General features: G+C 66.3%; 38 protein-coding genes and 2 pseudogenes. 19 read left to right on the top strand and 21 right to left on the bottom strand.

The annotated features are described in order from the left end of the window. The first annotated feature begins 93 nt into the window (after positions 1–93). Both ACGLHR_RS31750 and ACGLHR_RS31745 read left to right on the top strand, forming a co-directional pair. Positions 94–966, top strand: a complete 873-nt coding sequence (locus ACGLHR_RS31750) for a fumarylacetoacetate hydrolase family protein (RefSeq protein ID WP_400098683.1) — start codon at positions 94–96, stop codon at positions 964–966. A 21-nt stretch (positions 967–987) separates the two neighbouring features. Further along, a complete protein-coding gene (locus ACGLHR_RS31745) occupies positions 988–1926 on the top strand; it encodes a VOC family protein (protein ID WP_400098681.1) in 939 nt (312 codons plus the stop codon). 99 nt (positions 1927–2025) lie between these two features. On the opposite strand, the gene ACGLHR_RS31740 is transcribed toward ACGLHR_RS31745, so the two are convergent. The 4 genes from ACGLHR_RS31740 to ACGLHR_RS31725 form a co-directional block, all read right to left on the bottom strand. Next, on the bottom strand, positions 2026–2808 hold the full coding sequence (locus ACGLHR_RS31740) for a GntR family transcriptional regulator (protein ID WP_400098679.1): 783 nt from the start codon (positions 2806–2808) through the stop codon (positions 2026–2028). A gap of 96 nt (positions 2809–2904) precedes the next feature. Beyond that, the gene (locus tag ACGLHR_RS31735) at positions 2905–3996 is read right to left on the bottom strand and encodes a porin (protein WP_400098677.1); all 1092 of its coding nucleotides are present in this window, start codon (positions 3994–3996) and stop codon (positions 2905–2907) included. A 637-nt stretch (positions 3997–4633) separates the two neighbouring features. After that, the gene (locus ACGLHR_RS31730) at positions 4634–6325 is read right to left on the bottom strand and encodes an FAD-dependent monooxygenase (RefSeq protein ID WP_400098675.1); all 1692 of its coding nucleotides are present in this window, start codon (positions 6323–6325) and stop codon (positions 4634–4636) included. Positions 6326–6339: 14 nt separating this feature from the next. Further along, positions 6340–7314 carry a Bug family tripartite tricarboxylate transporter substrate binding protein gene (locus tag ACGLHR_RS31725; protein WP_400098673.1) on the bottom strand — a complete coding sequence of 325 codons (975 nt, stop codon included), beginning with the start codon at positions 7312–7314 and terminating at the stop codon, positions 6340–6342. 116 nt (positions 7315–7430) lie between these two features. Here ACGLHR_RS31725 and ACGLHR_RS31720 point away from each other — a divergent pair, with 116 nt between their 5' ends. Then, a complete protein-coding gene (locus tag ACGLHR_RS31720) occupies positions 7431–8339 on the top strand; it encodes a LysR substrate-binding domain-containing protein (protein ID WP_318234412.1) in 909 nt (302 codons plus the stop codon). 22 nt (positions 8340–8361) lie between these two features. On the opposite strand, the gene ACGLHR_RS31715 is transcribed toward ACGLHR_RS31720, so the two are convergent. Then, a complete protein-coding gene (locus ACGLHR_RS31715) occupies positions 8362–9408 on the bottom strand; it encodes a type II asparaginase (protein WP_318234459.1) in 1047 nt (348 codons plus the stop codon). A gap of 399 nt (positions 9409–9807) precedes the next feature. Between ACGLHR_RS31715 and ACGLHR_RS31710 the strand changes: the two genes are divergently transcribed. From ACGLHR_RS31710 to ACGLHR_RS31695, 4 genes and pseudogenes are all read left to right on the top strand, one after another. After that, positions 9808–10707: a LysR substrate-binding domain-containing protein gene (locus ACGLHR_RS31710; protein WP_400098671.1), complete on the top strand. Its 900-nt coding sequence runs from the start codon at positions 9808–9810 to the stop codon at positions 10705–10707. A 230-nt stretch (positions 10708–10937) separates the two neighbouring features. Next, entirely contained in the window at positions 10938–12215 is a 1278-nt protein-coding gene (locus ACGLHR_RS31705; protein ID WP_400098670.1) for a dicarboxylate/amino acid:cation symporter, read from the top strand. Further along, entirely contained in the window at positions 12212–13681 is a 1470-nt protein-coding gene (locus ACGLHR_RS31700; protein ID WP_400098668.1) for an aspartate/glutamate racemase family protein, read from the top strand. Before ACGLHR_RS31705 ends, ACGLHR_RS31700 begins: the two co-directional genes overlap by 4 nt. A gap of 600 nt (positions 13682–14281) precedes the next feature. Then, positions 14282–14398: pseudogene (locus ACGLHR_RS31695) on the top strand (FAD-dependent oxidoreductase); the annotation flags it as partial. A 9-nt stretch (positions 14399–14407) separates the two neighbouring features. On the opposite strand, the gene ACGLHR_RS31690 reads toward ACGLHR_RS31695, so the two are convergent. After that, positions 14408–15487 (bottom strand): maleylacetate reductase, encoded by a 1080-nt coding sequence (locus ACGLHR_RS31690; RefSeq protein ID WP_400098666.1) that lies wholly within the window; start codon positions 15485–15487, stop codon positions 14408–14410. Between the two features lie 11 nt (positions 15488–15498). Beyond that, positions 15499–16518 carry a tripartite tricarboxylate transporter substrate binding protein gene (locus ACGLHR_RS31685; RefSeq protein ID WP_400098664.1) on the bottom strand — a complete coding sequence of 340 codons (1020 nt, stop codon included), beginning with the start codon at positions 16516–16518 and terminating at the stop codon, positions 15499–15501. Between the two features lie 182 nt (positions 16519–16700). Between ACGLHR_RS31685 and ACGLHR_RS31680 the strand changes: the two genes are divergently transcribed. Then, a complete protein-coding gene (locus ACGLHR_RS31680; protein ID WP_400098662.1) occupies positions 16701–17633 on the top strand; it encodes a LysR family transcriptional regulator in 933 nt (310 codons plus the stop codon). A gap of 69 nt (positions 17634–17702) precedes the next feature. Here ACGLHR_RS31680 and ACGLHR_RS31675 read toward each other — a convergent pair whose 3' ends face one another. From ACGLHR_RS31675 to ACGLHR_RS31625, 11 genes are all read right to left on the bottom strand, one after another. Further along, on the bottom strand, positions 17703–18485 hold the full coding sequence (locus tag ACGLHR_RS31675; protein ID WP_400098660.1) for a LuxR C-terminal-related transcriptional regulator: 783 nt from the start codon (positions 18483–18485) through the stop codon (positions 17703–17705). A gap of 49 nt (positions 18486–18534) precedes the next feature. Then, positions 18535–19746, bottom strand: a complete 1212-nt coding sequence (locus ACGLHR_RS31670; protein ID WP_400098658.1) for a sensor histidine kinase — start codon at positions 19744–19746, stop codon at positions 18535–18537. Positions 19747–19780: 34 nt separating this feature from the next. After that, positions 19781–20452, bottom strand: coding sequence for a response regulator transcription factor (locus ACGLHR_RS31665; protein ID WP_400098686.1), 672 nt, complete (start codon positions 20450–20452; stop codon positions 19781–19783). Between the two features lie 489 nt (positions 20453–20941). Then, on the bottom strand, positions 20942–21973 hold the full coding sequence (locus ACGLHR_RS31660; RefSeq protein ID WP_400098656.1) for a LacI family DNA-binding transcriptional regulator: 1032 nt from the start codon (positions 21971–21973) through the stop codon (positions 20942–20944). Between the two features lie 88 nt (positions 21974–22061). Beyond that, a complete protein-coding gene (locus ACGLHR_RS31655; protein WP_400098684.1) occupies positions 22062–22982 on the bottom strand; it encodes a tripartite tricarboxylate transporter substrate binding protein in 921 nt (306 codons plus the stop codon). A gap of 122 nt (positions 22983–23104) precedes the next feature. Further along, the gene (locus tag ACGLHR_RS31650) at positions 23105–23230 is read right to left on the bottom strand and encodes a hypothetical protein (protein WP_400098688.1); all 126 of its coding nucleotides are present in this window, start codon (positions 23228–23230) and stop codon (positions 23105–23107) included. A gap of 29 nt (positions 23231–23259) precedes the next feature. Further along, a complete protein-coding gene (locus ACGLHR_RS31645) occupies positions 23260–23598 on the bottom strand; it encodes a cupin domain-containing protein (RefSeq protein ID WP_318236449.1) in 339 nt (112 codons plus the stop codon). After that, positions 23595–24572 (bottom strand): zinc-binding alcohol dehydrogenase family protein, encoded by a 978-nt coding sequence (locus ACGLHR_RS31640; RefSeq protein ID WP_400098654.1) that lies wholly within the window; start codon positions 24570–24572, stop codon positions 23595–23597. The genes ACGLHR_RS31645 and ACGLHR_RS31640 overlap by 4 nt, the downstream gene beginning before the upstream one ends. Before the next feature lie 61 nt (positions 24573–24633). Then, positions 24634–25518, bottom strand: coding sequence for a 3-keto-5-aminohexanoate cleavage protein (locus ACGLHR_RS31635; RefSeq protein ID WP_318236451.1), 885 nt, complete (start codon positions 25516–25518; stop codon positions 24634–24636). Positions 25519–25566: 48 nt separating this feature from the next. After that, a complete protein-coding gene (locus tag ACGLHR_RS31630; protein ID WP_400098653.1) occupies positions 25567–26334 on the bottom strand; it encodes an SDR family NAD(P)-dependent oxidoreductase in 768 nt (255 codons plus the stop codon). 24 nt (positions 26335–26358) lie between these two features. Continuing rightward, positions 26359–27288, bottom strand: coding sequence for a dioxygenase (locus ACGLHR_RS31625; protein ID WP_318236453.1), 930 nt, complete (start codon positions 27286–27288; stop codon positions 26359–26361). Positions 27289–27435: 147 nt separating this feature from the next. On the opposite strand from ACGLHR_RS31625, the gene ACGLHR_RS31620 reads away from it, so the two are divergent. From ACGLHR_RS31620 to ACGLHR_RS31605, 4 genes are all read left to right on the top strand, one after another. Continuing rightward, entirely contained in the window at positions 27436–28179 is a 744-nt protein-coding gene (locus ACGLHR_RS31620) for a YoaK family protein (RefSeq protein WP_400098650.1), read from the top strand. 111 nt (positions 28180–28290) lie between these two features. Then, the gene (locus ACGLHR_RS31615) at positions 28291–29685 is read left to right on the top strand and encodes a selenium-binding protein SBP56-related protein (RefSeq protein ID WP_400098649.1); all 1395 of its coding nucleotides are present in this window, start codon (positions 28291–28293) and stop codon (positions 29683–29685) included. 59 nt (positions 29686–29744) lie between these two features. After that, complete coding sequence (locus ACGLHR_RS31610) at positions 29745–30428, top strand: hypothetical protein (RefSeq protein ID WP_400098647.1); 684 nt, start codon at positions 29745–29747, stop codon at positions 30426–30428. A gap of 63 nt (positions 30429–30491) precedes the next feature. Continuing rightward, entirely contained in the window at positions 30492–31295 is an 804-nt protein-coding gene (locus tag ACGLHR_RS31605; RefSeq protein ID WP_400098645.1) for an N-acetylmuramoyl-L-alanine amidase, read from the top strand. A 162-nt stretch (positions 31296–31457) separates the two neighbouring features. Here the strand turns inward: ACGLHR_RS31605 and ACGLHR_RS31600 are convergent, their stop codons facing one another. After that, positions 31458–32624, bottom strand: a complete 1167-nt coding sequence (locus ACGLHR_RS31600) for a mandelate racemase/muconate lactonizing enzyme family protein (RefSeq protein WP_400098643.1) — start codon at positions 32622–32624, stop codon at positions 31458–31460. 192 nt (positions 32625–32816) lie between these two features. On the opposite strand from ACGLHR_RS31600, the gene ACGLHR_RS31595 reads away from it, so the two are divergent. Further along, complete coding sequence (locus ACGLHR_RS31595) at positions 32817–33743, top strand: LysR family transcriptional regulator (protein WP_400098640.1); 927 nt, start codon at positions 32817–32819, stop codon at positions 33741–33743. Positions 33744–33752: 9 nt separating this feature from the next. Here the strand turns inward: ACGLHR_RS31595 and ACGLHR_RS31590 are convergent, their stop codons facing one another. After that, positions 33753–34643 (bottom strand): LysR family transcriptional regulator, encoded by an 891-nt coding sequence (locus ACGLHR_RS31590; protein ID WP_400098638.1) that lies wholly within the window; start codon positions 34641–34643, stop codon positions 33753–33755. A gap of 99 nt (positions 34644–34742) precedes the next feature. On the opposite strand from ACGLHR_RS31590, the gene ACGLHR_RS31585 reads away from it, so the two are divergent. The 5 genes from ACGLHR_RS31585 to ACGLHR_RS31565 all read left to right on the top strand — a co-directional run bounded on the left by ACGLHR_RS31585 (position 34743) and on the right by ACGLHR_RS31565 (position 41044). Further along, complete coding sequence (locus tag ACGLHR_RS31585; RefSeq protein WP_400098637.1) at positions 34743–36296, top strand: AMP-binding protein; 1554 nt, start codon at positions 34743–34745, stop codon at positions 36294–36296. Positions 36297–36317: 21 nt separating this feature from the next. Next, complete coding sequence (locus ACGLHR_RS31580) at positions 36318–37499, top strand: acyl-CoA dehydrogenase family protein (protein ID WP_400098635.1); 1182 nt, start codon at positions 36318–36320, stop codon at positions 37497–37499. A 63-nt stretch (positions 37500–37562) separates the two neighbouring features. Next, positions 37563–38546 carry a Bug family tripartite tricarboxylate transporter substrate binding protein gene (locus tag ACGLHR_RS31575; RefSeq protein ID WP_400098633.1) on the top strand — a complete coding sequence of 328 codons (984 nt, stop codon included), beginning with the start codon at positions 37563–37565 and terminating at the stop codon, positions 38544–38546. Positions 38547–38563: 17 nt separating this feature from the next. Next, positions 38564–39661 (top strand): CaiB/BaiF CoA transferase family protein, encoded by a 1098-nt coding sequence (locus tag ACGLHR_RS31570; protein WP_400098631.1) that lies wholly within the window; start codon positions 38564–38566, stop codon positions 39659–39661. Positions 39662–39682: 21 nt separating this feature from the next. Beyond that, complete coding sequence (locus ACGLHR_RS31565; protein WP_400098629.1) at positions 39683–41044, top strand: serine hydrolase domain-containing protein; 1362 nt, start codon at positions 39683–39685, stop codon at positions 41042–41044. Positions 41045–41083: 39 nt separating this feature from the next. On the opposite strand, the pseudogene ACGLHR_RS31560 reads toward ACGLHR_RS31565, so the two are convergent. After that, positions 41084–41218 (bottom strand): annotated as a pseudogene (locus ACGLHR_RS31560) (AraC family transcriptional regulator); the annotation flags it as partial. Positions 41219–41371: 153 nt separating this feature from the next. Between ACGLHR_RS31560 and ACGLHR_RS31555 the strand changes: the two are divergent. Next, a complete protein-coding gene (locus ACGLHR_RS31555) occupies positions 41372–41509 on the top strand; it encodes a DUF1272 domain-containing protein (protein ID WP_400098627.1) in 138 nt (45 codons plus the stop codon). Positions 41510–41584: the final 75 nt, after the last annotated feature.

The following is a 41584-nucleotide window of genomic DNA, read 5'->3' as shown; positions in this document are numbered from 1 at the left end:
GCGAACTTGTTAATTTATTAACGCCTAACCCGTCCCGCCGGACGACCGGAGATCCCGAAAATCCGACAGTCTCCTAGAGAGACAGGAAATCCGATGCGCTACGTCCGCTTTACCCTTGATGGCAAGAAACACCTGGGCGCCCGCGAAGGCGACAAGATCCGCATCCTGGGCGAGGCATCGCTCGAGTCGCTGCTGGCCGCCGGTGTGGACCTTGAGACCTACGCGTCGCAGCAGACCGGCGGCCGGCTGGTGTCGGAAGCCGACATCACGTTCCTGCCCGTGGTCGAGCATCCCGCCAAGATCTTCTGCATTGGCCTGAACTACGCCGACCACACCAAGGAAAGCAAGTACGAGCAGCCGAGCTATCCGACCATCTTCCCGCGCTACGACACCAGCCTGGTCGGGCACGACCAGCCCATCATCCGCCCGCGCGTGTCGGACTCGCTGGACTATGAAGGCGAACTGGCCGTGGTGCTGAAAAAAGGCGGCCGCCACATCGCCAAGGAAGACGCGCTCGACTGCATCGCCGGCTATGCGCTGTTCAACGACGGCTCGGTCCGCGAATACCAGTTCCTGTCGCCGCAATGGACAGTGGGCAAGAACTTCGATGCCACCGGCGCGTTCGGCCCGGAACTGGTGACCACCAGCGAAGTCCCGGCCGGCGCCAAGGGCCTGCTGCTGGAAACACGCCTGAACGGCAAGGTGGTGCAGTCCGCCAGCACCGATACGATGGTCTTCGACATCGCCACGCTGATTTCCGTGATCAGCGAAGCCATCACGCTGGAGCCGAGCGACGTGATCGTGACCGGCACCCCCAGCGGCATCGGCTGGGCGCGCGAGCCCAAGCTGCTGATGCGCCCGGGCGACGTGTGCGAAGTGTCGGTGACCGGATTCGCGCCGCTGCGCAATACGATTGCCGACGAAGCCGAGGCAACCGGGAACGTCAAGGCAGCCCTCGCCGCCTGACGCGACCAGCGGAGGAGACAAATGGAACAAGACAATGAGGCCGCCCGGCGCGACCCCGCCGTGCATTCGCTCGACCACTACGCCCTGACGGTGCCGGACCTAGGCGTCGCGGAACATTTCCTCGGCGCGTTCGGGCTGACAGTCGTCAGGCAAGACGGCGAGCTGGAAGTGCTGGCACAGGACGAACGGGTCTGGGCCCGGATCTTCCCGGGCGAGCGCAAGGCCCTCGCCTACCTGAGCTTCAATTGCTTCGAGGGGGATCTCGAAGGCATCCGCGCGAAACTGCTCGCCGCCAACGTGACGTTTGCCAGCGACGCGGCTCACGCCACCGCGCAAGGGCTGTGGTTCTACGACGCCGATGGCAATCTGATCCAGGTCAAGGTCGGGCCCAAGACCTCGCCCAGCTCGAAAAGCCCGCTCAAGAACATCCACGGCCCCGCGGACGTGCGGGGCGCGACCTTCCGCAACCGGGTCGGCAAGGTCCGCCCGCGGCGCCTGTCGCACGTGCTGCTGTTCACGCCGGACGTCTCCCGCGCGCTGGCGTTCTACAACGATGCGCTAGGCCTGCGCCTGTCCGACCGCTCCGGCGACGGCATCGCCTTCACCCACGCGCCGCACGGCTGCGACCATCACCTGCTGGCCTTCGCCAAAAGCTCGGCGCGCGGCTGGCACCATGCCGCATGGGATGTCGCCAGCGTCGATGAAGTCGGCCAGGGCGCGGGGCAGATGGCGGTCGCAGGTTATAAGGAGGGCTGGGGCACCGGGCGCCATGTGCTGGGCTCGAACTTCTTCCACTACGTGCGCGATCCCTGGGGCTCGTTCTGCGAGTACTCGGCGGACATCGACTACATCTCCGCCGGCCAGCAGTGGCCGGCCGGCGATTACCCGCCGGAAGACGCGCTGTACCAGTGGGGGCCGGACGTGCCGCCGTACTTTATTCATAACACCGAGGCCGAGTAGCAGCGCCAGTCGTGCCGCGAACACCATGACGGGCGGATCAGTCCGCCCGTCATGGTATTCCTCCTCTTGTCAGCCACCGTCCCCGCTATACCGCCCCCGCTATACCGCAGCCGCCTTCCTGGCACCCGCCTTCCCAGCCCCCGCCGCCTTCTGCGCTGCCAAATACGCCATGACGAGATCCGTCGTCACCTGGAAATGCGCATGAAGCAAGCGGCACGCCGTGTCGGCATCGCCCTTCACCGCAGCCTCGACGATGGCCTCGTGCTCCGCCATGACATCGCGCTTGCGGCCTGACTTCGGGATGTTCATCGACAGCAGCCGGTACCTGGCGGTCTGGTCGCGGAGCAAGGCGGAGAAGCGGCGCAGCCATGGCGACTCGCATCCCGCCACCAAGGCCGCGTGGAAATCCGAATGGGCATCTTCCCAGTCCGGGTTCATCTGGCGCCCTTCGCCGGGCAGGTAAAGCGGAATCCGCTTGAGGCGGTGGTGGGCGGCAATGAGCTGCCCCTCCCACTCCACGTTGGCGCAGGCGATGGCGTCGCGCAGCGCTTGCGTCTCGATCTGCTGGCGCACGCGGGTGATGTCGAGCAGTTCGCTCTCGGAGAGCTCGGCAACGCGAAAGCCCTTCTGGTCGATGGCGACGACGAAGCCCGTGGCGCACAGGCGCGACAACGCCTCGCGCAGGGGGATCACGCCCGCCTGGTAGCGCTCGGAGAGTTCCTTGAGCCGCAGCTTGCTGCCGGCGGGCAGCTTGCCCTGGATGATCTCTTCCCGGACCGTGAGTTCGAGAATGGACGCCCACGTGCGCCCGCCCGTGTCCGTGGCGCCGGGTTCGGCGACGTCTGGCATTGCGGTGGTGTGCCCGTTGGTTGAGGTAGCCAAGTCAGCCCCGTTTCATAGATATTCTGCATTTTATCTATTTTTCAGGGCCGCCCGTGCGTGGGCGGCCCTGATGATGCACGGGAATAGCGGCTTCGGTCAGAAGATGTGCTTTATCCCAAGCATGGCGCCGAGCTGGTTGCCGCCCGGTGCGGCATTGCTGCCCGGCGAGCCGGAGCTGACGGACAAGCCGAGGTTGCCGCGGTTGTCGATAAAGCCGGCGGTGCCGTAGACGGAGGTGCGCTTGGAGAAGGCGTAGGTGGCGCGCGCGGCGTACAGCCAGGCCTTGTTGGCGCTGTTGTGATAGCGCAGGTAGAAGGCTTCGCCGTCCACGCTGAACGCAGGCGTGATCGCGTATGACGCACCGGCGTACCACAGGTCGCTGCGTGGCGTCGGGCTGCCGTCGTTGTCGCGCCGGATCAGGCCGCCGCCGATCTTGGCCTTGCCCACGTTGGCGTAGCCGTTGACGGACAAGCGGTCGTCCTTCAGGCTGCTGCTGGTCAGGCCGCCGAACGCACCCGGGCCGCCCCGGATAGAATCGTAGGCCGCGCCCACGCCCCAGGCGCCGGTGTCGTACTTCAGCAGCGCGGACCATTCGCGGCAGGCGCGCTTGTCAGCGGGATTCTCGCCGCCGCAGTTGGTGCCGGACGGGCTGGGGCCGGCATTGACTGCATCGCGCCCAAAGCTGTAGGTGCCGCCGATGGTCACGCCGCCGAACGTGCCCTTGTACGACACGGCATTGTCCGCCCGCGCATTCGGCAGGTAGCTGTCGAGCGACGACGTGCCGAAGGTGTTCGGGCCGAGCATGTCCGCTTCCAGCGTCGACCAGAACAGCATCGTGTACTGCCGCCCGAACGCGACCTGGCCCCAGGCGCCCGACAGGCCGACCCATGCCTGCCGGCCAAACAGCCGGTTGCCCTGGTTCGACGTACCCGAGTCCGAGGCAAAGCCGGACTCCAGCGCGAACAGCGCCTTGAGCCCGTTGCCGAGATCCTCGGTGCCGCGCAAGCCCCAGCGCGACGGCACGGTGCCGGCCAGGCTGTTCATTCGCGTCACGCTGTCCTTGTTGGCGCCGATGTGGTTGACGTACTCGACGCCGGTATCGATGACGCCGTAGAGCGTCACGGATTGCGCCTGCGCGAGCGCGGGAATCGCGGCAGCGCAAGCGGCCGCTAGCCATCCGGTTTTCATTGGTCTCCTCCTGTGGTTGATTTTCTTATTTGGTGCATCGGGCTTCGACGTGGCCTGATCCGCCAGCGGTTTGCTCCCCCTGAAATGGAAGAGCAACCAGGGGAGAGGGCGGGCGCTGGCTCGAAGTGCAGTGCCTCGCTCTTGCGAATGCCCGCCCTCTCCCCCACCCCTCTCCCGCGAGCGGGAGAGGGGAGCTACGCCTGTGGCAGGTTTCGATCGATCGTCGTTGCCAGGCTGCTGCCGTCTTCATCGGTCTTCTCCTGTGGCTGATTTTTATTGATGCATCGGGCTTCCACGTGCTTTGATCCGCCAGCGGTTTGCTCCCCTCTCCCGCGAGCGGGAGTGGGCATACGCCTGTGGCAGGTTTCGATCGATCGTCGTTGCCAGGCTGCTGCCGTCCTCATCGGTCTCCTCCTGTGGCTGACTTCTTATTGATGCATCGGGCTTCCACGTGCTTTGATCCGCCAGCGGTTTGCTCCCCTCTCCCATGAAATGGGAGAGGGGCCGGGGGAGAGGGCGGGCGCTGGCTCGAAGTGCAGTGCCTCGCTCTTGCGAATGCCCGCCCTCTCCCCCACCCCTCTCCCGCGAGCGGGAGAGGGGAGTTACGCCTGTGGCAGGTTTTGATCGAGCGTCGTTGCTAGGCTGCTGGTGAGGCCTGCGCGCTATGCGCTGCTGCTGCCGCCTCGCTGCGGCCGGTGGCCAGCGCCAGCACCGGCCCGGCGCCCGCCGAGGCGTCGCCGCGCCATGCCACGTGATGATCCGGACGAATCAGCACGAGCTCCGCGCCATAGAGCGAGCGGGCCGCGTCGTCATCCACGCGAACCACGTCGAGTTGCATGCCGCTGCGCTGCGCGGCTTGCGTCCATGCGCCGGTATCGGACTGCGTGAATGCCAGCAGCGTGAAATCCCGGCCGAACAGGTCGAACAGCACCTTGCCGCCGACCACGGCGTGCGGCGCGCGGGCGCCCGGGTAGGCGCTGGGCACATAGCGATTGGGATCGTCAGGCGGCGGGGTGGCGGCATCGCTCGCCACGATCGGGCTGCCGGCGTAGCGCACGCCCAGTTGCAAACCCGGGATGTTGAACTCCTTGCTCACATGGCTGGCCAGCGCCTGGCCCAGCGCGGCGCGTGCGCTCTCGCCTGCAGGGCCTGCCGCGCTGACTTCCGCGCCGACCCGGATATTGCCGATGCTGTCTGCCATCCGCCGCGCAAAGGCTGTGTTGCGCAGTGCGATGGGCCGGCGCTCGGCGTCGTACGTGTCGAGCAACGCGGCCGGCGCGGCACCCTGTGTCACCGCGGCGAGCTTCCAGCCGAGGTTGACGGCGTCATCGATGGAGGTGTTGTAGCCCATGCCGCCGGTCGGCGTGAACAGGTGCGCGGCGTCGCCGGCCAGGAACATCCGGCCCGACGACATGCGGTCCGCCACCAGCGTGTAGCCGGCCACCCAGGGCATCATCGCGATCAGGTTGAAATCAAAGCTGGCGCCGACCACCGCGCGCGATACCGCAGCCGGGTCGATGTCCTGCGTATCGCGGCCGGCTTCGAGCTGGATGGCCAGCAGGAACGTCTCGACGCCATCGATCGCGATCAACAGGCCGCGCTGCTGCGCGTTCACGGCCCAGTACTGCCATGCGCGGTCCTTGCCCAGCGCCGCATAGAGATCCCTGGAGCGGAAGTAGATCGACAGCATCTGCCCGCCAAAGAAGTCACGCTGCTCGCCGCCCTGCCCGGAGTACGCAATGCCCAGCGACTTGCGCACCAGGCTGCGTGGGCCATCGCAGCCCACCAGGAAGCCTGCCTTGACCTGCCAGCGCGCGCCGCCGTCGGCCGGCATCACGTCGACAGTGACACCGTCATCCGTTTGCGCGACCGCCATGGCCTGCTGGCCGAGATGCAGCTGCACGCTCCCATAGCTAGCCGCCTGCTGGCGCAGCACCGGCTCTATATACATCTGCTGCGCGCGGTGCGGCAGCTCAGGCGTGGGCCAGGCAGCGTCGCCATAGTCGCCAACCGAGGCGCGGGACCGGGCCTGCTCGCGGGACGGGATCTTGAACCGGGCCAGCTCAACGCCGCAGAGCTGCGTGCGATAGACCACGTCCTGTGGATGCGCCGGGGGCAGGCCTAGCGCGCGGATGGCTTGGGCAAAGCCACGGCGGCGGTAATGCTCCATCGTGCGCGAAGACGTCGCGTTGGCCTTGGGAAAGGCAGGTGGATCCAGGTCATCTTCCAGCAGCACGCAACGCACGTTGCGGCATCCCAGTTCGATGGCCAGCATGAGCCCGGCCGGCCCGCCGCCGATGATGGCGACGTCGGTTTGCACTGTCTTCACGATGGGTCTTCCAATCAGTTGATGGTGGCGCCGGTGCGCTTGACCATGTCCGCGTAGCGCGGCGTGTCCTTGCGCATCCATTCGGAAACCTGTTCGCCGGTGCTGCCTGCCGGCACAAAACCGAAGGTGGCCATCTTGGCCTTGACCTCGGGCGTATCCAGCGCTTCGCGCACCGCCCTGCCGATGGCGGATACGCGCTCCGGCGGCGTACCGGCAGGCGCCAGCAGCGCAACCCAGGTCGAGGCCTCGATGCCGCGCGGGCCACCGGCCTCCTCGATCGTCGGCACCTCGGGCAAGGCGATGGAGCGCTTGTGGTCCGCCACCGCCAGCACGCGCAGCTTGCCCGCCAGGATCAGCGGGCCGGCCGTGGCGTACGAGCCCAGCGCCCAGGTCACCTCGCCATTGGCCACGGCGGTATAGAGCTGCGCGGTGTCCTTGAACGGCGCGTGCAGCATCTGCGTGCCAGTGGCGGCCTCAAGCTGGGCGGCGCCCAGGTGGCCGGGGCTGCCAACCGCCCATGAGCCATACGACACCACATTCGGGCCGGCCTTGGCGGCACTCAGGAGCGCGGGGATGGACTTGATGGGGCTGTGCGATGAGACCACAACGAAAAAGGCGGTCCGGTACAGCCCGGTGACGGGCACGTAGTCCTTCACCGGGTCGTAAGGCAGTTTCTTGAACAGGCTGGGATTGATGGCCAGGTGGCCTACGTCCGCGATGCCCAGCTCGTACCCGGTGGCGGGCGAGCGGCGGGTGGCCTCCATGGCGATGAAGCCGTTGCCGCCCGGGCGGGCGTCGACGATCACCGGCTGGTTCCAGTCCCGGCCGAGCCGGTCACCAATCATGCGGGAGACCGCATCCGGGCCGCTGCCTGCCGGGAACGGGCTGAGCAGGTGGACTGGCCTGGCAGGGAATGTCTCGGCGTGTGCCGGCAGCGCGCTGAGTATGCATGCAGCCGCGACAGCCGCCGCGAGGGGGCCTCGAATCATCTGTGTCTCCGTTTGGTTTTATCTGGTTTTGATGTTTGTTTGACTGGATACTAGACGCGCCATGCGGATGCTGAAAGATGGCAAAATCACTCCGTCGATGCCTACTGGTTATCAGCATGAAACTGCATCACCTGCGCGATTTCATCGCCATCGCAGAAACGCGAAGCGTCAGAGGCGCCGCCCGCAAGCTCGGCCTGTCCCAGCCCGCGCTGACTCGCAGCCTGCAAGAACTGGAAGGCGAACTCGGCACGCCCCTGCTGGAGCGGCACGCCAGGGGCGTCAGCCTTACCGCCATCGGGCAGGCGTTTTTCAGTCGCATGCACTCGGCGATGGAGGACATCAGGCGGGCGCAGGATGAGGTGGCGCAGCTGCTCGGGACGCAAACGGGCGCGGTCTGCGTTGGCCTGTCGAGCGCGGTGTGGCTGGGCATGGCGGCCGAAGTCCATACGGCCTTCCGCAAGCAATACCCTGGCATTCGCTTGCGCATGGTCGAAGGCTTCTTCTCCACGCTGGAAGCAAGGCTGCAGGATGGCACGCTGGATTTCTGCATCTGTCCGCGGCCGGTACGTGCCATCGGCGATGCGTACCAGATCCAGTTGCTCTTCCAGAACGAGCGCCTCGTGGTTTGCCGCAAAGGCCACCCCATGCGCGCAGCGAAGCGGCTCAAGGAACTGGTGGACGAAGAGTGGATCCTGACCGGCGTGCGCGAACGCGTCGAAGCCGAGTTCGAGGAACTGTTCAGCAGCCATGGCCTGAGGACACCCGTGGCCATGACGCAGGCGGAATCCATGGTCGGCGTGGCAGTGCTGCTCGGCTCGACCGACGCGCTGGCGGTGCTGCCCAGGCAATGGGTCAACTCGCCGTTGCTATCCCACGTGATCGAGGCGATCCCCATCAAGGAACGCATCGACGGCCCCGATATCGTCCAGATTTCGCGGGCCGGGGTCCCGCTCACGCCGGCCGCGCAGCACTTTGCCACGCTGTTCGAGCGGGCAGCGGGACATTACGCTGCCCGCTCGAAGTAGCGGGTCTGCTGTCCTCTCCTGATCAATAAGTATTGAACATGCGCTGGAGCTCGCGCGGTTCGGAGGTCTTCGTCAAGCCCAGCATCAAGAGGATGCGCGCCTTCTGCGGATTGAGCGTGTCCGAGACGACGAAGCCCTGCTTGTCGTCATCCACCTCGCCGTTGCGGGCCACAATGCCCTGGCCCACGCGGGACGAGCGCACGATGGTGACGCCCTTGCCGTGCGCGGCAACGAGCGCCGGCAACATCTTGGTCGACACGCTGCCATCGCCGACGCCGGCATAGACCACGCCCTTGCTGCCTGCCCCGACGAATGCGTTGAGCGCCGAAGGCGTGACCTCCGCGTAGCTGTAGGCGATATCGACCCGCGGCAAAGCGGTGAGGTTCGTCACATCGAACTCCGAGTCAGCCGTGTTCTTGCGGGTGGACACATGATAGAACTCCGTCCTGCCCCCCTGAATATAGCCAAGCGAACCCAGTTCCGGCGCCTTGAAGGTGTCCACCGTAAAGGTATTCGTCTTGGTGACGTCCCTCGCCCCGAGGATGTGATCGTTCATCACGACCAGCACGCCCTTTCCGACGGCGTTCGGACTCGCCGCCACGGAGACGGCGTTGTAGAGGTTCAGGGGACCGTCCGCGCTATGGGCGGTGGAAGGCCGCATCGAGCCAGTCAGCACGACCGGCTTGCGGCTCTTCACCGTGAGGTTGAGAAAGTACGCCGTCTCCTCCATCGTGTCGGTGCCGTGCGTGACCACCACACCCGCCACGTCGGGCTGCGCCAGTGCCGCATTCACTTTCTTGGCCAGGTTGAGCCAGTGATCGACATCCATGTCCGAGCTATCGATCTGGTAGACCTGCTCGCCGCTGATATTGGCCACCTTGCGCATTTCCGGCACCGCATCGACCAGCCGCTCGATTGCCACCTTGTTGGTCGAATAGCCAACGACCGTGGTCTTTTCCGCCCCTGTTTCCGCGATGGTGCCTCCCGTTGCGAGGATCACGACGTGCGGCAGCGACTTCGTCGCCGCGGGCATGGGTTGGGCCTGGGCTTGCGCCTGAGCACAGTGCATTGTCGAAAACGCGGCAATGACGACAAGCGACCGAATATGGAAAGCGGCTTTCATTTCTGTTCCCTGAATACGTGAATGTCTGAGCGGCTGGCCGGCCTCGCATTGAGTCGGGTCGAGTCGGGTCGAGTCGGCCATGGTGTTCTCCGCCACCATGCCTTGCGGCACCCGGAGAACACCGGTGAGGATCGACTGACAGCAGCCACGCTGATCCTGGCTCGGGGAATGCACCAAGCGGATGCCAGCAGTCTTGAGCGGATAGTAGGAGGCGCAAAAAAGGACGTGATGCTGGTACCGCATGCCGTCATGCGGATAAGGCATAGATAGGGTAAACGCTAGCCACTGCGCAGGATCGGAGCGGATAGCCTTCCGTGCAGTCGCATCACCGCCGGAGGCATGGACATGGAAGTCAAATGGATCGAGGACTTCATTGCCCTCACGCAGTACCAGAGCTTTTCACGCGCGGCGGAGATCCGCAACGTCACCCAGTCGGGCTTCAGCAGACGCATCCAGGCGCTCGAGCAATGGGTGGGCGCCGACCTTGTCGACCGGAGCACTTACCCCCCCACCCTCACGCCCGCCGGGCGCCTGTTCGAGGAAGCGGCGGACGACGTCCTGAGCAAACTGGTCGATACGCGCGCCATTATCCGGTCCGAACATCGCATGCCAGGACCCGGCCTTCAGATCGCGGCCGGACACACGATATCCCTGAACTTCCTGCCGGGCTGGTTCAACGCCGTGCGCAGGCATGTCGGCGACCTGCGCGCGCGCGTGATTCCCACCAATGTGCATGATTCCGTGCTCACCCTGGTCAATGGCAATTGCGACCTGATGTTTGCTTACGACCACCCGGGCCTGCCCTTGCACCTGGACCCGGTCAGGTACCCGTATCTGACCGTGGGACAGGATACGTTCATGCCCGTCAGCAAGCCCAACCAGCGGCTGGGGCCCTTGCATCGGCTGCCGGGCACGCCCGGCCATCCCTTGCCATTGATCTCCTATACCAGCACGAGCTATTTCGGCCGTTGCCTCGCCCTGTTGTTGAGCCGTGCCGACACGCAGCCCGTGCTCCGCCTCGACTATGAGTCGGATATGGCGGAGGTGCTCAAAAAGATGCTGGTGGCGGGAGAAGGCATTGCCTGGCTACCGAAAAGCTCGATCGAGGCAGAGCTGGCCTCCGGGGCCCTGGTCCCCGCCGGCGGCCCGTCCTGGTCCATCGACCTGGATCTTCGCGTGTACCGGAACCAATACAACCGCAACGAACTCCTCGATACGCTCTGGCGCTATCTCAGCACGCTCTGAGCGCGCAGGAGCGGGGCGCACGCTCGTTTACCCGAACTATGCGCCGCAGGCATGAGGGCTTGCGGGACTCGCATCACGGGGCCCGCTCCCTTTCGTAGTATCCGTCCATGCACTGACCGCACCGGCCTCCCAAGCCAGGCCCCGGTTTCACCGGCGGGCCGGCGCCGTGCAACAGGCCACGGATTCAGCCCCGGTTGATTCCGGCATGAGACCTCACTGGACGGAGCAAGATGAAAAACCGCCTCACCGCTTATATTCTCGCCGGCATGGTGCTCGGCATCGCCGTCGGCTACGCCTGCCACAAAATGGCGCCGGACGCCGACTCAGCCAAAGCCATTGCCGGCTATTTCTCGATCATCACCGACATTTTTCTCCGCCTGATCAAGATGATCATCGCGCCGCTCGTGTTCGCGACGCTGGTCTCGGGGCTGTCCGGCATGGAAGGGACCAGCGATGTGCGCCGCATCGGCATGCGCTCGGTGGGCTGGTTTGTCTGCGCATCCCTGATGTCGCTCACCCTCGGGCTGATGCTCGCCAACCTGCTGCAACCCGGCGCGGGCCTGAACCTGACGCCGAGCAGTGCCGATGTCGCGACGGGCCTGAATACGGCTGGCCTCAACTTCAGGGACTTTATAACCCACGCCTTCCCGACCAGCCTTCTCGACGCGATGGCGCGCAACGACATCCTGCAGATCCTGGTCTTCTCGGTGCTCTTCGGTGTCGTGCTCGGCGTGCTCAGGAACGACCCGCGGGTGACGCCGCTTGTGCGCACCGTCGATGCGCTGGTGCCCGCGATGCTCAAGCTCACCGACTATGTCATGGCGCTCGCGCCGATCGGCGTATTCGGCGCCATCGCATCGGCCATCACGCTGCACGGGCTCGATGTGCTGACGACCTACGGCAAGCTCATCGGCAGCTTCTATATTGGACTCGCCGTGCTCTGGGCCCTGCTGATCGGCGTCGGCCATGCCTTCCTGGGCCGCCCGATCTGGGCGCTCCTGAAGGCCGTGCGCGAACCGGCCATGCTCGCGTTCTCCACCGCCAGCAGCGAGGCAGCGTATCCGCGTCTGACCGAGAAGCTCGAGGCGTTCGGCGTCGACAAGAAGGTGGTTGGTTTCACCCTGCCCCTGGGCTATGCATTCAATCTCGACGGCTCGATGATGTACCAGGCGTTTGCGGCGATCTTTATCGCGCAGGCGTTCGGCATCGACATGCCGGTGTCGCAACAGATCCTGATGCTGCTGGTGCTGATGGTGAGCAGCAAGGGCATGGCGGGCGTTGCACGGGGCTCGGTGGTGGTGGTTGCCGCCGTCGCGCCGATGTTCCACTTGCCGCCGTCCGGCGTCGTGCTCATCCTTGCGATCGACCAGGTACTGGATATGGGGCGTACCGCAACCAACGTCATCGGCAACAGCATCGCCACCGCGGCCATTGCGAAATGGGAGACGCGCCGGGCCACGCGCAGCGAGGAACAAAGCTTCGACAGCTTGCAGGGTGAAGTGAAATGACTACGATACCCGCGGCGCAAGGCCGCCGCTCCTTTGGCGTGATCGGTGGTCTTGGTGCACTGGCTAGCGCCGACGTGTTCTTCAAGCTGATCAAGTCGACGCCTGCACGCAACGATTCGGAACACTTCGACATCGTCCTGGAGCAGCATCCGTTTCGAAACGCGAGCCTCACCACGGCCGCGACCACGGAGCGCAAACTGTACATCTTCGACATGATTCGCGCCTTCGAGCGGCGCGGCATCGATGCAGTGGTGCTGCCCTGCTTTCTCAGCCACACCTTCATCGACGAACTGGCGGCGAACTCTCCGCTCCCCATCATCGACATGATGGAGGCGCTGCACAACCATGTGCGGCGCAAGTTCCCGACGCTGCGGCGCGTAGGCGTGCTCGGGTCGGACTACACGCGCGGCAAGCATCTGTTCGAGCGCTACTTCGCCAGCCCGGAGTTCGAGGTATTGCACCCACGGATCGAAGGCGGCGTGGATCGCGTGACGCGCGCGGTGTATGACGCCGACGGCATCAAGAGCGGAAACTTGCGTGGCCGCCCTATCGAACTGTTGCGCGATGCCTGTCGCGACCTGATCGGCCAGGGCGCGCAACTGATCCTGCCCGGCATGACCGAGATCTCCCTTGTGCTCGACGAAATCGGGCCCCTGCCGGTGCCGGTTGTCGACTCGAATCTCGCCTATGCGCAGTACGTGGTTTCAGGTCAGTATGCGGCGCCCGGGAAACAGTTCAAGGTCGGCGTGGTGGGCGGCGTCGGTCCCGCTGCTACCGTCGACTTCATCCAGAAGATCGTTCGCCATACGCCCGCGGCGCGCGACCAGGACCATATCAAGCTGCTGGTCGAGCAGAATCCGCAAATTCCGGATCGCACCGAGAACCTCGTTGGCGAGGGACCCGACCCGACGATTTCCTTGTATGCCACTTGCAAGAAGCTGGAGGCGGGAGATGCCGACATCATTGCCATTCCGTGCAACACGGCGCATGCCTTTGTCGAGCGCGTGCAGCCCTATCTCAATATCCCGATCGTCAATATGCTGACGGTCACGGCGGAGTTCTTGCGCAAGACGTTTCCAGGCCTGCACAAGGTCGGCGTACTGGCCACTTCCGGCACGGTGGCCAGCGGCGTGTACCAGAAAGCCCTTGAAGCCCATGGTTTCGAGCAGGTCGTGCCAGGCCCCGGTCTCCAGGCTCGCGTGATGCGTGCCATCTACGGTCCTCATGGTGTCAAGGCCGGCTTTACGACTGGTGAATGCGTCGACGACCTTGTCGCGGCGGTCGAGGAAATGGCGGCCCGCGATGTCGGAATCGTCATCCTGGCCTGCACCGAATTGCCCTTGCTCCTCCCACAGGCGGAAATACGCTGTGCCAACGGCCGCGTCATCACGCTGATCGACCCGACGGATGTGCTGGCAAGGCACTGCGTCGCCTGCGCGATGGGTGACGCCAAGCCCAATCCGTGAGCATCAAGCTGAGCTGACAGGTGAAGTCGGGCAAGCCGTGTGACCCGCCCCCAGGCGGGTCACACCCAAACCTGCTGGTAGGTGAGTTGCCTCGTTCCTGCAAGCGCCCGCCCTCTCCCCCGGCCCCTCTCCCACAAGTGGGAGAGGGGAGAAAACCGGCAGGAGAGTTGGGACATCGATTCGGTTCGGCCGTGATTCCCGCCAGTCAGGCGGGAATCACCCCAGCGCGATGCGAAGCGAGCCGTCAAGGTGTGCAGAGGCCGTATGGGGCGCCTCGGGATTCGGCGAAAAGAGCGGAAAAGAGGGACCCATGTCTGAGTATCGCCTTAAGGCGATGCGAGTTTGGGTCCCGGCCGCTCTTTTCGTCGAATCCCGAGGGGGTGTCGCCCCATCCGGCGCGCCTTTTTTGCCTACTTTTTTGGCAAGACAAAAAAGTAGGTCGCCGCCCCGCAGGGGTGGTGAAACTGCAGTTGATTTTGACGTTAAGCAGTTGCAGTTGCAGTTGCAACCAACAACCCCAATCGCCCCCCAATCGCCCCCCAATCACCTGGAGCCATCCCAAATGGAACGCATTGACTGCGCCGTAATCGGCGCCGGCGTAGCGAGCACGGGATTCCCGGCCTGCTCAACCTGTTTGGCATCGAGTCGCCCGGGCTGACAGCATCGCTGGCTATCGGCGAATACGTGGGTAAGCGGGTGGCGGCGTCAGCGCACTGATTGCGGCCCTCATGCCGCAGGCCGCGCCCCCTCGAACGCATCCTGCAGCAGTTGCCGGATCGCCGCCCTCTCCAGCGCTCGCGGATTCGGGTACTGGTCCAGCAAGGCGAGCTCGCAAGCGCGATCCAGATCGGCGAGCTGCATGCCGATATCGCGCAGCGCAACCGGTGCGCCATTGTCGCGGGCCAGATCGAACAGCGCTTGTGGAGCGCTCGCCGCGCCAAGCGCCGATGCCACCGTGGCGATCGCCTGCGGCGCGGCGCTCGCGTTATAGGCCAGCGCGTGCGGCAGCACGATGGTGTGCACCTCGGCGTGCGGCAGGTTGAAGCTGCCGCCCAGCGTATGGCACAGCTTGTGGTGCAGCGACATGCCAACGTTGGCCAGCACGCTGCCGCACAACCACGCGCCATACAGCGCATCGCTGCGGGCGGCCAGCATGTCCGGCGCGCTGCCGCTGGCGTGCGCCTGGCGGATCGCGGGAAGCGCGCGGCCCAGCGCGGCGATGCCTTCGCGGGCCATCAGGCTGGTGACGGGATTGGCGTCGCTGGCGTAGAGCCCTTCGGCGGCGTGCGCGATGGCGTTGATGCCGCTGGTCACGCTCAGCATCAGCGGCAGGCCGAGCGTGAGCTCGGGGTCGTACACCACGGTGCGCGGCAGCACGCGCGCGTCGCGGCCGGTGCGCTTGATGCCGCCTTCGGTCAGGCCGAAGATCAGTGTCATCTCGGAGCCCGAGTACGTGGTGGGCACCGCCACGATCGGCAGGCCCGACTCCAGCGCGATGGCTTTGCCCAGCCCGATGGTGGAGCCGCCGCCGATCGCCACCGCGCAATCCGCGCCCAGGCGCGCGGCCTGCTCGCGGGCGGCGCGCGCGGATTCGATCGGCACGTGCATCACGGCACCGTCGAAGACGCCCGCGGCACGCGCGCCCAGCATGTCCGCCACGTGCTCGGCCTGGCCGCGCTGGCCTGGCGTGGACAGCACCAGGACGCGGTGCGCGCCCAGCGCGTCGATCTCGGCACCGAGCTGGCCCAGCGCGCCGGCGCCAAACACCACGCGCTGCGGATGGCTTTGGTAGACGAAGGATTTCATGATGCGCTTGCTCAGTCGGCCACGATATTGCGGCTCTTGATCACGCGGGCCCAGCGCTGGGATTCGCTCTTGACCAGCGCATTCATCTCCTGCCGGCCGCCCGCCACCACCTCGAAGCCACCGTCGGCCAGGCGCTGCGCCACCTTGGGGTCGCGCAGGGTGGCGCTCATGTCCGCCGCGAGCCGGTTCAGGATGGCTTCGGGCGCCTTGGCCGGCGCGATCATGCCCACCCACGAATAGACTTCGAAGCCCTTGTAGGTCTCGGCAATCGCCGGCACCGCGGGCAGGTGCGCATCGCGCTTGGGCGAGGTCACCGCCAGCGCGCGCAGCTTGCCGCCCTGGATATGCGGCAGCACCAGCGGCAAGCTGGCAATCATCGAATCGACGTGGCCGCCAAGCAGATCCGAGATGGCCGGGCCGCCGCCCTTGTAAGGCGTGTGGATGCCGCTGGTGCCCGCGGTCTCGTGGAACAGCTCGGCCGCCAGCTGGTTGGAGCTGCCGGCGCCCACCGAGGCATAGGAAACGGTGGCCGGCTTCCTGGCGGCGGCCACGTAATCCTGCAGCGTCTGGAACCGCGAGCTGGCCGGCACCACCAGCACCATGGGCGAGCGCACCATGTACGACACGCCGGTCAGGTCCCGCTCGGGCGCGTAGGGCAGCTTCGGATACATCGAGGATTCGGTGGCGAAGGAGTCGAAGATCATCCCCACCGTGTAGCCGTCCGGCGCGCTGCGGGCGATGGCGCCGGTGCCGATGGTGCCGCCCGCGCCGGCGCGATTCTCGATGACCACCGTCTGGCCAAGGCGGCTGCGGAAGTCCTCCTGGATCTGGCGGCCCACCTTGTCGACCGTGCCGCCGGCCGCGAACGGGATGATCAGCGTGACCGGCTTGGCCGGGTAGGCCTGCGCGTGCGCGCCCCCGGCAAAGCCCAGCGCCAGCGCGGCCGTGGCGGCCATGCGCCGCAGCACCGCCTTGCCGCGCGCGGCGACGACGGGTTGATCGGGCCTGCTAGTCTCCAGTCTTATCGTCATTATGTTTTCCTGTTGTGATCGTGCCTCGCCGCACCGTGCCCGCCGAGGCGGGTGCTCGATGCTCTGCTTTTGCCAAATTCGCCAAGATGGCCCGAGCAGGAGGCCTGCGATCGATGCTAACCTGTAGCATCGGCCGGGGCAATCGGGTCTGGCCGCGAAATGCCTTTGCACAGGACGCACAAATGGAATCGGCGAAATTTGCTGAGAATCTTTCGATCTTTGTCGAGGTGGCACAGGCGCGGAGCTTCTCCGCCGTGGCCCGCCGCAAGGGCATGGTGGCCTCATCGGTGGCCCGCCAGATCGATTCGCTGGAGAACGAGCTGCAGGTGGCGCTGTTTACCCGCTCCACCCGCGCACTGGTCCGCACCGACGCCGGCAACCTGCTGTTCGAGCGCGCGGTCAAGATCCTGCACGACATGACCGACGCGCGCAGCGAGGTCACCTCGCTGGAGCAAGGCGTGAGCGGCCTGCTGCGCGTAAGCTGCCTGCCCGCCTTTGGCCGGCGCCACGTGGTGCCGCACCTGGCCGCCATCTATGACAAGTACCCGCGCCTGGCCATCGAGCTGGACCTGACCGAGCGCATCGTCGACCCCGTGGTGGAACGCATCGACCTGGTGATCCGTGTGGGCCAGCAGGCGGACAGCAGCCTGATCGCCCAGCGCGTGGCCAGCCAGCGTTACGTGATCTGCGCTGCGCCGGCCTACCTGGCGCGCCACGGCAAGCCGCGGCACGCCAGCGAGCTGGGCAGCCACCGGCTGATCGACCGCCGCCACAGCACCAGCATGCGCGGCTGGCGGGAGCTGCTGGATGGCGACGTCGCGCAACAGGCCATGTTCGCCTTCGAGTGCGACGATTGCGATGCGCGGCGGCTATCGGTGCTGCAGGGGCTGGGCATTGCCCTGATGCCGGACTGGTCGATCGGCGGCGATATCGGCGATGGCCGTCTGATCGAGCTGGAAATGGATGGGCTGGCCCCGCAACCGGATACCGGCATCTACCTGCTGCGCGCGCTGCCGCGTGCCAGCGCCAAGGTGCGGGCATTCTGCGAGCACCTGAGCGCCAGCATCGGCAGCCCGCCGCGCTGGCAGGTGGCCATGGCGCCGGTGGGCGAGTAGCGCGGGCTTGTGCAGGCTTGTGCAGGCTTGTGAGGAATACGCAGGATTACCCACACCAGCCGGGCCGCGCTATTCGCCTGGCAGCAGCCCCAGGGCAATCGCCGTGCGCACCGCCTGCAAGCGGTTTCCCACATCGAGCTTGCGCATCACGTTGCGCATGTGGTGGGAAATGCCGTGCTCGGAGATGCCGAGGATCTGCCCGGCCTCCCAGGAAGTCTTGCCCAGCGCCACCCAACGCAGCACCTCCAGCTCCCGCGCCGTCAGCGCCACCGCCGGCCCGGCGCGCCCGCGCGCGATCACGCAGAAGCGGTCGAGCACGGCTTGCGTGATGGACGGGCCAAACAGGCGCGCGCGGCAGACGGCGGCCTCATCGTCGCCCGCGCTGCCATCGAGCGACAGCAGCGCCAGCGTGCCCATCTCGCGGCTTGGCATGCTGGCGGAAAAGGCAATGGCCGCGGTCAGCCGGCGGTCCAGTTCGGCCCGCGCCAGCGCCGCGTCGCCGGGGACCCGCACCAAGGGCTCCCCGCTGCTGCACACCACCGGCCCCAGGGAATCGCGCGCCTTGACCACCAGCGCTGCCAGGGCCTCGCCGTGGGCTTCCAGCGGCAGGCTGGCGCCGCCAGGCAGGCTGGTCAGCGAACCGGCACTAGCAGCGCCGGATGCGTCGGATCCCGGCAGCCCCCTGTAGCGCAAATAGAAATGATTGAACCCGAGCAGCCTGGCGGCGGTGCAGACGGCGCCCGCCAGCCCCTCGATATCCTGGGCACGGTCGATGTCGCCAAGCAGCATGGCCAGGGCGGAGGGTGCATCGGCGGGAATCGCGGCGCCAAGCGAAATATCGGGAGAATGCATGTGTAAAAACCGCCACACCTGCTGCGGGATGACTTGTGTCAAACGCCCATCATAAGCGCGTTTCCCGCGCGGGCAGCGTAAAGCGGAATGTGGCGCCCGTGCCCGGCTGCTCGTCGGCCCAGATGCGCCCGCCGTGCGACTCCACCACCGAGCGGCAGATCGACAAGCCCATTCCCATGCCCATGCCCAGGCCCTCGGGCCTGGTGGTAAAGAACGCGTCGAACAGGTTCGGGATATTCGCCGGCGCAATGCCCGGGCCCGTGTCCTGCACCGTGCAGAGCACCCGCGGCGGCGCGGCGCTGAGCCGTTCGCACCGCACCAGGATCGAACGCTGGCCGGCGGGCACCGCCGCGCAGGCCTGCATGGCATTGAGCAGGAGGTTGATCAGCACCTGCTGCAGCTGGATGCGATCGCCCAGCACCGCCGGCAGGCCCGGCACCACATGGGCGGACACCGCCACGCCCTGGTTGCGCATCTCCGGCATCAGCAGCGCCAGGGATTCATCCAGGGCCGCGCCCAGGTCCACGGGCGCGCGCTGCGGCGCGCTCTTGGCCGCCAGCGCGCGCGTGCGGCCAATGACGGCGCTGGCGCGCCGGCCCTCGCTGATCATGCGCTGCACCGCGCTGCGCGCTTCCTCCAGGTTGGGTTGCGGCCGGTCCAGCCAGCGCAGGCAGGCTTCCCCATACGTGATGATGCCAGCCAGTGGCTGGCTGACTTCGTGCGCGATGGATGCCGTGAGTTCGCCCAGCACGGCGATGCGCGACACGTGCGCCAGTTCCGCCTGCGCCACGCGCAGCACTTCCTCGGCGCGGCGGCGCTCCGTGATATCGGCCACGGTACCGACAAAGCCAAGGCTGTGCTCGCTGTCCCGGCGCGGCTGTCCCACGCAGATGAGGTGCTTCTCTTCGCCGTTGTGGCAGACAATGCGGAACTCCTGCTGGAACGGCACGCCCTCCTTGCACGCGCGGGCCATGCCGCCGAGCACGCGGGCACGCTCGTCGGCATGGATCATCGCCACCAGCGTGTGCATGCCCGGCGTGCCAGGGTCGGGGTCGAGCCCGAAGAGCCGGTACATCTCCGCCGACCAGCGCATCTCGCGCCGCGCCGGCCACCACTGCCAGCTGCCGGTCTTGCTGATGCGCTGGCCCTCGGCCAGAGAGGCCTCGCTCTCATGCAGGCCGCGCCGCCTCGCGCGGGCGTTGCCCAGGCTGCCCTTGCGTAGAGAGTTGCGCGGCGAATGGCGTGGGGAGCACGGTCTCATGGGCCATTCGCCTGCGGCGCGAAACGTAGCGTGATCATGCCTGGGCCGCCGCGTCGGTCAAGCCAAGCACGTGCGCCATCACCACCAGCTCGGCAAAGGTGCGCGCGCCCATCTTCTTCATGGCCTGCGCCCGGTGGATCTTGACCGTGACCGTGCTCAGGCCCACGTCGTCGGCAATCTGCTTGTTCATCAGGCCCGCCGCCGCCAGCGCCATGACTTCACGCTCGCGCGATGTCAGCGTATCGAACGCGGCCTTCAATTCGCGCCCGCGCCGCTCGCAAGCGCGCCGCTGCGCGTCCCTGCCGAGGGCTTCCGTCACCGCATCGAGCAGGTCCTGGTCGCGGAACGGCTTGGTCAGGAAATGGGTTGCGCCGGCCCGCATCGCCATGACCGACATGGCAACGTCCGCGTGGCCGGAGATAAACACCACCGGCACGGGGCAGCCCACCTCGGCCAGCATGGCCTGCAGCTCCAGCCCGCTGGCCCCCCTGAGGCGCACATCCAGCACCAGGCAGCACGGCACGTCGGGCATGGGGAAGCACAGGAACTCGGCCGCGCAGGCAAAGGTCCTGACCTGGATATCCATCGAGCGGAACAGGCTGGCAATGCCATCGCGCAGGGCCGCGTCATCGTCAACGACCAGCACCACGCCGTCGTCGACGAGCCACGCGCCGCCAGGGCTGGGATAGCTGCCGGGTGTCGCCATGCCGCGCCCTATGCCCGGCACCTGGAGACGAGGCGAGCGATGATCATTGAAGTCCTTTCTTCTCAAGTTCCGGGAAAATCCGCAGCGCGAGATGCGCCAACCCGCCGGGCGGGCTGCGCGATTCTTCCCTATCCGCATGAGGCAGGCCATTATCCAGGGGTGTGCACCGCCCATCCCTGGGTGTAACGGGGGCGTGAGCCCATGCACAGGCACCTGCCGCAATGGGCCGCCAGCCTCCCGCTTTCCGGCATTATCGCGTCGATTTTGCAAACGTTTGCATTATGAATCAAGGCGCCGGAAGATCAAGGCCCAAAACGCTGCCGCGCCGGCTCCGCACAGCTTGCAGATGGCCTGCAGCCCTTGCTGCGCCTGGCTTTGAAGCCGATGCACCGTGCCAGCTACATGAATGTGTAGTTGACCACCGGCGCGATTCCCGGAAAATGCGCTTGGTTGCCTGTAGCGCGCCTGGCCGCGGCGCAGGCGTCCTCGTCAGTCCGCCGCCGGCGGCGCGGTCGAGCCGCGTACGATCAGCTCCGGGCGCAGCACCACGCTGGCAGCTTCGGCCTTCGCATTCTCGATGCGCGCCAGCAGCAGCGTCGCCGCTTGCACGCCCATCTCGTGAACGGCAATCCGGATCGTGGTGAGCGGAGGCGTCAGCGCATCGACAAAGGGCATATCGTTGTGGCCGATCACCGAGACGCGCGCGGGACAGGCAATGCCGGCCTCGCGCAGATGGTCATAGCATCCCAGCGCCACCAGGTCGTTACCCGCGGCGATCGCGGTCAGCGCCGGAAACTGCGCCAGCAGCGCGCGGCAGGCTTCGCGCCCCGCTTCGCGGCCGTAGCTTGCCGCTTCCACGATCATCCATTCGCTTTTGCGCAGCTTGTTGCGCCGCACCGCATCGATAAAGCCCTGCTTGCGCTGGTGGCCGGTGGACAGCGAGTCCGGCCCGGCGATATGGCCAATGCGGCGATGCCCGAGCGCCACCAGGTGATCGACGGCAAGCCGCATCCCGAGCAGGTTGTCGCTGACCACGCAGGGCACCCGGCCGAGATCCTCCCCGCGGTTGACCATCACCACGGGGATGTTCTGCTTGACGCAGTAGTCCAGCACGGCATCCTCGCGCTCGACGGTCGCCAGGATCAGGCCGTCGACCTGGCGGCCCAGCATCTGGTCGATGACAAAGCGCTGGCGCGTCTTGTCGGCGCCTACGTTGACCACGATGGGCACATAGCCCTGCGAGGCCAGCACGCCCTCGAGCCCGGCCAGGATCGGCGGGAAAACGGGGTTGGAAATATCCGGCAGCACCACGCCGATCAACCCGGAGCGTTTGGTGCGCAGCCCGGCGGCGATGCGATTGGGCCGGAAGCCGAGCTCGTCCGCCATATGCAGGATGCGCTCGGCCACCTCATCGGCGACCAGGTGCCGCGTGGCGGCATTCATCACCCGGGAAACGGTCGAGTAATGGACATCCGCCTTCGCCGCCAAGTCCTTTAGGGTAATACGCTTGCGCTGGTCCATGCGGGCAGAAAGGCTGGTTTGCGGTGAGTAAGAACACGCCATTTTAAGCGAAGATGCCCGCCGCCTTGCCGGCTGCCTTGCGCGCCGCCTACTGCCCGGCCTGCACGCCCGACTGCCGGACCACCGGCGCCAGCTTGGCGATCTCCGCCTTGATGTAGCGCTCGAACTCCTGCGGCGTGGACGTGCGCGCTTCGGCGCCTTGCGCCGACAGCCGCTCGCGCACCTCCGGCGTGGCCAGCACCTTCGCGATCTCGCCATTGAGCGCGGTTACGATCTCCTTGGGCGTGCCCGCGGGCGCCAGCACGCCGAACCATGACTCGAAGGCATAGCCCGGCAAGCCCGACTCCGCCACCGTCGGGATGTCCGGCAAGGCGGTGGCCCGCTTCGGCGTGGTCACCGCCAGCGCCTTGAGCTTGCCCTGGCGCACGAACGGCATGGCGGAGACAGTGGGCGCAAACATCAGGTCGACCCGGCCCGCCATGACATCGGTCAGCGCCTCGCCCGTGCCCTTGTAGGGAATGTGCGCGATGTCCACGCCGGCTTCCATCTTGAACAACTCCCCGCTCAGGTGCGTCGAACTGCCGGACCCGGCCGAGTCGAAGTTCATCGTGCCAGGCTTCGCCTTGGCGGCTGCCACCACATCCTTGACCGAGCCAAGCTTGCTGGCGCTGTTCACCACCAGCACGTTGGGCACCGTCGCCACCAGCGTCACCGGCGCGAAGTCCTTGACCGTGTCGTACGACAGCTTGGGATAGAGCGTGGCATTGATGGCATGCCCGACCGATACCAGGATCAGCGTGTAGCCGTCCGGCGCGGCCTTGGCGACCAGCCCGGCGCCGAGCGTGCCGCCCGCGCCGGGCCGGTTCTCCACGATCATCTGATAGCGGCCGGATTCGCCCAGCCGGGTGCTGACGATCCGGGCGAGGATGTCGGTGGCGCTGCCCGACGAGAATGGCACCACCAGGCGGATCGGCTTGGCGGGATACTGGGGCTGGGCGAGCGCGCCCATGGCGCTCACCGCGAGGGTGGCGCACAGCAGGGTGTTTCGAATCACGGTTGTCTCCTCCACCGCCTCGGGGCCCGCCGGATCGCTCCGGGCGGGCTGGGCGGCTCGATGGTCAGGTTCGCGGGTTAGAAGTTGTGGCGCATGCCTAGCGCAAAGGTTTGTGGGTCGGCGCCTGCCGCGACGCCGAGGTTGTTGATGGCGAAATAGATGGCGTTCTTCTTGTTGTCGTTTGCCTGGTCAAGTTGAAGCATTTGCAAACGTTTGCAAACAAAGTAAAAATTCAAGGCGGGTACGGCATGGCCAGCAGCAGCATGGCGGGACGGTTGCCCGGATTCTCCACCTTGCGGGCTTCGCCCGGCGCCAGGCAGACCGAGTCGTACTGCGCCAGGTGCACGACCTGCGTCCCGGTGCTGATGGTGACTTCCCCCTCCAGCACCACATAGTGCTTTTCCATCGGCGAAGCATCGAGCCCGGTATGGCCGCCCGGCAGGATCACCGAGACACCGAGCCAGAGCGAGGCCGACGGCCCGGCCTCATGCCCCTGCAGGCGCAGGCAGCGCATCCCCTCGTGCCGGGGCGGGAAGTAGGCCGGCGCGGCGGCGAACCGGGTCGTGTTCATGGCATCAGCACCACGCGTTCCGGGGCGCCCTGCAGCACCGCGCGGTAAGCCGCGGCGGCGCGCGTCAGCGGGTAGGTGTAGTCCGCATGCACCGGGAAGGGCTTGAGCTGCCCCGCGGCAAACATGGCGCCGAGCTGATCGAAGACCGCCGCGCACGCGATGCTGTCCATGGCCAGCGTGTCGATGCCCACATACGTGTGCTGGCCGCGGTAGAAGGCAAAGATATCGAACGGCACCGCCCGGTCGATGGTCGAGATGAAGATCTGCGCGGCGCCGATCGCCATGGCCTTGTTGGCTTGCTCGAAGTACGGGCTGCCGACCGTGTTGTAGACGATGTCCGCGCCGTGCCCGCCGGTCTCGTTGCGCACCACTTCGGCGATGTTGTCGCGGCTGGCGTCCAGCATGCGCACCGTGCTGCTGGCGTGGCCGCGAAACGACCCGGCCTCGCGCTCCACGGCAAAGACGCGCGCGCCCAGCGCGGTGGCAATCTGGATGGTGGCCTGGCCAACCTTGCCGTTACCGCCGCATACCAGCACCACGCTGCCCGCCTTCGGCAGGCCGGCGCGGCGCAGGCCTTCGTAGGCGGTGACAAACGGCACGCCAATCGCGCCGGCTTCTTGCAACGTCACGTTGGCGGGCTTCTCACGCACCGCGGCAACGTCGAGCGTCAGGTAGCGGCTGTGCGTGCCATCGCGGCGAATGCCGAGCTCGCCGCCGCTGCCCCACACTTCCTTGCCCAGCAGGTGCGCGGGGCCGTCCACCACCACGCCGGCATAGTCGCGGCCGGGCACGCGCGGCCACACGGCGTGCGGCATCAATCCCAGCGTGGCCTTGACATCGCTCGGGTTGACGCCCGCGCTGGCGACTTCGATGACGCATTGGCCGGAGCCGGGCACTGGCTTGGGAATGCCGACGAACTCGAGTTGCAGCGCGTCGATGTTCGCGGCCTTCTGGGAGACGCGGATAGTGTTCATGGTGATGTGGCGTTCGTGTTGGTGTTGGTGTTGGTGTCGGTGTTGGTGTTTGTCACCGCGTTCATGCCGCCCGCAGGCCGAGCGTGGCCCGGGCCTCGTGCGGCGACGCCAGCTCGCCGCCCAGCGATTTGATGATGTCGCGCGCCTTGGCGACCAGCGCCGCGTTGTCCGGGGCGAGCACGCCCTTGTCCAGGTAGAGGTTGTCCTCCAGGCCAACCCGGACATGCCCGCCCGCCAGCCACGACTGCGCCACGATAGGGAACTCCGCGCGGCCAATGCCGAAGGCGGACCAGTGCGCGCCCGGCGGCAGCATATTGCGTGCGTAGAACAAGGTCTCCGGCGTGGCCGCGAAACCGTATTTCACGCCGAGCACGAAGGTCCACAGGCCGGGGCCGTCCAGCACGCCTTCCTGGATGAAGTCGCGCGCCATGTGGAGGTCGCCGGAGTCGAAGATCTCAAGCTCCGGCATCACGCCCGCCTCGCGGATGATGGCCGCCATCTTGCGCACGTTCCGGGGCGTATTGATGACCACGTCCGCGCCGGAATTCATCGTGTTGAGGTCCAGCGAACACACATCCGGGCGCAGCGCGGCGATATGCGCGACGCGCACTTCCGGACGGACCAGGGTGGTGCCCGGGGCGGCGTTGCGAGGTTCGTCCTCGCCCGGCACGAAGCGTCCGCCGGGGCCGGTGGTCAGGTTGATGATGAGCGCCTTGTTACGCTTGCGGATCAGCTCGATCACCTCGGCGTAGTACTCGAGCGCCATCGAAGGGCGCCCGGTCTCGGGATCGCGCACATGGATGTGGGCGGCGGCCGCGCCCGCCTCGGCCGCCTCCAGCGCCGCCGTGGCAATCTGCGCCGGGGTCACCGGCAGGCCGGGGTGTTGCTCGGGGGTGACGATGTTCCCGGTGACGGCGCAGGTAATGATGGTCTTTCTGCTATGCATGGTGAAGGTATTGGTATTGGTATCTTGAACAATGCGTCAGGGACGCGATCAGCCAAGCTGGCGGCCGCCGTCGACCACGATGGTGGTGCCGGTGGAAAAGCGCAGCGAGGTGGCACAGGCCACGATGGCATCGGCGACGTCGTCTGGCCTGCCGATGCGCTTGAGCGGCGTGGTCCTGGCCGCGCGCTCGTTGAAGGCGCTGTCGCGCCCGGGCACGAAATCGGTGTCGACCACGCCGGGCGACACATTGAGCACGCGGATCTCCGGCGCCAGCGCGCGGCCTAGCGATATGGCCATCATGTCCAGCCCCGCCTTTACCGCGCAGTACGCGACATTGCTGCCCATGCCGGTACGCCCCGCGATGGATCCCACGTTGACCACCAGCCCTTCGCCCGTTGCCTTCAGGTGCGGCGCCATGGCGCGGATCGCGGCGAACTGGCCGCGCCAGTTCACGGCGAACATCTCATCGATGAGGGCATCGTCCAGCGCGTCGAGGTCGGCATGCGCAATCGCCTTGGTAAAGCCCGCGCTGTTGACCAGCATGTCGATGCGGCCGTACTTGCCCTTCACTTCATCGGCCAGGCGCAGCAGCGATGCGGTATCGCTGATCTGCGCCACCGCCGCGTGGTGGTTGCCCGGCGGCAATTCGGCCACCGCACGCGCGGAAGTCTCGGCATTGCGGCTGACCAGCACCACGCTGGCGCCAAGGATGGCGAGCTTGTGCGCCGTCGCCATGCCGATGCCGCCGGTGCCGCCAAGGATCACGGCAACCTTGCCGGCAAGTTGCGTCGCCGGTGCTTGATGTTGAATGGACATTGTCGGTTCTTCTGTGGTTGGTAATCAGTCGATCGGCGGTGTCGGGAAAGTCTGCTCGCCCGGCTCCAGGACAAAGTTGAAATCCAGCGTGTAGAACGGTGCCGGGAAGTCGCCCCATGGGCTCGTGCCTTCATCCACGCGCCGGAAATGGCCAACCAGTTCGCGGTGCACGCCGAAGGTCACGTCCGACTCGAGATGCTCGGAATCGTCGGCGAACACCTGCGTGACAAGCGTGCGATAGCCCGGCGCGGCGGCGATGAAATGAATGTGCGCGGGGCGATAGGGATGCCGGTTCTGTTCGGCCAGCAACTGGCCGACGGGGCCCCCCGTCGGTACCGGATAGCCTGCCGGGCGCACCGAGCGGAAATGGAAGCGGCCGTGCGCATCGGTGCGGAAGGCGCCGCGCAGGTTCTTGTCCGGCTGCGACGGGTCCTGGTTGTCGTAGAGGCCAACCGGCGATGCCTGCCACGCTTCCACCAGCGCGCCGGCCAGCGGCTCGCCTGCCGTGCTGCGCACTTGCCCCGTCACAAAAAGTGGCAGCCCCGGCGTCTCGCCTTGCACCACGCAATCCCCGCATTCGTAAGACGGCGCCCCGCCGCGATAGAACGGGCCAAGCAAGGCGCCCGGCGTGCGGCCATCGGTGATGCCGTTGTTCATCAGCGTGACCAGCGTCGACAGCCCGAGCACATCGGCCGCCAGCACTACCTCGTTGTTGGTCGCGTTGGTCGCATGGCCTAGCGCCGCAACAAAGCGCAGCCCGAACTCGAACTCCTCGTCACTGGGCCGCACCTCCCTCAGGAACGCGTGCAGGTGATCGACCAGCGCGTCGACGACCTGCCGCAGGCGCGGGTCGGTGGTATCGCGCATGGCCTGCTTGACCAGCTGGCTGAGCGTGTGTTCGTCGTCCACCACGGCCAGGCCGCGGCCGAGCCTCGGGGCAAGTGTCGTCTCCATATTCGTCTCTGGTTCCCGTTTTTTGCAAACGTTTGCATTATGGACCGGGTTTTGAAAAAATCAAGGACATTTGCAATTGGACTGGCCCACGCGTCCTATGCTGTAGTACGGGCGAGCGCCCTCCTCTTCACAAACATGAATCCAGCCATGCAGACCACATCACAGTCCACGCCGCCCGCGCAAGCGCCGGCAATCGCCCGCGAGGTCTTCAAGGCCGCCATGCTCAGCCTTGTGGCGGGCTACGTCGATGTAGTGGGCTTTATTGCCCTGTTCGGCCTGTTCACCGCGCATGTCACCGGCAACTTCGTCATGCTCGGCGTGGGACTGGCGCACGCGACCGGCGGCGTGCTGGCCAAGCTGCTGGCGCTGCCGGTGTTCGCCCTGTCGGTGGCGGCGACCAAGATCGCCGTCGATGCCATGCAGGCGCGCGGCAAGCCGCCGCTGCCGCCGCTGCTGGTCGCGCAGGGCGTGCTGCTTGCCGGCTTCATGCTGGCGGGCTGCGTGGCCTCGCCCATGGCCTCGCCCGACATGCCATCGGCCATCGCAACCGGGATGCTGGGCGTGGCCGCCATGGCGATCCAGAACGCGCAATCCCGGATCGCGCTGACCGACCACGTGCCGACCACCATCATGACGGGCAACAGCACGCAGGTCATCATCGACCTGGTCGAGCTGCGCAGCGCCTCGGCCGACAAGGTGGCCGCGGCGAAGAACCGGTTGCGCAAGATGGTCCCCGCCATCGCCGCGTTCGCGGCCGGCGCCGTGTCCGGCGCGTATGCCTATGTGCTGGCGTCGTACTGGTGTCTCGCCGTGCCGATTTTCATCCTGCTGGCGCTGGCGTACAGCTACCGGGCCGGGCCGGCCGCGGCCCTGGCGGGGAGACAGGCGTAGTGCCGGTGCGCTGGCGTTGCGCCTGGCGCCCGACGTCCGCCGCTATGTGTCCTATAGTTCAAAGCCAGTGGCAGCCAGCAAACGCCACGGCAAGGTACGAGGAGGCGCATCATGGCAACCTGGAAGCCGGACCCGAGTTTCTACCCGTCGCCCCGCCTGGCCGCAAAGGCGCCGCCCGAAGCACTCGCCTATGTGGCGATGTTCGATCCCACGCGTACCCAGCCCGACGGCATCGCGGTAGTCGACGTCAACCCCGCCTCCAAAGCCTACGGCACCATCGTCGGCCAGGTCACGGTGCCCAACGTGGGCGACGAACTGCATCACTTCGGCTGGAACGCCTGCTCATCCTGCCTGTGCCCGAACGCCCCGCACCCGCATATGGAGCGGCGCTACCTGGTGGTGCCCGGCCTGCGCTCGTCGCGCGTCTACATCATCGACACCAAGCCCGATCCGCTGCGCCCGGCCATCGCCAGGATCATCGAGCCTGGCGAACTCGCCGAACTGACGGGTTATTCGCGACCGCATACCGTGCATTGCGGCCCCGGCGGCATCTACGTGACCGCACTGGGCAACGGCGAGGGCAAAGGCCCGGGCGGCATCATGCTGCTGGACCAGCAAAGCTTCGACCCGCTCGGGCAATGGGAGGTAGAGCGCGGCCCGCAGCATTTTGCCTATGACGGCTGGTGGCACCTTGGCTACGACACGCTGGTGACCAGCGAGTGGGGCACGCCCGACATGATCGAGGACGGCCTGGTGCCGGAGATCCTGCTCGGCTCGCGTTATGGCCGGCGGCTGCATTTCTGGGACATGACCAAACGCAAGCACCTGCAGGAGATCGACTTCGGCGAGGAATACCAGCTCGTGTTCGAGCTGCGCCCCGCGCACGACCCCACCAAGGCGTACGGCTTCGTCAATTGCGTGATCAGCCTGAAGGACCTGTCCTCATCCATCTGGGTCTGGTACCGGGACGAAGGCAAATGGGCGATCCGGAAGATCATCGATATCCCCGCGGAAAGCGCGGACCCGGACTTGCTGCCGCCCATCCTCAAGGGCTTCAAGGCGGTGCCGCCGCTGGTCAGCGATATCGACCTGTCGATGGACGACCGCTTCCTCTACGTGTCCTGCTGGGGCACCGGCGACCTGCTGCAGTACGACGTCTCCGACCCGTTCGCGCCCAAGCAGACCGGCCGCGTGCGCATCGGCGGCATCGTCTCGCGCGCCACGCATCCGGGGGCCGGCGGCGCCGCGCTCAACGGCGGCCCGCAAATGGTGGAGGTCAGCCGCGACGGGCGGCGCATCTACTTCACCAATTCGCTCTATGGCGCGGTCGATGCGCAGTTCTACCCCGAGGGCATCGACGGCTGGATGGTCAAGCTGGACGCTGCGCCCGAAGGCGGCATCAGCTTCGACCCGCGCTTCTTCCTGCGCTGGCCGGCGGGGCATCGCCCGCACCAGGTCAGGCTGGAAGGTGGTGACTGCTCGTCGGATTCGTATTGCTACCCGTAGACTCAAACGCCATAACGGCCATAACGCCATAACGGCATCACACCGATAGCGCTCCTGCCATGTTCGCCACCTCCGGCGTGCCGCTGGGCACGCAATTCGCCGCGCAGTGGTCCGCCCTGTGGCCGCTGTGGTGGCCGTGGCTGGCCATCGCCGCGCTGGGCCTGTTCCACGGCGTCAATCCCGCCATGGGCTGGCTGTTTGCCGTGGCGCTGGGGCTGCATCGCGGGCGGCGCAAGGTGGTGCTGCTGGCACTGCTGCCAATCGCGCTCGGCCATGCCATCGCGGTGGCCCTGGTGCTGGCCGCCACGCTCACGCTCGGCAGCCTGCTCGATCCCCAATGGCTGGCGCGCGCAGGCGGCGCTGTGCTGATCGGCTGGGCCGCCTGGCATGCCCTGCGGGGCCACCGCCAGCGGCTTCGCGTGGGCATGCAGGCCAGCATGGCCGGGCTCGCCCTATGGTCGTTCCTGATGGCGGGCACGCACGGCGCGGGGCTGATGCTGGTGCCGGTGCTGCTGCCGCTGTGCCGCGCCGCTGCGGGCGCACCGGCGGCGGGCGGACCGGTCATGCCGGCGCTGCTGGCGCTCGGGTTGCACACGCTGGCCATGCTGCTTGCCATCGGCACCGTGGCGCTGCTGGTGTACGACCGCATCGGCTTGGGTTTCCTGCGAACCGGCTGGATCAACCTGGACCGGGTGTGGACGATGGCGCTGACGGGTTGCGGCGCGGCATTGCTGTTGATGTAGGCGTCCAGGCCGGTGGCAACCCGATAGAATCGAGGGCCTATCGATTTGGCGCAGGTGCAAGTTATGCAGTGTCTGACTCCGGTGCGATTGGCCCGGCTGGTGCTCGCCGGCCTGGCGCTGACGCTATCGCTCCCGGCGAGCCCGGCATCGCAACAGTGCGACAGGAGCCGTTTCGCGATTGCCATTGACGCGGGACATACGGCGGCGCATCCCGGTGCCACGAGCGCACGTGGCACGCCCGAGTTCGAATTCAACACGCGCCTCGCCGCAACGCTGGTGCCCGTGCTGGAGGGCATGGGGTTCGCAAAGGTATTCCAGACCAATGAGAACGGTGCGGATATCTCGCTGACAGACCGCTCCGGACTGGCGAATCGCCGGGGGGCGGATCTGTTCCTGTCGCTCCATCACGACTCGGTCCAGCCGCGCTATCTTTCCGCATGGACCTATCAGGACAAGCCGCAGCAGTACAGCGACAGCTTCAGCGGCTACTCGATTTTTTTCTCCGGCCAGAACCGGCAGCCGGACGAAAGCCTGCGGTTCGCGCGCGTGCTGGGGTCCGAGCTGCGCAAGCAGTGCCTGCGCCCTACCCTGCACCATGCCGAGAAGATCGAAGGCGAGAGCAGGGAACTGGTCGACCCGGACCTGGGCATTTACCAGTTCGATGCACTCAAGGTCCTGGCCACCACGAAGATGCCGGCCGTGCTGTTCGAAGCCGGGGTGATCGTCAACCGTGCCGAGGAAATCCGGCTTGAAGATCCGGCATACAGGAAGAGGATTGCCGAGTCGATCGGCGCGGCCATCGCCCGGTTCTGTGCAGGCGACTTTGGCGCGACAACAGCGAGTGCTCGCTCATGCTTGCCTCCCTGATGAGCGCAGGCTGGACTCCCTGGAGCGCGAGCTTGACGCGTTGAAGACGCGCGTGGCGCAGATCGATACGTCCAGCACAACGGCGTAACACGCGCCCGCCCTCTCCCCCGGCCCCTCTCCCGCAGGCGGGAGAGGGGAGCACGACAACGCAGATCGGGCAGATCAGCCCGCCAGGGCCTGCATGGCGCGATAGAGATCGGCCTTCCCTTCGAAACCGACGCCCGGCAGGTCCGGCATGGTGATGTAGCCGTTATCGACCTTCACGCCATCGGGAAAGCCGCCGTAGGGCTGGAACAGGTCTGGATAGGACTCGTTGCCGCCAAGGCCAAGCCCGGCCGCGATATTGAGCGACATCTGGTGGCCGCCATGCGGAATGCAGCGCGTGCGCGACCAGCCGTGCTCGTGCAGCATGTCCAGCGTGCGCAGGTACTCCACCAGGCCGTAGCTCAACGCGCAGTCGAACTGCAGCCAGTCCCGGTCGGGCCGCATGCCGCCATAGCGGATCAGGTTGCGCGCGTCCTGCATGGAGAACAGGTCCTCGCCCGTTGCCATCGGCTTGTCGTAGTAGTTGCGCAGCGTGGCCTGCAGCGCGAAATCGAGCGGATCGCCCGGCTCCTCGTACCAGAACAGATCGTATTGCGAGAGGGCTTTTGCGTACCGGACCGCGGTGTCCAGGTCGAAGCGGCCGTTGGCATCCACCGCGAGCTTCTGGCCATCCTGCAGCACACTGAGAATCGAATCGATGCGGCGCAGGTCCTCGTCGAGCGAGGCGCCGCCGATCTTCTTCTTGACCACCGTATAGCCGCGATCGATATAGCTGCGCATCTCATCCTTGAGCTTGCCGTGGTCCTGGCCCGGGTAGTAGTAGCCGCCTGCCGCGTAGACGAAGATCTTGCGCTCCGGCTTGCCGTCGCCGTAGCGCTCCGCCAGCAGTTGGAACAGCGGCTTGCCCTCGATCTTTGCCACCGCATCCCACACCGCCATGTCGATGGTGCCGATCGCCACCGAGCGCTCGCCGTGGCCGCCCGGCTTCTCGTTGGCGAACATCGCCGCCCAGATCTTGTGGGGATCGAGGTTGGTGCCGTTGTCGTCGATGAAGGCCGCCGGGTCCGCCTCGAGCACGCGCGGGATGAACCGCTCACGCATCAGCAGCCCCTGCCCGTAGCGGCCATTGGAATTGAAGCCGTAGCCAATGACGGGCTTGCCATCCCGGATGACATCGGTCACCACGGCGACGACGCTCAGCGTCATCTTGCTGAAGTCGATATAGGCATTGCGGATCGGCGAACTGATGGGCACCGTCTTCTCGCGAATTTCCACGATTTTCATTGGAGCGCGTCTCCTGGAACTGGCACGCCGGGCGTGCACTGATTGGTAGAGAGGCTCCAGCCTAATGAGGCGGCGCGTGGCTGAGTTTCGCCAGAACGCATTTCACTATTCACTTTTGGTTAAAACTGTTGTCGCCTCATGGGCGACAACAGGATTAAAATCCACCGGGACGCACACGACTCTTCTCCATCAGTGAAAACCGATATCAACTCGGACCTCGAGTTCTTTGTGTTGATTGCCCGACACGGCAATCTCTCGGCCGCCGCGCGCTCGCTGAACCTGACGCCACCGGCAGCCACCAAGCGGCTCGCGCAAATGGAACAGCGGCTTGGCGCGCGGCTGGTGAACCGCACCACCCGCAGCACCAGCCTGACGCGCGAGGGCGAGATCTACCTTGGGCACGCCACGCAGATCCTTGCCCAGGTGCGCGAGATGGAGGATGCGATATCCAGCAGCCGTGCCGAGCCGCGCGGGCTGCTCCGGATCAACGCCACGCTCGGCTTCGGCCGGACGACCATCGCCCCTCTCGTCTCCGAATTCGCCAAGCGCTACCCGTTCGTGGAGGTGCAGTTCGAAGTCACCGACAAGGCAATCGATCTCGTGGAGAGCGGCTTCGACCTGGCGATCCGCTTCGGCGCCCTGCCGGACGGCCGCCTCAACGCGCGCCGCATCATGTCGAACCGGCGCTTCCTGTGCGCGTCCCCCGCCTACCTCGACCGGCATGGCACGCCGGCGAGCCTGGCCGAACTGGCCAATCACCGCTGCATCATCCATCGCCAGAACGACGACGCGCATGGCATATGGCGCTTCATGGCAGGGACGCAGGGCGAGATGGTCAGGGTGCATGGCACGCTGTCGAGCAATGATGGCGACATCGTCCTGGGCTGGGCGCTCGACGGTCATGGGATCCTGATGCGCTCCGAGTGGGATCTGGCCAAGTACCTGGAGAGCGGGCGCTTGCGGCTGGTGCTGCCCGACGCTGTCCTGCCCCCGGCCGACCTGTTCGTCTACTATCCGGGCCAGCGCGACCAGACCACCCGGGCGCGCGCGTTCATCGATTTCCTGGTCGACCATTTCCGCGCCCCTTTCACTCCGGTGGCACCTGGCGGGGGCGCGTAACCGGTCAGGTCAGGCGCTCTGCTCCCGCACCAGCGCCGTCATGCGCTGCGCGAGCGGCGAGAGATAGGCGCCGGCCCGGGTGATCACACCCACGCGCCGGCGCAGGTCCAGTTCTTCAAGCCCCAGGTTCAGCGGGCGCAGGCCGGTCATCTCCGCATTGGAATTCGTGCCCGATATGCTCAGCATCTGCGTGCCCCGCATCAGGTGGAAGAGCGAGGAACTGCCAAAATCGGTTTCGATGCGCAGGTTCGGGGCGGCCAGCCCCTGCTTGCGAAACGCCGCATCGACCTGCTGGCGCAGGATGATATGCGGCCCGGGCAGCAACCAGTCCTGGCCCACCAGATCTGCAAGGGTCAGCTTGCGGCGGCGCTGCAACGGGTGCGCTTCGTCGGCCACCACCACCAGCCGGTCGTCGAACAATGGCTCCACCGCGAACTCGCTCGCGCGCTCACGGGGTGTTGGGGCTATCGCCAGGTCCAGCTCGCCCGCCAGCAGCAGATCCATCAGGTCACGCGCCAGCAGCCGGCGCAGCCGCAGCCTGGCAACCGGCCGCTCCCTCACCAGCTGGCGGCAGGCGTCCAGCACCAGGGCATTGGGAATCGATGGCGAATAGCCCAGGCGCAACATGCCCTGCTCGCCGGTGCGAATGCCTTGCATCTCCTTGAGCGCGTCATCAAACTCCAGCCGGATGCGGCGCGCCCGCTCCATGAATTGCCTGCCCGCCTGCGTTGGCGACATGCCATGGGCCGTGCGCTCGAACAGGGGCAGGCCGATCTGCCCTTCCACCCGCTGCACCGCCTTGGTCAGGGCCGGCTGGCTGATCCCCAGCGACTCCGCGGCGCGGCCAATGCCGCCGTGCGCATCCACGGCCAGCACGTATTCAAGATCCCTGGTCTCCATCGCGACATTCCCGTTGGTTATGCCTTTATAGCCGGCGCGGCATTGTAGTGATGCCCCGCATCTTACAGACTACGGCAAAGAACCATCAAGGAGACAACCATGGGATTCGCTTTCTTCCTGCGCCGCGCCGCCCGCTATTGGGGCGATCACGCCGCTGTGCTGTACAACGACCGCGCGCTGACCTATCGCGAACTGGACGAGCGCTCGAACCGCCTGGCCAATGCGCTGCTGGCCCTAGGCCTGGCCAAGGGCGATCGCGTGGCGATTCAATCACGCAACCGCCCCGAGCTGGTCGAGATCGAGTGCGCCCTGTACAAGGCCGGGCTCGTCAAGGCTGCGCTCAACCCGCGCTTCACGGCGGCCGAGGCATCGGATGTGGCCGAGAACTGCACGCCGCGCATCCTGTTTGCCGGGCCGGGCTATACCGGCTACTCGCCGGATACCGCGGGCTTCGGGTCGGTGGAAACATTCATCGCCATCGGTAAATCCGCGGACGGCTACGGCGACTACGAGGCCCTGCTGGCGGGCGCAAGCCCCGCGCCGCTCGACATCGCGCCGCAGCCCGACGACCTCGCCGTCCTGCATTTCTCCTCGGGCTCCACGGGCAAGATCAAGGCCGCCATGCAGAGCTATGGCAACCGCCTGGCGGCGCTACGCAAGATGCTGCTGAGCATGGACGAGCCGGCACGGCCCGGAGATCGCCTGGCACTGATCGGGCCCATCACCCACGCCTCCGGCATGCTGATGCAGCCGTACCTGTACACCGGCGCAACGCTGGTGCTGTTCGACAAGTTCGAGCCCGCGCATTTCCTGGCGGAGGTGGCCAGGCTGCGCATCACCCATGTGTTCATGGTGCCGGCCATGATCAATATGCTGCTGACGGAGCCAACCCTGGCCAGCGCGGACCTGAGCAGCCTCAAGACGCTGGCCTACGGCGCCGCGCCGATGGCGCCCGCGCGCATCCGCGAGGCATGGGAGCGCATCGGCCCCGTCCTGTCGCAAGGCTATGGCGCGAGCGAGTCCACCTCCGGCGTGACCCGCCTCTCCACGGCCGACCATGCCGACGCACTGGCGCATCGGCCCGAGCGGCTGGCGTCCTGCGGGCGGGCGCTTGGCGAAACGGAGGTGCGCGTGGTCGACGAGCAGGGGGTTGAGGTGGCCGGCGACGATATCGGCGAACTGGTGATCCGCGGCGAGGACGTCTTCCACGGTTACTGGGGCGAGCCGGAGCTGACGCGCGAAGTGCTGGCCGACGGATGGCTGCGCACCGGCGACCTGGCGCGGGTGGACGAGCAAGGCTACATCTACCTGGTCGACCGCAAGAAGGACATGATCATTTCCGGCGGCTTCAACGTGTATCCGACCGAGGTCGAGGCCACGCTCTACCAGCATCCGGACGTGATGGAAGCGTGCGTGATCAGCGTGCCCGACGACACCTGGGGCGAGAGCGTCAAGGCGGTCGTCGCCCTAAGGCCGGGCCGCCAAGGCAGCGCGGAGGACCTCATCGCGCACTGCCGCGCGCGCATTGCCGACTACAAGTCGCCGCGAACCATCGACTTCGTCACCGAGCTGCCCAAGAACGCGAGCGGCAAGCTCGCTCGCAAACTGGTGCGCGAGCCGTACTGGCAAGGCGTATCCCGTCGCGTGAATTAATGTGAATCAAGGAGAACCGCCATGTTCGACAACCTGACCAATCCCGTGCTGATCGAAACCCGCGCCAGCATCCAGCGCTACATCTTCGATGAACTGCTGCCGCTGGAGCGCGAGCTGGGCCTGGGCTCGGAGGATGCCTGGCCGAGGGACGTGCTGCGCGGCGTGTGGCGCCGCTCCAGCGAGCTGGGGCTCTATGCCGCCTGCCTGCCGGTCGAGCTCGGCGGCAAGGGCCTGAACATCGCCGAGCAATGCGCGCTGAAGGCGGACCTGGCCGCCAGCGGCGCGGTGCTGGCACCGCATGTGCTGGGCGACCTGGGCGGCCCGCCGCGCGTGGGCAATATGCTCAAGTACGCCACGCCCAACCAGCTTGCGCATTACTTCCAGCCGGTCATCCGGGGCGAGAAATCCACCTGCTTCGCCCTGACCGAGCCGCATTCCGGCTCGGATGCCCAGAGCATCTCGACCACGGCCGTGGTGGACGGCGACGATCTCGTCATCAACGGCCGCAAGCACTACATCAGCGGCGCGCCGTTTGCCGACTTTGCCATCGTCATGTGCGTCACCGACGCCACCGTGTCGCCGCCGGCCATCACGGCCGTGCTGATCGACCTGGACCTGCCGGGCGTCAAGGTCAGCACCGAGTACGTGCCGATGTCGGGCCAGCATATCGATGCGGACATCGAGTTCGTCAATGTGCGGGTGCCGCGCGCCAATATCTTCGGCGGCGAAGGCAGCGGCTTCAAGCTCGGCATGTCACGCATCAACGTCAACCGGCTGCTGCACTGCCCCACCATGCTGGGGCTGGCGACCAAGGCCTATGCATCCTCGCTGGAATATGCCGGCAAGCGGCGCCAGTTCGGCGGGCCCATTGCGCGCTTCCAGGCCATCCAGCACATGCTGGCGGACATGGCCGCGGCGCTGTGGGCTTGCGAGAGCATGATCGCGCAGACCGCCGCGCTGGCCGACAGTGGCGCGGATCTTCGCGTGAAGGCCGCGGCGTGCAAGCTGTTCATCTCCGAGCGCTGCTTCGAGGTAGCGGACAAAGCCGTGCAGATCCACGGCAATGTGGGCGTGACGCGAGGACATCCGGTGGAGCAGGCTTTCCGCAAGCTGCGCATGTTCCGGATCTTCACCGGCACGAGCGAGATCCAGCGCAACACCATCGCCCGCGCGATTCTTGAACCCATGCAGGCGAAGGCCTGAGCCGGTAGCTGTTGAACAAACCGACGCAGCCAGACTGCGCAGCCAAGAACTGGAGACACGCCTATGAAACGCCGAACCTGGCTTGCCACCGCGGGCGCCGCCGCACTTAGCAGCATGCTCGCGCCGGTGCGCGCCGCCGCGCCCTATCCCAATCGCCCCGTGCGCCTGATCGTGCCGTTCCTGGCTGGCAGCGCGCCGGACAATATCGCACGGACGCTGTCGGCGGAACTGGGCCGCACGCTCGGCCAGCCGCTGGTCGTGGAGAACATGCCCGGGGCCGGGGGCGTGATCGGCGCGAGCGCCCTGAAGCGCGCCGCGGCGGACGGCTACACGCTGGGCATCCTCGCGAACACGCATGTGATCAACGTGCATCTGTACCGGAACATGCCATACGATCCCGCGCACGATTTCACCTCCATCGCGGCGATTTCCGGCGGGCCCACGGCGCTTGTCGTGCCTGCCGATGCGCCATACAAGACCGCAGGCGACCTGATCGCCGCGCTCAAGCGCGCGCCAGGCAAACTCAACTACGGCTCGGGCGGCAAAGGCAGTATCGCGCATCTGGCGGTAGAAGCCTTGCTGCACCAGACAGGCACCGAAGCCGTGCACATCCCCTACAAGGGCGCGACGGAAATCATCACCGCCATGCTCAGCGGCCAGACCCAGTTCGGCATGCCGGTGCTGGGCAGCGCGACCCAGTACCTGCGCAACGGCCAGGTGCGGGCACTGGCCGTGTCTTCATCCGCGCGCTCCGTCTATTTCCCGGAGGTGCCGACGCTTGCCGAAGTCCTGCCTCCCGGCCTGGTGCTGGACAACTGGAGCGGCCTGTTCGCGCCCGCGCACCTGCCCGCCGAACTCACCCAGCGGCTCTTTGCCGCCATCACGGAGCTGCAGGCCAGCGGGCGCCTGGACGCGCAGTTGAAGGCCAACGCCGGGGAGTTGCGCCGCAGCACGTCCCCGACCCAGTTCAACGGCATGGTCGCCGCGGACACCGCCCGCTACGGCAAGCTGATCCATGCGATCGGCATGAGCGGCGATGTGAGCTGAATCATCGGGAACCGGCAATGAAACCAGAGTGGTCCTGCCTGAAGGACGTCAAGATCATCGACCTCAGCCAGCTGCTGCCCGGCCCGCACGCCACGACCCTGCTCATGCAACTGGGCGCGGACGTGATCAAGGTGGAGCAGCCGGGCACGGGCGACACCACCCGGCAGCTCGGGCCTGCCGTGTTCGCCCAGTTCAATCGCGGCAAGCAATCCGTCGCGCTCGACCTCAAGACCGAGGCAGGGCGCGCGGCATTCCTGAGCCTTGTGCGAGACGCGGATGCGGTTGTCGAAGGCTTCCGGCCCGGCGTGATGCAGCGCCTCGGGCTGGACTATGCAGCGCTCGCGCAAGTGAACCCGGCCATCGTGCTGTGCTCCGTGTCCGGGTTCGGCCAGACCGGCCCCTATGCCGACCATGCCGGCCACGACCTGAACTATCTCGCGCTGGCAGGCTACTGGTCCGTGCCGGTGCAGGTGGACGACAAGGTATCCCGGCCGCGTGCACGCGTGTCAGACTACGCGGCCTCGGGCTACGCGGCGCTGGCGCTGGCCGTGGCAGTCATGAGCGCGCGGCAGCATGGCCGCGGCCAACATCTGGACGTGTCCATCCACGACGCCATCCTGTCGTGGACCGCGCATGGCGCCTGGGCCGCGCGCGAGTACGAGGATCGCCCGCACGAATCGCCGACCGTGATGCCGGACAACGACATCTTCGAGACCTGCGATGGCCGCCATCTCGCCATGGGCATCCTGGAGAACAAGTTCTGGCTCAACCTGTGCGAGGCGATCGGCCCGGACTTTCCAGCGCTGCGCGATGCCCGGTTCTCCACCCGGCCCGGCCGCCAGCGGCACAAGCCGGAAGTGAATGGCCTGCTCAAGGGAATCTTCCTGTCGCGGTCCCTCGCGCAATGGGCGCAAGCCTTCGCGCCCTTCGACCTGCCGTTCTCGCCCGCGCTAAGCGCTAAGGAGCTATTCGCGGACCCGCACGTCAAGGCGCGAAACATGGTGCGTGAGATGCCCGCGGAGAACGCCATCGCGTTGCGCTTCCCGGTCAAGTTCTCCCTTGGGCTGCCCGGAAGCGGCGATCACGTTCCTGCGCTTGGCGAACACAATACTTAGCACAACATATAGGGAGACATCATGCGGTCTGGAAACAGGCACGGCGCCATCATGGCGCGTTGCGGCACGTCGATTGCTGTCCTGGCGATGCTTGCATCCGCATCCACCCTGGCGGGCGTGCAGGCTCAAGGCCAGCCCGAGACCACCGACCCGGTCAGGCTTGGCGTGATGCAGGGCTTTCCTCCCGCACCGGACAAGCGCGTGACCAAGGCGAACGCGTTCCAGCTCCCCAACCTGCGCTGGGCATTGCGCCATGCGCGGGAGACCTCGCCCACCGCCGGCATCACGCGCGCATCGTCGCCGCACGCCTTGCCGGCCCGGCCGGTTGCGCGCCTTGACGACGTGACGTTCGACCTCGACGGACAAGCAATCAAGTTGTCGAGCTACCTCCAAGAAACCTACACCGACGGTTTCATTGTCCTGCAAAAGGGACAAGTCATCTACGAACGCTACTTCGATTCCTTCGGGCCCCGGCAGTCCCATATCTGGGCCTCGATGACCAAGTCGATTACCGGCTTGCTTGCCGCCATGCTGATCGACGAAGGCAAGCTGGACCCCAACGCAAAGCTGGCCACGTATGTGCCGGAGCTGGCCGGCAACCCGTTCGGCGAAGCCACGATCCAGAAGAACCTGGACATGGAGGTGGCCGTCAGCTACCCGGCAAGCCTCCCGCCCGATCTTGGCTTGTTCGGCGCCGTCGGCATTGTTCCCCGCCGCGAGGGCGCGCCTGACAATATCTATGATTTCCTCAAAGCCGCCCACAGTCCGCAGCCAGCCCCCGGCGCCAACGTCTGGTACTACCAGAACGGCTCGCCGGAGGCGGTTGCCTGGGCGCTGCGCAGGATCACCGGCCAATCGTGGAGCCAGCTCGTTTCGGAGCGCATCTGGTCCCGGCTTGCCGAGGACGATGCCTATATCCAGGTGGACCAGCTCGGCACGGAAATGGCCAGCGGCGGCATGAACAGCACCCTGCGCGATGCCGCCCGCTTTGCCGAAGCGATTCGCCAAGCCAGCTCGGGCGAGAACCCGGGGGCGATCCCCGGCAAAGCCGTTCGCCTCGCCCTGAAGCTCAATGACAACCAGGCGCTGTTTGCCAGCGGCAACCTGGCCAACGGCAGGGCCAACTATGGCTACCGCGACTACTGGTATCAGGTCAACGATGGCGACGGATCGATCGAGGCAAGCGGGCGCTTTGGCCAGAAGATCTACGTCAACCCGAAGAAGGCGCTGACCATCGTCAAGTTCTCATCCAACCCCGACTTCGCGCCGCGGCCCACCAGCGCCAACGCCACGTCCTCCGGCTCGACCCAGCACCGACAAGTCGAATCGCCAGCGGCGTTTGCCAGCGCAGTCAAAGCCATTCTTGCGGCAATGCCGCATTAGGCGCCGCTGAAATGCCCTGAATCGAGGCCGTGCCCGCCAGAGGGAAGGCGGCACCGCCTCCTCCTGCCGCCACGCGGCGCGGAACGCCTGCGGGCTGGCAAAGCCGCAGCGCTCGGCAACCAGCTCGACCGCCCAATCGCTGTCCTTGAGCAACCGGCGCGCCAGATCCAGCATGTGCACCTGCGGCGGCAGCACGAGGAAGATGCGCTTCATCGTTGTCCCTGCTCATCCTTCTTTGATGGCATGAGTTTTACCATGCCTGTCATATTTCCGAATTGTGTTGCGATTTCTCCGTCATTAGTATGGCAGTGAATTTACTAACATGACATGCCATACTCAAGGAGAGAGAACATGCTGGATCTCAGGCCAAGCTGCGAGCACTGCAACAAGGCGCTCCCGCCAGCGTCGCTGGAAGCGCGCATCTGTAGCTGTCAACTACCCCGGCCTAAAGGCCGGAGCTTGTAAAGGCAACTGAACAAGCTCGGGTTGACCAGGCAAAGCGGTAACCAACCCGCTACGTTGCGAATAGGTGCAAGGCCA

The sequence above is a fragment of the Cupriavidus sp. CuC1 genome, assembly GCF_044627735.1.
Lineage (GTDB): Bacteria > Pseudomonadota > Gammaproteobacteria > Burkholderiales > Burkholderiaceae > Cupriavidus > Cupriavidus ulmosensis.
Note: the sequence above shows the minus strand (reverse complement) of the source record. Positions and strands in the feature narration are given on the sequence as shown.

Bases quoted from the DNA above. Each gene is read 5' to 3' on its own strand.
- ACGLHR_RS31750 (WP_400098683.1), top strand. From the start codon at position 94: ATGCGCTACGTCCGCTTTACCCTTGATGGCAAGAAACACCTGGGCGCC.
- ACGLHR_RS31745 (WP_400098681.1), top strand. From the start codon at position 988: ATGGAACAAGACAATGAGGCCGCCCGGCGCGACCCCGCCGTGCATTCG.
- ACGLHR_RS31735 (WP_400098677.1), bottom strand. From the start codon at position 3,996: ATGAAAACCGGATGGCTAGCGGCCGCTTGCGCTGCCGCGATTCCCGCG.
- ACGLHR_RS31725 (WP_400098673.1), bottom strand. From the start codon at position 7,314: ATGATTCGAGGCCCCCTCGCGGCGGCTGTCGCGGCTGCATGCATACTC.
- ACGLHR_RS31720 (WP_318234412.1), top strand. From the start codon at position 7,431: ATGAAACTGCATCACCTGCGCGATTTCATCGCCATCGCAGAAACGCGA.
- ACGLHR_RS31715 (WP_318234459.1), bottom strand. From the start codon at position 9,408: ATGCACTGTGCTCAGGCGCAAGCCCAGGCCCAACCCATGCCCGCGGCG.
- ACGLHR_RS31710 (WP_400098671.1), top strand. From the start codon at position 9,808: ATGGAAGTCAAATGGATCGAGGACTTCATTGCCCTCACGCAGTACCAG.
- ACGLHR_RS31705 (WP_400098670.1), top strand. From the start codon at position 10,938: ATGAAAAACCGCCTCACCGCTTATATTCTCGCCGGCATGGTGCTCGGC.
- ACGLHR_RS31700 (WP_400098668.1), top strand. From the start codon at position 12,212: ATGACTACGATACCCGCGGCGCAAGGCCGCCGCTCCTTTGGCGTGATC.
- ACGLHR_RS31690 (WP_400098666.1), bottom strand. From the start codon at position 15,487: ATGAAATCCTTCGTCTACCAAAGCCATCCGCAGCGCGTGGTGTTTGGC.
- ACGLHR_RS31685 (WP_400098664.1), bottom strand. From the start codon at position 16,518: ATGACGATAAGACTGGAGACTAGCAGGCCCGATCAACCCGTCGTCGCC.
- ACGLHR_RS31680 (WP_400098662.1), top strand. From the start codon at position 16,701: ATGGAATCGGCGAAATTTGCTGAGAATCTTTCGATCTTTGTCGAGGTG.
- ACGLHR_RS31675 (WP_400098660.1), bottom strand. From the start codon at position 18,485: ATGCATTCTCCCGATATTTCGCTTGGCGCCGCGATTCCCGCCGATGCA.
- ACGLHR_RS31670 (WP_400098658.1), bottom strand. From the start codon at position 19,746: ATGAGACCGTGCTCCCCACGCCATTCGCCGCGCAACTCTCTACGCAAG.
- ACGLHR_RS31665 (WP_400098686.1), bottom strand. From the start codon at position 20,452: ATGGCGACACCCGGCAGCTATCCCAGCCCTGGCGGCGCGTGGCTCGTC.
- ACGLHR_RS31660 (WP_400098656.1), bottom strand. From the start codon at position 21,973: ATGGACCAGCGCAAGCGTATTACCCTAAAGGACTTGGCGGCGAAGGCG.
- ACGLHR_RS31655 (WP_400098684.1), bottom strand. From the start codon at position 22,982: ATGGGCGCGCTCGCCCAGCCCCAGTATCCCGCCAAGCCGATCCGCCTG.
- ACGLHR_RS31650 (WP_400098688.1), bottom strand. From the start codon at position 23,230: ATGCTTCAACTTGACCAGGCAAACGACAACAAGAAGAACGCCATCTAT.
- ACGLHR_RS31645 (WP_318236449.1), bottom strand. From the start codon at position 23,598: ATGAACACGACCCGGTTCGCCGCCGCGCCGGCCTACTTCCCGCCCCGG.
- ACGLHR_RS31640 (WP_400098654.1), bottom strand. From the start codon at position 24,572: ATGAACACTATCCGCGTCTCCCAGAAGGCCGCGAACATCGACGCGCTG.
- ACGLHR_RS31635 (WP_318236451.1), bottom strand. From the start codon at position 25,518: ATGCATAGCAGAAAGACCATCATTACCTGCGCCGTCACCGGGAACATC.
- ACGLHR_RS31630 (WP_400098653.1), bottom strand. From the start codon at position 26,334: ATGTCCATTCAACATCAAGCACCGGCGACGCAACTTGCCGGCAAGGTT.
- ACGLHR_RS31625 (WP_318236453.1), bottom strand. From the start codon at position 27,288: ATGGAGACGACACTTGCCCCGAGGCTCGGCCGCGGCCTGGCCGTGGTG.
- ACGLHR_RS31620 (WP_400098650.1), top strand. From the start codon at position 27,436: ATGCAGACCACATCACAGTCCACGCCGCCCGCGCAAGCGCCGGCAATC.
- ACGLHR_RS31615 (WP_400098649.1), top strand. From the start codon at position 28,291: ATGGCAACCTGGAAGCCGGACCCGAGTTTCTACCCGTCGCCCCGCCTG.
- ACGLHR_RS31610 (WP_400098647.1), top strand. From the start codon at position 29,745: ATGTTCGCCACCTCCGGCGTGCCGCTGGGCACGCAATTCGCCGCGCAG.
- ACGLHR_RS31605 (WP_400098645.1), top strand. From the start codon at position 30,492: ATGCAGTGTCTGACTCCGGTGCGATTGGCCCGGCTGGTGCTCGCCGGC.
- ACGLHR_RS31600 (WP_400098643.1), bottom strand. From the start codon at position 32,624: ATGAAAATCGTGGAAATTCGCGAGAAGACGGTGCCCATCAGTTCGCCG.
- ACGLHR_RS31590 (WP_400098638.1), bottom strand. From the start codon at position 34,643: ATGGAGACCAGGGATCTTGAATACGTGCTGGCCGTGGATGCGCACGGC.
- ACGLHR_RS31585 (WP_400098637.1), top strand. From the start codon at position 34,743: ATGGGATTCGCTTTCTTCCTGCGCCGCGCCGCCCGCTATTGGGGCGAT.
- ACGLHR_RS31580 (WP_400098635.1), top strand. From the start codon at position 36,318: ATGTTCGACAACCTGACCAATCCCGTGCTGATCGAAACCCGCGCCAGC.
- ACGLHR_RS31575 (WP_400098633.1), top strand. From the start codon at position 37,563: ATGAAACGCCGAACCTGGCTTGCCACCGCGGGCGCCGCCGCACTTAGC.
- ACGLHR_RS31570 (WP_400098631.1), top strand. From the start codon at position 38,564: ATGAAACCAGAGTGGTCCTGCCTGAAGGACGTCAAGATCATCGACCTC.
- ACGLHR_RS31565 (WP_400098629.1), top strand. From the start codon at position 39,683: ATGCGGTCTGGAAACAGGCACGGCGCCATCATGGCGCGTTGCGGCACG.
- ACGLHR_RS31555 (WP_400098627.1), top strand. From the start codon at position 41,372: ATGCCATACTCAAGGAGAGAGAACATGCTGGATCTCAGGCCAAGCTGC.